Origin of the sequence: Citrobacter amalonaticus (assembly GCF_037053465.1) — a bacterium.
Classification (GTDB): Bacteria; Pseudomonadota; Gammaproteobacteria; order Enterobacterales; family Enterobacteriaceae; genus Citrobacter_A; species Citrobacter_A amalonaticus_H.
This window is the reverse complement of sequence record NZ_JBALIF010000004.1, coordinates 230687-288357: the sequence shown is the minus strand read 5'-3', so window position 1 is coordinate 288357 and position 57671 is coordinate 230687. Positions and strand designations below refer to the sequence as shown.

46 protein-coding genes, 3 tRNA genes and 2 pseudogenes are annotated in these 57671 nt (G+C 54.1%); 24 read left to right on the top strand and 27 right to left on the bottom strand.

Translation table 11 applies throughout. The annotated features are described in order from the left end of the window. Positions 1-551 precede the first annotated feature (551 nt). Positions 552-1097 carry a SecY-interacting protein gene (syd, locus tag WB371_RS09065; RefSeq protein WP_336219732.1) on the bottom strand — a complete coding sequence of 182 codons (546 nt, stop codon included), beginning with the start codon at positions 1095-1097 and terminating at the stop codon, positions 552-554. A gap of 68 nt (positions 1098-1165) precedes the next feature. Here syd and queF point away from each other — a divergent pair, with 68 nt between their 5' ends. From queF to xni, 5 genes are all read left to right on the top strand, one after another. Beyond that, positions 1166-2014 carry an NADPH-dependent 7-cyano-7-deazaguanine reductase QueF gene (gene queF / locus WB371_RS09060; RefSeq protein ID WP_336219731.1) on the top strand — a complete coding sequence of 283 codons (849 nt, stop codon included), beginning with the start codon at positions 1166-1168 and terminating at the stop codon, positions 2012-2014. Between the two features lie 112 nt (positions 2015-2126). Then, positions 2127-3491, top strand: coding sequence for a nucleotide 5'-monophosphate nucleosidase PpnN (ppnN, locus tag WB371_RS09055; protein WP_336219730.1), 1365 nt, complete (start codon positions 2127-2129; stop codon positions 3489-3491). 507 nt (positions 3492-3998) lie between these two features. Beyond that, positions 3999-5288 (top strand): HAAAP family serine/threonine permease SdaC, encoded by a 1290-nt coding sequence (sdaC, locus tag WB371_RS09050; protein ID WP_336219729.1) that lies wholly within the window; start codon positions 3999-4001, stop codon positions 5286-5288. A gap of 60 nt (positions 5289-5348) precedes the next feature. After that, entirely contained in the window at positions 5349-6716 is a 1368-nt protein-coding gene (locus WB371_RS09045) for an L-serine ammonia-lyase (RefSeq protein ID WP_336219728.1), read from the top strand. A 94-nt stretch (positions 6717-6810) separates the two neighbouring features. Next, a complete protein-coding gene (gene xni, locus WB371_RS09040) occupies positions 6811-7566 on the top strand; it encodes a flap endonuclease Xni (protein ID WP_336219727.1) in 756 nt (251 codons plus the stop codon). A gap of 34 nt (positions 7567-7600) precedes the next feature. Here xni and fucO read toward each other — a convergent pair whose 3' ends face one another. Then, positions 7601-8749 (bottom strand): lactaldehyde reductase, encoded by a 1149-nt coding sequence (fucO, locus tag WB371_RS09035; RefSeq protein ID WP_336219726.1) that lies wholly within the window; start codon positions 8747-8749, stop codon positions 7601-7603. A 26-nt stretch (positions 8750-8775) separates the two neighbouring features. Beyond that, positions 8776-9423 carry an L-fuculose-phosphate aldolase gene (gene fucA, locus WB371_RS09030; RefSeq protein ID WP_336219725.1) on the bottom strand — a complete coding sequence of 216 codons (648 nt, stop codon included), beginning with the start codon at positions 9421-9423 and terminating at the stop codon, positions 8776-8778. Positions 9424-9968: 545 nt separating this feature from the next. On the opposite strand from fucA, the gene fucP reads away from it, so the two are divergent. The 5 genes from fucP to fucR all read left to right on the top strand — a co-directional run bounded on the left by fucP (position 9969) and on the right by fucR (position 15795). Next, positions 9969-11279 carry an L-fucose:H+ symporter permease gene (fucP, locus tag WB371_RS09025; protein ID WP_336219724.1) on the top strand — a complete coding sequence of 437 codons (1311 nt, stop codon included), beginning with the start codon at positions 9969-9971 and terminating at the stop codon, positions 11277-11279. A 30-nt stretch (positions 11280-11309) separates the two neighbouring features. Beyond that, positions 11310-13085 carry an L-fucose isomerase gene (fucI, locus tag WB371_RS09020; RefSeq protein WP_336219723.1) on the top strand — a complete coding sequence of 592 codons (1776 nt, stop codon included), beginning with the start codon at positions 11310-11312 and terminating at the stop codon, positions 13083-13085. Between the two features lie 98 nt (positions 13086-13183). Then, entirely contained in the window at positions 13184-14602 is a 1419-nt protein-coding gene (gene fucK / locus WB371_RS09015; RefSeq protein WP_336219722.1) for an L-fuculokinase, read from the top strand. 1 nt (position 14603) lies between these two features. Then, positions 14604-15026 (top strand): L-fucose mutarotase, encoded by a 423-nt coding sequence (gene fucU, locus WB371_RS09010; RefSeq protein ID WP_336219721.1) that lies wholly within the window; start codon positions 14604-14606, stop codon positions 15024-15026. 58 nt (positions 15027-15084) lie between these two features. Beyond that, positions 15085-15795 carry an L-fucose operon activator gene (gene fucR / locus WB371_RS09005; protein ID WP_336219867.1) on the top strand — a complete coding sequence of 237 codons (711 nt, stop codon included), beginning with the start codon at positions 15085-15087 and terminating at the stop codon, positions 15793-15795. A gap of 62 nt (positions 15796-15857) precedes the next feature. On the opposite strand, the gene rlmM is transcribed toward fucR, so the two are convergent. The 4 genes from rlmM to WB371_RS08985 form a co-directional block, all read right to left on the bottom strand. After that, positions 15858-16958: a 23S rRNA (cytidine(2498)-2'-O)-methyltransferase RlmM gene (gene rlmM, locus WB371_RS09000; protein ID WP_336219720.1), complete on the bottom strand. Its 1101-nt coding sequence runs from the start codon at positions 16956-16958 to the stop codon at positions 15858-15860. Continuing rightward, complete coding sequence (locus WB371_RS08995) at positions 16951-17346, bottom strand: DUF423 domain-containing protein (RefSeq protein ID WP_336219719.1); 396 nt, start codon at positions 17344-17346, stop codon at positions 16951-16953. Before WB371_RS08995 ends, rlmM begins: the two co-directional genes overlap by 8 nt. Before the next feature lie 18 nt (positions 17347-17364). After that, the gene (gene gcvA, locus WB371_RS08990) at positions 17365-18282 is read right to left on the bottom strand and encodes a glycine cleavage system transcriptional regulator GcvA (protein WP_336219718.1); all 918 of its coding nucleotides are present in this window, start codon (positions 18280-18282) and stop codon (positions 17365-17367) included. 351 nt (positions 18283-18633) lie between these two features. After that, positions 18634-18861: a YgdI/YgdR family lipoprotein gene (locus WB371_RS08985; protein WP_336219717.1), complete on the bottom strand. Its 228-nt coding sequence runs from the start codon at positions 18859-18861 to the stop codon at positions 18634-18636. Positions 18862-19061: 200 nt separating this feature from the next. On the opposite strand from WB371_RS08985, the gene csdA reads away from it, so the two are divergent. Both csdA and csdE read left to right on the top strand, forming a co-directional pair. Then, positions 19062-20267, top strand: coding sequence for a cysteine desulfurase CsdA (csdA, locus tag WB371_RS08980; RefSeq protein WP_336219716.1), 1206 nt, complete (start codon positions 19062-19064; stop codon positions 20265-20267). Further along, a complete protein-coding gene (csdE, locus tag WB371_RS08975; protein WP_336219715.1) occupies positions 20267-20716 on the top strand; it encodes a cysteine desulfurase sulfur acceptor subunit CsdE in 450 nt (149 codons plus the stop codon). Before csdA ends, csdE begins: the two co-directional genes overlap by 1 nt. On the opposite strand, the gene tcdA is transcribed toward csdE, so the two are convergent. Further along, positions 20698-21513 carry a tRNA cyclic N6-threonylcarbamoyladenosine(37) synthase TcdA gene (gene tcdA / locus WB371_RS08970; protein WP_336219714.1) on the bottom strand — a complete coding sequence of 272 codons (816 nt, stop codon included), beginning with the start codon at positions 21511-21513 and terminating at the stop codon, positions 20698-20700. The two genes, csdE and tcdA, sit on opposite strands and share 19 nt — an antisense overlap. Before the next feature lie 82 nt (positions 21514-21595). On the opposite strand from tcdA, the pseudogene WB371_RS23785 reads away from it, so the two are divergent. Next, positions 21596-21784: pseudogene (locus WB371_RS23785) on the top strand (hypothetical protein); the annotation flags it as partial. Here WB371_RS23785 and mltA read toward each other — a convergent pair. After that, positions 21781-22878, bottom strand: a complete 1098-nt coding sequence (gene mltA / locus WB371_RS08965; RefSeq protein ID WP_336219713.1) for a murein transglycosylase A — start codon at positions 22876-22878, stop codon at positions 21781-21783. The pseudogene WB371_RS23785 and the gene mltA overlap by 4 nt on opposite strands. A 207-nt stretch (positions 22879-23085) precedes the next feature. Between mltA and WB371_RS08960 the strand changes: the two genes are divergently transcribed. The 3 genes from WB371_RS08960 to WB371_RS08950 all read left to right on the top strand — a co-directional run bounded on the left by WB371_RS08960 (position 23086) and on the right by WB371_RS08950 (position 23440). Then, a tRNA-Met gene (locus tag WB371_RS08960) sits at positions 23086-23162 on the top strand. Positions 23163-23224: 62 nt separating this feature from the next. Beyond that, positions 23225-23301: transfer RNA gene (locus WB371_RS08955), tRNA-Met, on the top strand. Between the two features lie 62 nt (positions 23302-23363). Further along, positions 23364-23440 (top strand) — tRNA-Met (locus WB371_RS08950). 72 nt (positions 23441-23512) lie between these two features. Here the strand turns inward: WB371_RS08950 and amiC are convergent. Continuing rightward, on the bottom strand, positions 23513-24766 hold the full coding sequence (amiC, locus tag WB371_RS08945; RefSeq protein ID WP_336219712.1) for an N-acetylmuramoyl-L-alanine amidase AmiC: 1254 nt from the start codon (positions 24764-24766) through the stop codon (positions 23513-23515). Positions 24767-25000: 234 nt separating this feature from the next. Between amiC and argA the strand changes: the two genes are divergently transcribed. After that, positions 25001-26332 (top strand): amino-acid N-acetyltransferase, encoded by a 1332-nt coding sequence (gene argA / locus WB371_RS08940; RefSeq protein WP_336219711.1) that lies wholly within the window; start codon positions 25001-25003, stop codon positions 26330-26332. A 97-nt stretch (positions 26333-26429) separates the two neighbouring features. On the opposite strand, the gene recD is transcribed toward argA, so the two are convergent. From recD to WB371_RS08875, 13 genes and pseudogenes are all read right to left on the bottom strand, one after another. Beyond that, the gene (gene recD, locus WB371_RS08935; RefSeq protein WP_336219710.1) at positions 26430-28247 is read right to left on the bottom strand and encodes an exodeoxyribonuclease V subunit alpha; all 1818 of its coding nucleotides are present in this window, start codon (positions 28245-28247) and stop codon (positions 26430-26432) included. Next, complete coding sequence (recB, locus tag WB371_RS08930; RefSeq protein WP_336219709.1) at positions 28244-31789, bottom strand: exodeoxyribonuclease V subunit beta; 3546 nt, start codon at positions 31787-31789, stop codon at positions 28244-28246. The genes recD and recB overlap by 4 nt, the downstream gene beginning before the upstream one ends. Further along, entirely contained in the window at positions 31782-34670 is a 2889-nt protein-coding gene (ptrA, locus tag WB371_RS08925) for a pitrilysin (protein ID WP_336219708.1), read from the bottom strand. The genes recB and ptrA overlap by 8 nt, the downstream gene beginning before the upstream one ends. A 120-nt stretch (positions 34671-34790) precedes the next feature. Continuing rightward, positions 34791-38159 (bottom strand): exodeoxyribonuclease V subunit gamma, encoded by a 3369-nt coding sequence (gene recC, locus WB371_RS08920; protein WP_336219707.1) that lies wholly within the window; start codon positions 38157-38159, stop codon positions 34791-34793. Positions 38160-38174: 15 nt separating this feature from the next. Beyond that, positions 38175-38495, bottom strand: a complete 321-nt coding sequence (locus WB371_RS08915; RefSeq protein WP_336219706.1) for a prepilin-type N-terminal cleavage/methylation domain-containing protein — start codon at positions 38493-38495, stop codon at positions 38175-38177. After that, positions 38480-38887: a DUF2509 family protein gene (locus WB371_RS08910; RefSeq protein WP_336219705.1), complete on the bottom strand. Its 408-nt coding sequence runs from the start codon at positions 38885-38887 to the stop codon at positions 38480-38482. Before WB371_RS08910 ends, WB371_RS08915 begins: the two co-directional genes overlap by 16 nt. After that, entirely contained in the window at positions 38884-39447 is a 564-nt protein-coding gene (locus tag WB371_RS08905) for a prepilin peptidase-dependent protein (protein ID WP_336219866.1), read from the bottom strand. Before WB371_RS08905 ends, WB371_RS08910 begins: the two co-directional genes overlap by 4 nt. Continuing rightward, positions 39438-39908 carry a prepilin peptidase-dependent protein gene (locus WB371_RS08900; RefSeq protein ID WP_336219704.1) on the bottom strand — a complete coding sequence of 157 codons (471 nt, stop codon included), beginning with the start codon at positions 39906-39908 and terminating at the stop codon, positions 39438-39440. Before WB371_RS08900 ends, WB371_RS08905 begins: the two co-directional genes overlap by 10 nt. A gap of 184 nt (positions 39909-40092) precedes the next feature. Beyond that, complete coding sequence (thyA, locus tag WB371_RS08895) at positions 40093-40887, bottom strand: thymidylate synthase (protein WP_336219703.1); 795 nt, start codon at positions 40885-40887, stop codon at positions 40093-40095. 6 nt (positions 40888-40893) lie between these two features. Then, entirely contained in the window at positions 40894-41769 is an 876-nt protein-coding gene (lgt, locus tag WB371_RS08890) for a prolipoprotein diacylglyceryl transferase (RefSeq protein WP_336219702.1), read from the bottom strand. A 147-nt stretch (positions 41770-41916) separates the two neighbouring features. Continuing rightward, complete coding sequence (ptsP, locus tag WB371_RS08885; RefSeq protein WP_336219701.1) at positions 41917-44163, bottom strand: phosphoenolpyruvate--protein phosphotransferase; 2247 nt, start codon at positions 44161-44163, stop codon at positions 41917-41919. 12 nt (positions 44164-44175) lie between these two features. After that, complete coding sequence (gene rppH, locus WB371_RS08880; RefSeq protein ID WP_042288915.1) at positions 44176-44706, bottom strand: RNA pyrophosphohydrolase; 531 nt, start codon at positions 44704-44706, stop codon at positions 44176-44178. 366 nt (positions 44707-45072) lie between these two features. Then, positions 45073-45204, bottom strand: a pseudogene (locus WB371_RS08875) (hypothetical protein); the annotation flags it as partial. Positions 45205-45390: 186 nt separating this feature from the next. Here WB371_RS08875 and mutH point away from each other — a divergent pair. From mutH to WB371_RS08855, 4 genes are all read left to right on the top strand, one after another. Then, on the top strand, positions 45391-46077 hold the full coding sequence (gene mutH / locus WB371_RS08870) for a DNA mismatch repair endonuclease MutH (protein ID WP_336219700.1): 687 nt from the start codon (positions 45391-45393) through the stop codon (positions 46075-46077). Positions 46078-46147: 70 nt separating this feature from the next. After that, complete coding sequence (locus tag WB371_RS08865) at positions 46148-46861, top strand: TerC family protein (RefSeq protein ID WP_336219699.1); 714 nt, start codon at positions 46148-46150, stop codon at positions 46859-46861. Between the two features lie 136 nt (positions 46862-46997). Then, positions 46998-47216, top strand: coding sequence for a lipoprotein YgdR (gene ygdR / locus WB371_RS08860; RefSeq protein ID WP_012134951.1), 219 nt, complete (start codon positions 46998-47000; stop codon positions 47214-47216). 108 nt (positions 47217-47324) lie between these two features. Further along, the gene (locus tag WB371_RS08855) at positions 47325-48365 is read left to right on the top strand and encodes an NADP(H)-dependent aldo-keto reductase (protein WP_336219698.1); all 1041 of its coding nucleotides are present in this window, start codon (positions 47325-47327) and stop codon (positions 48363-48365) included. A gap of 33 nt (positions 48366-48398) precedes the next feature. On the opposite strand, the gene lplT is transcribed toward WB371_RS08855, so the two are convergent. Both lplT and aas read right to left on the bottom strand, forming a co-directional pair. Further along, positions 48399-49595, bottom strand: coding sequence for a lysophospholipid transporter LplT (gene lplT / locus WB371_RS08850; RefSeq protein WP_336219697.1), 1197 nt, complete (start codon positions 49593-49595; stop codon positions 48399-48401). Beyond that, positions 49588-51747: a bifunctional acyl-ACP--phospholipid O-acyltransferase/long-chain-fatty-acid--ACP ligase gene (aas, locus tag WB371_RS08845; protein WP_336219696.1), complete on the bottom strand. Its 2160-nt coding sequence runs from the start codon at positions 51745-51747 to the stop codon at positions 49588-49590. The genes lplT and aas overlap by 8 nt, the downstream gene beginning before the upstream one ends. A 589-nt stretch (positions 51748-52336) precedes the next feature. Here aas and galR point away from each other — a divergent pair. Both galR and WB371_RS08835 read left to right on the top strand, forming a co-directional pair. Beyond that, complete coding sequence (galR, locus tag WB371_RS08840) at positions 52337-53365, top strand: HTH-type transcriptional regulator GalR (protein WP_336219695.1); 1029 nt, start codon at positions 52337-52339, stop codon at positions 53363-53365. Positions 53366-53378: 13 nt separating this feature from the next. Next, entirely contained in the window at positions 53379-54392 is a 1014-nt protein-coding gene (locus WB371_RS08835) for a LacI family DNA-binding transcriptional regulator (protein WP_336219694.1), read from the top strand. Between the two features lie 70 nt (positions 54393-54462). On the opposite strand, the gene lysA is transcribed toward WB371_RS08835, so the two are convergent. Beyond that, positions 54463-55725, bottom strand: coding sequence for a diaminopimelate decarboxylase (lysA, locus tag WB371_RS08830; RefSeq protein ID WP_336219693.1), 1263 nt, complete (start codon positions 55723-55725; stop codon positions 54463-54465). 118 nt (positions 55726-55843) lie between these two features. Here lysA and WB371_RS08825 point away from each other — a divergent pair, with 118 nt between their 5' ends. Continuing rightward, the gene (locus WB371_RS08825) at positions 55844-56779 is read left to right on the top strand and encodes a LysR family transcriptional regulator (RefSeq protein WP_336219865.1); all 936 of its coding nucleotides are present in this window, start codon (positions 55844-55846) and stop codon (positions 56777-56779) included. On the opposite strand, the gene WB371_RS08820 is transcribed toward WB371_RS08825, so the two are convergent. Next, positions 56766-57458 carry an aspartate/glutamate racemase gene (locus tag WB371_RS08820; RefSeq protein WP_336219692.1) on the bottom strand — a complete coding sequence of 231 codons (693 nt, stop codon included), beginning with the start codon at positions 57456-57458 and terminating at the stop codon, positions 56766-56768. The genes WB371_RS08825 and WB371_RS08820 overlap by 14 nt on opposite strands. Positions 57459-57671: the final 213 nt, after the last annotated feature.

Sequence of the window (57671 nt, the reverse complement as noted above, 5' to 3'; positions counted from 1 at the left end):
TGCTCCCGGTTCGTTTCGCAGCATTCCAGCTACTTAAAGTGCTCCCTGCTCATCCATGACAACTTTTCCAGCGGTCTTACGACCTGTTGTTCTTCCTGAACTTATGCATCCTGCTCACATCACCCCCGATGTGATTACTTCATCCTGAAGCGTCCTGGCCATCCTGACCCACCGAACATCCCGACCGGCTCTCGTTCTCCCTCCTGGAGGTGTCCTTTAACGCAATCCCGCGTTTTCCTTTTTACTCCATCCTGAAGCCTTTCCTTGCAACACCCTCCTGGTGTGTCCTGCGGAAGTGCCATCATCCTGATGTTCACTTCGTTGTACGACTCCTTGTCGACACGCATAGAATCGCCTTTTTCACGCCGTCTTACAAGGTGCGTACAGACAATACCTTAAGGAAAATTTCATATGAAAGTGATTAAGAAATCATTAACTCATTGATTTATTGGAATATTGATAATATTCGTCACTATAAGTCTTTACTTATCTCCTGGCGATCTCCTACACGGCTTGTAAGAGATCTCTCACAGGATTCAGGGATAAAGAGACTACAGAAGAGGCTTAAGTTGATTCAGGAAATCCGCAAGAGTGGGAGCCAGTACAGCTCGTTTACGGGTGCCCAGCGTTTCTTTGATCACTTCACCCGACAGATTACAGACTGAAATGACATCCAGTTCTGACTCCTGAGTGGCGATAAACAGTGTCGGAGACAGCTTCAAACGTTTTTGCGTGACCAGATGACCGATCAGGTTTTCCTGAACACGCCTGAAGTCATCGGCGCTCCAGGTTTGCAGTAACGTCAGCGTTTCATCCGCGTACTGTGCGGGCATATCCCCGGCAAACTGCGCGGTATAAAATGCATGCAACGCTGGTTGTATCACAATATCAAAGGCACGTTCAACCGCGCTGATATTCTGTTCACCTTCAAAGGGCTGCGGCTGCCAGTAAACGGCATCACTGGTGGTTGAAATAATGCAGGGAGAAGGCACGCCATACAGCTCTTCGCTCATTGGCCAACTATCGTGTTTTTCATGCCATGCGTCACAGTAACGCGTCGTAAAGGCCTTCAGGGCCAGAACTGTCTGTTCGTCCACCGGTTTCTCTCTTCATAAAAGCCAGGATACACTGGGCAGATAGTGTATCTGGTTTATGACGGTGAAACATGTCTTCTTATGAAAACCATCAGGCACTCGACGGCCTGACGCTCGGTAAATCAACGGATTACCGGGATAATTACGATCCCAGTTTGCTACAGGGCGTTCCCCGCAGTCTGAATCGTGACCCGCTGGGGTTAAAGGCAGACAATCTGCCGTTTCACGGTGCCGATATCTGGACGCTGTATGAACTGTCGTGGCTGAATGCCAAAGGGTTGCCTCAGGTGGCCGTCGGTCATGTGGAACTGGATTACACCAGCCTCAATCTCATTGAATCCAAAAGCTTTAAGCTGTATCTGAACAGCTTTAACCAGACGCGATTTGATTCCTGGGAAGCCGTACAAAAGACGCTGGAAAGCGATCTGCGCGCCTGCGCACAAGGTGAGGTTACCGTCGCATTGTACCGCCTCGACGAACTGGAAGGACAACCCATTGCCCATTTTCACGGCACCTGTATTGATGAGCAGCCGATAGAGATCGACAACTATCAGTTCACCACCGATTATCTGCAGCACGCCGCCAGTGGTGAAAAAGTGATAGAAGAAACGCTGGTGAGCCATCTGTTGAAATCAAACTGCCTGATCACCCATCAGCCAGACTGGGGCTCCATACAAATTCAGTATCGTGGGCGTAAAATCGATCGCGAAAAGCTGCTCCGTTATCTGGTCTCTTTCCGCCATCACAACGAGTTTCACGAGCAGTGCGTCGAACGCATCTTCAATGATCTGCTGCGCTTCTGCCAGCCGGAAAAACTGAGCGTTTATGCGCGCTACACGCGACGGGGTGGACTCGATATTAACCCGTGGCGTAGTAATACCGATTTTGTGCCGGCAACCGGCAGATTGGTTCGTCAGTAAATTATTTCACAATTTTGCGCGTCGGATTCCACGCGCAAGGTTGTGAAAGATCATAAGCCAGCGCTATTGTAATCAACAGGGAATGACCTTTTGCGTCCCGTAAGGAGTTTACTTGATTACACATATTAGCCCCCTGGGCTCAATGGACATGCTGTCGCAACTGGAAGTCGATATGCTTAAACGCACGGCCAGCAGCGACCTGTATCAACTGTTTCGTAACTGTTCGCTTGCCGTTTTAAACTCCGGCAGTCTGACCGACAACAGCAAAGAGTTGTTGTCCCGCTTTGAAAGTTTCGACATTAACGTGCTGCGCCGCGAACGTGGCGTGAAGCTGGAGCTTATCAACCCACCTGAAGACGCCTTTGTCGACGGTCGGATCATTCGTGCGCTCCAGGCCAACCTGTTCGCCGTGCTGCGCGACATCCTCTTTGTAAACGGTCAGATTCATAACGCGGGTCGTTTCCAGCATCTGAATCTTGAAAGCTCAGTGCATATCACCAACCTGGTGTTCTCCATTTTGCGTAACGCCAGAGCGCTACACGTTGGCGAAGCGCCGAACATGGTGGTCTGCTGGGGCGGTCACTCGATCAATGAAAATGAGTACCTGTACGCCCGGCGCGTCGGAACGCAGTTGGGTCTTCGCGAGCTGAATATCTGTACCGGCTGTGGACCAGGTGCTATGGAAGCGCCAATGAAAGGCGCCGCGGTAGGCCACGCCCAGCAGCGTTACAAAGACAGTCGTTTTATTGGGATGACGGAACCGTCAATCATCGCCGCTGAACCCCCTAACCCGCTGGTTAACGAACTGATCATCATGCCGGACATTGAAAAGCGTCTGGAAGCCTTCGTGCGTATCGCCCACGGTATCATCATTTTCCCGGGTGGCGTGGGAACGGCGGAAGAGCTGTTGTATTTGCTGGGGATCCTGATGAACCCGGCGAACAAAGATCAGGTTCTGCCGCTGATCCTGACCGGCCCGAAAGAGAGTGCAGATTATTTCCGCGTGCTGGATGAGTTCATCGTCCATACGCTGGGAGAAGCCGCACGCAAACACTATCGCATTATCATTGACGACGCCGCAGAAGTCGCGCGCCTGATGAAAAAAGCGATGCCGCTGGTGAAAGAGAACCGTCGTGATACCGGTGATGCCTACAGCTTTAACTGGTCGATTCGTATTGCGCCGGATCTCCAGATGCCGTTCGAACCTTCTCACGAAAACATGGCGAACCTGAAACTTTACCCGGACCAACCCGTTGAAGTGCTGGCGGCAGACCTGCGTCGTGCCTTCTCCGGCATTGTGGCGGGTAATGTGAAGGAAGTCGGTATCCGCGCCATTGAACAGTTCGGGCCATATAAGATCCACGGCGACAGCGAAATGATGCGGCGGATGGACGATCTCCTGCAGGGTTTTGTTGCGCAGCATCGTATGAAGCTCCCCGGCAGCGCCTACATTCCTTGCTACGAAATTTGCGCCTGACGCACAAAGCACATCGCACACCGGGAGCGGTTGATTACCCTCCCGGTTTTTTTATGGATTCCAATGAGATAGTTGAAGAGGATAATAAAGGCCACTAATACATCATACAAAAAGTGTGACCACGCAAACGATTACCTGCCTGGTACAACCGTGTTTTATGAGTCTAAATTTCTGTTAGTCGCCATAAACCACTAAAAAGAGCGCTTTTTATGGTTCAACCTCCGAAAGTTCCTGAGATTCCTTTCTGACCATATGTCGTTAATGTTAGCCTTCGCGCACGTAAATTCGCTTTGATGATTTTTTAACAGATTAATGATCCAGGATTATCCACATTAGAAGTGGATTATTGCATTTGAGATCCCGATCACTGATAGATTCATTAGTAAAATGTATCTTTCCGCCCGCAAAATATTACGGTTAAAAATTATATAAAAATCGTCATTGCAAGAATTTCGTTTTATGGTCAGGAACTTTTTCCTGATTTTTAGCTTCCTCCAGGAGAACCAGATGGAAACCACTCAAACCAGCACTATTGCTTCGGTTGATTCACGAAGCGCATGGCGCAAGACAGACACCATGTGGATGCTGGGCCTTTACGGCACGGCTATCGGTGCGGGCGTACTGTTCCTGCCAATCAACGCAGGCGTCGGCGGAATGATTCCGCTGATCATCATGGCCATTATCGCTTTCCCAATGACCTTCTTCGCACACCGCGGTCTGACCCGTTTTGTGCTGTCCGGTAAAAATCCGGGCGAAGACATCACTGAAGTGGTTGAAGAGCACTTTGGTATCGGCGCAGGTAAGTTGATTACTCTGCTCTACTTCTTCGCGATTTACCCGATTCTGTTGGTTTATAGCGTGGCAATCACCAACACGGTTGAAAGCTTCCTGACTCACCAGTTAGCCATCAATCCACCGCCGCGCGCGATTCTGTCCCTGATTCTGATCGTCGGTATGATGACCATCGTTCGCTTTGGCGAGCAGATGATCGTGAAGGCGATGAGTATTCTGGTTTTCCCGTTTGTTGCCGCGCTGATGCTGCTGGCGCTGTACCTGATCCCACAGTGGAGCGGTGCCGCGCTGGAAACCCTGTCCTTTGACTCTGCTGCCGCTACGGGTGACGGCCTGTGGATGACGCTGTGGCTGGCAATTCCGGTGATGGTATTCTCGTTCAACCACTCCCCGATCATCTCTTCCTTCGCCGTTGCGAAGCGTGAAGAGTACGGCGACGCCGCTGAGAAAAAATGCTCGAAGATTCTGGCATTCGCGCACATCATGATGGTATTGACCGTGATGTTCTTCGTCTTCAGTTGCGTACTGAGCCTGACGCCGGCGGATCTGGCGGCAGCTAAAGAACAGAACATCTCGATTCTGTCTTACCTGGCAAACCACTTTAACGCGCCGATCATCGCCTGGATGGCTCCGATCATCGCGATGATTGCCATCACCAAATCCTTCCTCGGCCACTATCTGGGCGCTCGCGAAGGCTTCAACGGGATGGTGATCAAGTCTCTGCGCGGCAAAGGCAAAAGCATCGAAATCAACAAGCTGAACCGCATCACGGCGCTGTTCATGCTGGTAACGACCTGGATTGTGGCAACCCTGAACCCAAGCATCCTCGGTATGATCGAAACCCTGGGTGGTCCAATCATCGCGATGATTCTGTTCCTGATGCCGATGTACGCTATCCACAAAGTACCGGCAATGCGTAAGTACAGCGGCCACATCAGCAACGTGTTCGTTGTTGTGATGGGTCTGATTGCTATCTCCGCAATTTTCTACTCTCTGTTCAGCTAAGTTTTATAGCGCCGCTTTCGGGCGGCGCTTCCTCCCTGATATAACCGCAATGGATGCCCTATGATTAGCGTATTCGATATTTTCAAAATCGGCATTGGCCCTTCCAGTTCACACACCGTTGGACCAATGAAAGCAGGCAAACAATTCACGGACGATCTGATTGCACGCACTATTCTGACCGATGTCACCCGTGTCGTGGTGGATGTGTATGGCTCCCTGTCGCTGACGGGTAAAGGCCACCACACCGATATCGCGATTATCATGGGCCTGGCAGGGAATCTGCCGGACACCGTCGACATCGATGCCATCCCGGGTTTCATCCAGGATGTGAACACCCACGGACGCCTGCTGCTGGCAAACGGTCAGCATGAGGTCGAGTTCCCGGTGGATAAATGCATGAATTTCCATGCAGATAACCTGTCTCTGCACGAGAACGGGATGCGCATTACCGCGCTGGCCGGCGATAACGTCCTCTACAGCCAGACTTACTACTCCATTGGCGGTGGTTTCATCGTTGATGAAGAACACTTCGGCTTACCGAACAGTGCGCCGGTAAACGTACCGTATCCGTACAAATCCGCCGCCGATCTGCAAAGACACTGCCAGGAAACCGGGCTTTCCCTCTCCGGCCTGATGATGCAAAACGAACTGGCGCTGCACAGCAAAGAAGAGCTGGAACAGCACTTTGCCAACGTCTGGGACGTGATGCGCAGCGGCATTGAGCGCGGTATCACCACCGAAGGCGTGCTGCCAGGTAAACTGCGCGTGCCCCGCCGTGCGGCAGCGCTGCGCCGTATGCTGGTCAGCAGCGATAAAACCACGACCGATCCGATGGCGGTGGTTGACTGGATCAACATGTTCGCACTGGCGGTGAACGAAGAGAACGCCGCGGGCGGCCGTGTGGTCACCGCTCCGACTAACGGCGCATGTGGTATCGTTCCGGCGGTGCTGGCTTACTACGACAAATTCATCCGCGAAGTGAACGCAAACTCACTGGCACGCTACATGCTGGTCGCCAGTGCGATTGGTTCTCTGTACAAAATGAACGCTTCGATTTCTGGTGCGGAAGTGGGCTGTCAGGGTGAAGTCGGCGTGGCCTGTTCCATGGCAGCGGCGGGTCTGGCGGAACTGCTGGGCGGCAGTCCGACACAGGTTTGTATTGCCGCGGAAATCGGCATGGAGCACAACCTGGGGCTCACCTGCGACCCGGTTGCAGGACAGGTTCAGGTGCCCTGCATCGAGCGTAACGCCATCGCTTCGGTAAAAGCGGTCAATGCCGCACGTATGGCGCTGCGTCGCACCAGCGAACCGCGAGTCTGCCTCGATAAAGTGATCGAAACCATGTACGAAACCGGTAAAGACATGAACGCCAAGTACCGCGAAACTTCTCGCGGCGGTCTGGCGATGAAGATTGTCACCTGCGATTAATCGAACTTATTGCCCGGTGGCGCTTCGCTTACCGGGCCTACCCTCCTGTCGCCATGAATGTTACCCTAGCCGCGGGTTTGTAAGGGAGAACTCCGTGGCTGTCCATCTGCTTATTGTCGACGCGCTCAATCTCATTCGCCGTATCCACGCCGTTCAGGGCTCTCCCTGCGTGGAGACCTGCCAGCACGCGCTTGATCAGCTCATCGTTCACAGCCAACCCACTCACGCCGTGGCGGTGTTTGACGACGAAGCGCGTAACAGTGGCTGGCGCCATCAGCGTCTTCCGGACTATAAAGCGGGGCGTCCCCCCATGCCTGACGAACTGCACACTGAAATGCCCGCTCTGCGCGCGGCCTTTGAGCAGCGCGGCGTCGCATGCTGGGTCTCCAGCGGAAATGAAGCTGACGATCTGGCAGCAACGCTTGCGGTGAAAGTCACACTGGCGGGCCATCAGGCCACGATTGTCTCCACCGACAAAGGCTATTGCCAGCTCCTTTCCCCCACCTTACGCATTCGCGATTACTTTCAGAAACGCTGGCTGGATGCGCCGTTCATTGAAAAAGAGTTTGGCGTACAGCCAGAGCAGTTACCAGACTACTGGGGACTGGCAGGGATCAGCAGTTCAAAAGTGCCCGGCGTCGCCGGTATTGGCCCAAAAAGCGCCACGCAACTGCTGTTACAGTTCCAGACGCTTGAAGGTATCTATGCCCATCTGGATGAGGTGCCGGAAAAGTGGCGTAAAAAACTGGAAACCCACAAAGAGATGGCATTCTTATGCCGTGATATTGCGCGTCTGCAAACAGATTTGCATATCGACGGCAACCTGCAGCAATTGCGGCTGACACGATAAAAATGGCGACCCGAAGCCGCCATTTTACGCATCATCACCAGGCGGTGTGATACAACTCGACGATCTCGGCGATACTGGCTTCACGCGGGTTGCCCCCGGTACAAACGTCGTCAAACGCCGCCTGCGCCAGTGCCGGAATATCCTCTTTACGTACACCGACATCACGCAGGTGTAGCGGAATACCCACATCACGGTTAAGCGCAAATACTGCCTCTACCGCGGCGTCACGCACTTGCGCCAGGCTTAGTGTTTCCACCTTCACGCCCATCGCCCGGGCAATGTCACGGAACTTCTCGCCCGTGTATTCGGCGTTATAGCGCATGATATGCGGCAACAGAATGGCGTTAGCCACACCGTGGGGAGTGTTGTAAAACGCCCCCAATGGGTGTGCCATACCATGAACCAGACCGAGTCCTACATTGGAGAAGCCCATTCCGGCAACATACTGTCCGAGCGCCATCGCTTCTCCAGCATCACGTTCACCAGCCACGGAACCGCGTAGTGCGCCGGCAATGATCTCGATCGCCTTGATATGCAATGCATCCGTCAGCGCCCATGCGCCACGGGTGATATAGCCTTCAATGGCGTGCGTCAGCGCATCCACGCCCGTCGCCGCTTTTAACGCAGGGGGCATGCCGTCCATCATATCCGCATCAATAAACGCCACCTGCGGAATGTCATGGGGATCGACACACACAAATTTGCGGCGTTTTTCCTCATCGGTAATCACATAGTTGATGGTTACTTCCGCCGCCGTTCCCGCCGTGGTTGGAATCGCCATCACCGGCACACTGGCTTTACGGGTAGGAGACAATCCTTCCAGGCTGCGCACATCCGCGAATTCGGGGTTGTTGCTGATAATGCCAATCGCTTTACAGGTATCCTGCGGAGAGCCTCCGCCAATCGCAATGAGGTAATCAGCACCGCTTTGCGCAAATACGCCCAGCCCCTCTTTCACCACAGCGATAGTAGGATTCGGGATCACCCCGTCGTAGATCTCCCAGGCCAGACCCGCCGCATCCATCTTATCCGTCACCTTCGCGACCACGCCGCATTCCAGCAGCGTTTTATCAGTCACAATCAGCGCCTTACGATACCCCCTGCGCTTAACCTCGTCAGTTAATGCCTCTACCGCTCCCCGGCCAAACCACGCCGTTTCGTTCAGAATCATTCTGTTCGCCATCGTCCATCTCCTTTTCGGTTGCGAAATTACTCTTCGATACGTAATCCGTAGGTCTTGAATTTTTCCAGTACGACTGCAATTTCATCATCATCCAGAATTGGCACCGGGTCGGTGATTGCCAGCGTGGTCAGGTACAGTTGCGCCAGCACTTCCACTTCATGCGCCAGCCACAGCGCTTTTTCTAAATTAGCTTCACACGCTATCAGCCCATGATGCTGAAGCAATGTTGCCTTGCGATTTTTGAGGGCTACGGCAACAAATTCTGACAATGCCTGCGTGCCAAACGTGGCATAAGGGGCGCAGGGAATCGAATTTCCCCCTGCGGCGGCAATCATATAATGGATGGCCGGGATAGGTCGGTTGAGGATCGAAACCGCCGTACAATGCACGGCATGATTATGGACGACGGCATGCGCATCCGGGCGCGTCTGGTATGCGGCCATATGAAAACGCCACTCGCTGGAGGGGAGTTTCCCCTGTTCATGTTTTCCATCGGCATCAATGTAAACAATGTGGGATTCAGTGAGTTTCTCGTAAGGAACCCCCGTCGGGGTGATTAACATCCCCCCTTCGAAACGCACGCTTACGTTGCCAGCCGTTCCCTGATTTAACCCCAGCCGGGTCATTTCCAGGCAGGTATCGATGATCTGCCGGGCCAGTGTGTTTCGTTCCATTACTTACCTCTCTCGATGATTCAAAAGCACCAACAGAACAATCCTTATCATTCTGTTGAATTAATCGCGTATTTGTTCACCATCATCATATCGATTACTAAATAAGGAATTTGAAACGTTATATTTTGTGACGCATCTCTATTAATTACGCAAAATCATTCTCTGTTTCGCTCTCTCTTCCCATAAAAAATGACCGCTCTTAATAAGTTTTTTTAAAACGGGCATTTTCCTTCAACGTTGTAACAAATGCCCGTTTTCGTGGTAATAAATTAATTCGGTCATTCAGGCTGTGGGTTTTAAACTTTATTTTCTCAAACGGGCATTGTTTTTTATAAATTAAAGTGACGATAATCACATAAAGTTCTTCTTCATCCCCTAAATGTGACCGCTATCATATTAAACGCCCCTTTTTATTTGAAAATGAATTCATGAGTTCCTTCCAGGTCGCCCCTGAATACGGGTTACAAACAAGAACTCTCCGGATTTTTACGGTCTGGCGGGAAAGACCAACCACACTCTGACGCTTCTGAACCGATGAGGATGCTATGGGAAATACAACAATACAAACGCAGAGCTTTCGTGCTGCGGCCAGCGGGCAAAGTCAGCGCTACATCATTCCGTTCGCCTTACTTTGTTCGCTATTTTTTCTTTGGGCTGTCGCGAATAACCTGAACGACATATTATTACCTCAGTTTCAACAAGCTTTTACGTTAACCAATTTCCAGGCTGGGCTGATTCAGTCAGCTTTTTATTTCGGTTATTTCGTTATTCCCATTCCTGCCGGGATATTAATGAAAAAACTGAGTTACAAAGCAGGGATTATTACCGGGCTATTCTTATATGCTTTTGGCGCGGCGTTATTCTGGCCCGCAGCCGAAATCATGAATTACACCTTATTTTTGATCGGCCTTTTTATTATCGCCGCAGGTTTAGGTTGCCTTGAAACAGCAGCAAACCCCTTCGTGACCGTATTAGGACCAGAGAGCGGCGGGCATTTCCGGCTGAATCTGGCGCAAACATTTAACTCTTTTGGCGCTATTATCGCCGTCGTCTTTGGGCAAAGCCTTATTTTGTCTAACGTGCCACATCAATCGCAGGATGTGCTCGATAAAATGTCGCCGGAACAACTCAGCGCCTATAAACACAGTCTGGTGTTATCGGTGCAAACGCCTTACATGATAATCGTGGCTATCGTGCTCGTTGTCGCCCTTCTTATCATGTTGACCCGATTCCCGGCCCTGCAGAGTGACGATCACAGTGACACTGAACAAAGTACCTTTTCCGCTTCACTGGCTCGCCTCGTACGCATCCGCCACTGGCGCTGGGCCGTACTGGCACAGTTCTGCTATGTTGGCGCGCAAACGGCCTGCTGGAGCTATCTGATTCGTTACGCAATCGAAGAGATCCCCGGCATGACGCCCGGTTTTGCGGCTAACTATCTGACCGGCACGATGGTGTGCTTCTTTATTGGTCGCTTCTCCGGCACCTGGCTTATCAGTCGCTTCGCACCGCATAAAGTGCTGGCAGCGTATGCCCTGCTCGCCATGCTTTTGTGTCTGATTTCAGCCTTTAGCGGTGGTCATATTGGTCTGCTGGCACTGACGCTGTGCAGCGCGTTTATGTCTATTCAGTATCCGACCATTTTCTCTCTGGGCATCAAAAATCTCGGCCAGGACACGAAGTACGGTTCGTCCTTCATCGTCATGACCATCATTGGCGGCGGCATCGTCACGCCGGTGATGGGTTTCGTCAGCGATGCGGCGGGTAACATCCCCACGGCGGAACTGGTCCCGGCGCTCTGCTTTGCCGTCATCTTTATTTTTGCTCGTTTCCGTTCTCAAACGGCAACAAACTGAACATTTTCCGAATAACGTGAGGAACCTGTAATGAAAAAAATCAGCTTACCGAAGATAGGTATCCGCCCGGTGATTGATGGGCGTCGTATGGGCGTACGCGAGTCGCTGGAAGAGCAGACCATGAATATGGCAAAAGCGACGGCGGCGCTTATCAGCGAGAAACTCCGCCACGCCTGCGGCGCGCAGGTTGAGTGTGTGATTGCCGATAGCTGCATCGCAGGAATGGCGGAATCTGCCGCCTGTGAAGAGAAATTCAGCAGCCAGAACGTGGGCGTGACGATAACGGTCACTCCGTGCTGGTGCTATGGCAGTGAAACCATCGATATGGATCCGATGCGTCCAAAAGCGATCTGGGGCTTCAACGGTACAGAGCGTCCTGGCGCGGTGTATCTGGCGGCGGCACTGGCTGCTCACAGTCAGAAAGGCATTCCGGCGTTCTCCATTTACGGTCATGACGTGCAGGATGCAGATGACACCTCCATTCCAGCCGATGTGGAAGAAAAACTGCTGCGCTTTGCGCGAGCTGGCCTCGCCGTTGCCACCCTGAAAGGTAAAAGCTATCTCTCCGTCGGTGGCGTATCAATGGGGATCGCCGGTTCCATCGTTGACCATAATTTCTTCGAATCCTGGCTGGGTATGAAAGTTCAGGCCGTGGATATGACGGAGCTGCGCCGTCGCATTGACCAGAAAATTTATGACGAAGCCGAGCTGGAAATGGCGCTGGCGTGGGCAGATAAAAACTTCCGTTATGGCGAAGATCAAAACGCCCAACAATATAAGCGCAATGAAGCGCAGAGCCGCGCGGTGCTGAAAGAGAGCCTGCTGATGGCAATGTGTATTCGCGACATGATGCAAGGTAACAAAAAGCTGGCGGAGAAAGGGCTGGTCGAAGAATCCCTCGGTTACAACGCGATTGCGGCAGGTTTCCAGGGTCAACGTCACTGGACCGATCAATACCCCAACGGCGATACCGCAGAAGCGCTACTGAACAGCTCTTTTGACTGGAACGGCGTCCGCGAACCGTTTGTGGTCGCCACCGAAAACGACAGCCTGAACGGTGTTGCGATGCTGATGGGCCATCAGTTAACCGGTACGGCCCAGATCTTCGCCGACGTGCGCACCTACTGGTCGCCACAAGCCGTAGAGCGCGTGACCGGTAAACCGCTTACCGGCCTGGCGGAGCATGGGATCATCCACTTGATCAACTCCGGTTCTGCGGCCCTCGACGGCTCCTGTAAGCAGCGAGACGACAACGGCAAGCCGACCATGAAACCGCACTGGGAAATAACTTCGCAGGAAGCGGATGCCTGTCTGGCGGCGACCGAATGGTGTCCGGCGATTCATGAATACTTTCGTGGGGGCGGTTTCTCTTCCCGCTTCCTGACCGAAGGCGGCGTGCCGTTTACCATGACTCGCGTGAATATCATTAAAGGCCTGGGTCCGGTTCTGCAAATCGCCGAAGGCTGGAGCGTCGAATTACCCAAAGAGATGCACGATCAGCTTGATGCCCGCACCAACTCGACCTGGCCGACAACCTGGTTCGCACCGCGTCTCACCGGCAAAGGCCCGTTCTCCGACGTCTATTCCGTTATGGCGAACTGGGGGGCGAACCACGGCGTACTGACCATCGGCCACGTTGGCGCTGACTTTATCACCCTGGCATCCATGCTGCGCATTCCCGTCTGTATGCATAACGTAGAAGAAGCGAAGATCTACCGCCCTTCCGCCTGGGCAGCACACGGTATGGATAGCGAAGGCCAGGATTATCGCGCGTGCCAGAACTACGGACCGCTGTACAAACGCTAAGGTTTTTTGCCCGGTAGCGCATGCTTACCGGGCTGACAAAATGCACCATTTCAGGCCGGAGAAGCGTCACGCCCTCCGGCTATGTTCAGGGAGTCATTATGAATCAAGACGTCATCCTGGTCCTTGACTGCGGCGCTACCAACGTCCGGGCGATTGCCGTTGATCGTCAGGGTAACATTGTCGCCCGCGCCGCAACGCCCAATGCCAGCGATATTGCCGTCGAAAATAGCGCCTGGCACCAGTGGTCGCTGGATGCCATTCTTCAACGTTTTGCCGACTGCTGCCAGAGAGTAGCGACGGCGTTATCCACCCGGCAGATCCGCGGTATTACGGTCACCACCTTCGGTGTTGACGGCGCGCTGGTCGATAAACAGGGCCAGTTGCTCTATCCGGTGATTAGCTGGAAATGCCCACGTACCGCAGCGGTCATGGAAAACATCAGCCGAATCATGCGCCCGCAGCAGCTCCAGGCGATTTCGGGCGTCGGCGCTTTCAGCTTCAATACACTGTATAAGCTGGTCTGGCTGAAAGAAAACCACCCACAGTTGCTGGAACAGGCTCACGCCTGGCTGTTCATCTCCTCATTGATCAACCACCGTTTAACCGGTGAATTCACCACCGACATCACGATGGCCGGAACCAGCCAGATGCTGGACATTGCCCAACGCGATTTCAGCGACGACATTTTGCAGGCTGCGGGTTTACCACGCCGTCTTTTTCCTCGTCTGGTCGAGGCCGGTGAGCAGGTTGGTACTCTGCAAGCCGATGCCGCCGCACTGCTGGGGCTTCCCGCCGGAATTCCGGTCATCTCGGCCGGACATGACACGCAGTTTGCTCTGTTTGGCGCAGGCGCCGCGCAGAACGAACCGGTGCTCTCTTCCGGCACGTGGGAGATTCTGATGGTACGCAGCGCTGAGGTGAATACCCCGCTGCTGAGCCACTATGCCGGATCGACCTGCGAACTGGACAGCCACGCCGGACTGTACAACCCCGGTATGCAGTGGCTCGCATCAGGCGTACTCGAATGGGTGCGCAAACTGTTCTGGACAGCAGATACCCCCTGGCAAACGCTGATTGAAGAAGCCCGGGCAATCCCCGCTGGCGCCCAGGGGGTGAAAATGCACTGCGATCTGCTTGCCTGCCAGAACGCGGGTTGGCAAGGCGTGACGCTCAATACCACCCGGGGCCATTTTTATCGCGCGGCCCTGGAAGGCCTGACAGAGCAACTTGCGCGAAATTTGCATACCCTGGAAAAAATCGCCCATTTCCAGGCAAGCGAACTGCTGCTGGTCGGTGGAGGAAGCCGGAATGCGCTCTGGAATCAAATTAAAGCCGATATGCTCGATCTTCCCATTAAGGTGCTGGATGACGCGGAAACCACGGTAGCTGGCGCGGCAATGTACGGCTGGTTTGGCGTGGGCGCGTTTACCACGCCGGAACAGGCCAGATCGCAAGTGAATTACCACTACCGCTATTTTTATCCACACACCGAACCCGAATTCATTGAGGGCGTTTAAAATGCTAAAAACAATTTCACCACTCATTTCCCCGGAACTGCTGAAGACCCTGGCGGAAATGGGGCACGGCGACGAGATCATCTTTTCTGATGCTCACTTCCCTGCGCACAGTCTGGGCCCCCAGGTTATACGCGCCGACGGTTTGTCGGTGAGCGATTTGCTGCGCGCCATCATTCCGCTGTTTGAACTCGACAGCTACGCCCCGCCGCTGGTCATGATGGCGGCGGTCGCTGGCGATTCTCTCGATCCAGGCGTTGAAACACGTTATCGCGAGGCGCTTTCGCAACAGCAACCGTGCCCGGAAATCACGCGCATCGACCGGTACGCGTTTTATGAATGTGCGCAAAAAGCCTTTGCGATCGTTATCACAGGTGAGCGCGCGAAGTACGGGAATATTCTTTTAAAAAAAGGGGTAACGCCGTAACCTCAAGCCGGTACGCCCGTCGGGTGCGGGCGTTTATCGAATGAAGGGACGGGAAAAGATGAAAGCGGCACGCCAGCAAGCGATAGTAGACCTGCTGATGAACCATAACAGCCTGACAACCGACGCGTTGTCCGTTGAGCTTAATGTCAGCAAAGAGACCATTCGCCGCGATCTCAGCGAACTGCAGGCGCAGGGTAAAATCCTGCGTAACCACGGTCGTGCTAAATATATCCATCGGGAAAACCAGGACAGCGGAGATCCCTTTCACATCCGGCTGAAGAGTCATTATGCGCATAAGGCAGATATTGCCCGGGAAGCATTAACCTGGATTGAAGAAGGCATGGTGATTGCGCTGGATGCCAGCTCCACCTGCTGGTATCTGGCGCGCCAACTGCCGGATATCAATATTCACGTTTTCACCAACAGCCATCCCATCTGCCAGGAGCTGGGCAAACGTGAGCAGATCCAGCTCATTAGCTCCGGCGGCCAACTGGAACGTAAATACGGGTGCTATGTTAATCCTTCCCTGATCTCACAGCTCAAATCGCTCGACATCGATCTGTTTATTTTTTCCTGCGAGGGAATCGACAGCAGCGGCGCGCTGTGGGACTCCAATGCCATCAACGCCGGCTTTAAATCTATTTTGCTAAAACGCGCGTCGCAATCGCTGTTACTGATCGACAAAAGCAAATTTAACCGCTCAGGGGAAGCCCGGCTCGGGCATCTGGATGATGTGACGCATATTATTTCAGATGCGTCACAACCGTAGTGGAAAGAGAAAACATGACTGGCCTGAAAACGTCCCCGCTTTCAGGCCAGGGAGAAGAGTGACTACCGCTCGTCGCGACGACCACCCACCGCCGCCCACAGGCGACGCACATGCACCGTCACCTCTTCACGATCGTGGTACAACTGACGCGCCTGAATCTGTGCATTCACACCGTGTTCATCAAGCTGCGCCTGAATATACGCCAGGTTCTGCGAGACCTCTTCATAGCGTTTTTTCATCGGTAATTTGAGGTTGAAAATAGTCTCCCGGCACCAGCCGTTAACCAGCCACTGCGCCATCAGCGCGGCGACCTTCGCCGGTTTCTCGACCATGTCACAAACCATCCACGAAATGTTGTTACGATTCGGGCGATACTTAAAGCCATCTTCACGCAGCCAGGTCACCTGTCCGGTATCCATCAGGCTTTGCGCCATCGGTCCGTTATCGACGGAATACACCCACATGTTGCGTTTGACCAGTTGATATGTCCAGCCGCCGGGACAGGCCCCCAAATCCACTGCGTACATACCGTTCGCCAGGCGTTCATCCCACTCATCTTCCGGAATAAACACGTGCAGGGCTTCTTCCAGTTTCAGCGTTGAACGGCTGGGCGCATCGGCCGGGAACTTCAGGCGCGGAATACCCATATAGTATGGCGAGTTGTTACTGGCGTAAGAGTAGCCGGTATAGCAGCAGCCTGGCGCAATAAAGAAGACATGGACAACCGGGCGCTTCGGCGTTTCATAGTTTGTCAGAATACCTGCATCACGCAGCGCGGCGCGCAGCGGTACGGTGAATTTGCGGCAGAACTTCATCAGCTCTTTGCTTTCGTTGGTATCTGCGACTTCCACGCGCAGATCGCCCCCCTTCTCCACCACGCCCTGCAACATGCCGACAATCGGCGTAATGCGGTCTTCCGGCGGTAAATGCTGGAGTAACTCGCCGACGACAAACCACTGACGGGCAAAAATCAGCGAACTGAAGGGCAGTTCGCTGATGATTTTTTCAGCATCGTCGGCCTGGTAGCATTCATAGATGACATAACCCGCGTTCTCTTTGACGCGCGCAAAACCAAACAGCTCCCGACGCCCTGCCTTATCGGTAATCTCTGCCGCACACTCTTTTTCAAAACCCGGGCGACACAACAACACAACCTTATTCATGAACTACGCTCTTACGCTTTAAACGAATGGCGCCAATTAACATCAGCACCCAACCCGCCAGGAAGCTGACGCCGCCGACAGGGGTAACAAACGCCCACAGGCGCAAATGAGAGAGTGCCAGGCAATACAGGCTGCCGCTAAACAGTACCGTGCCTAACGCCAGGAAGACGCTGCTCCAGTAAAACCAGATGCTGATGCGGCGCTGCATCGCAACCGCCAGCCCAAAAATAGCCAGCGTATGAAACGCCTGGTACTGCAGGCCGGTCTGGATCCAGCCCATTTCATCCACACCGAGGGTTTTGCTCAGGACGTGGGCGCCAAAAGCCCCCAGAGCGACATAGATAAAGCCACTGACAGCGGCAAAAATCAGCATAAATCGGCTGGTCATCGTAATACCCTAAGTAAGTTATTGTTCATAACGAAAGCGGAATTTTTCTTGCTCTGTCGCCGCTTTTGCCAGAATCCACTGACGGAAGGCAGCTATTTTACCCAGTTCTGCCTGACTGTCATGACAAACCAGATAAAAGGCGTTCTTACTGACTAACACATCATTAAACGGACAGACGAGTCGCCCCGCCTCGATTTCTGATTGCGCCATCACGTTGTTCGCCAGCGCAACGCCCTGTCCGTGGATAGCGGCCTGAAGCACCATCGCACTGTGGCTAAAGATAGGCCCCTGCTGCACATTGATGTGATTCAGACCCAGTTGGCGCGTGTAGGTTTGCCAGTCACGACGCGAGGCATCGTGAAGCAACGTATGTTTGGCTAAATCATCTGGTGACTTCAACGGCTTATCACCCGTCAACAGCAGCGGCGAGCACACCGGTAACAGATATTCGGCGTACAATTTTTCAACGCGCAGCCCCGGCCAGTTGCCACGGCCATAAAAAATCGCCACGTCAACATCGTCCGCCAGCTTGTCTTCCTGACGGTCGACAGCCTGGATCCGGACGTCAATTCCCGGATAAGCTGAATTAAAGCTTGAGAGCCTCGGCACTAACCATTGAATGGCAAAACTGGGCAATAAACTGACCGTCAGCGCCCCTTTCGCACTCCGCGCCTGAAGTTTACGCGTCGCATCGGTTAATTGCGAAAAAATCTCTTTGATGTCGAGAAAGTAGCTTTGGCCTTCTTCGGTAAGAAGAAGAGAACGGTTGCGTCGACGGAACAGTTTAAGCCCCAGAAAATCCTCAAGTGACTTGATTTGGTGACTTACTGCGGCCTGCGTCACAAAAAGCTCTTCTGCTGCGCGAGTGAAGCTTAAGTGCCGTGCGGCGGCATCAAAAACACGTAATGCGTTCAGGGGGGGAAGTCGTTTTGACATGGCTTTTAGACTTTGATGTTAAAAGAATTTAACAATTAAGCTACACTGTGTAACCTATTAGTTTTTTTAATCTGAGCCATTATAATTTGTCCATTGAGGAACTACCAGCAAATACCTATAGTGGCGGCACTTCCTGAGCCGGAACGAAAAGTTTTATCGGAATGCGTGTTCTGGTGAGCTTTTGGCTTACGGTTGTGATGTTGTGTTGTTGTGTTTGCAATTGGTCTGCGATTCAGACCACGGTAGCGAGGCTACCCTTTTTCACTTCCTGTACATTTACCCTGTCTGTCCATAGTGATTAATGTAGCACCGCCAACTTGCGGTGCTTTTTTTTTGCCCGACAGCGACCGGTTATTTTTCCAGTTCGACCATCTCTTTGACATCAGTACGGTTAATCTGCTGTTTGTTGCCGTTAGCGTCCTTGTACGAAATCATCCCGGTCTCATCATCAGTTTTCGGCTTCCCGTCAGAGACGATGCTCCGTCCATCATTGGTGTGCATCACATAGTTCGAACCGGAACAGGCGCTCAGGGCAAAAGTCAGCATACATGCAGAGATAATTGCGGCAGTCTTTTTCATCTTCTTCTCCTTAAAGCTGTTTATGCTATTAAAAACGGACTTCGTAACAGGCAGAAAGATTTGCCTAACATTATTCAGCATAAGACACTGGTCTGATTTCGCCAGAATATCGAGGATATCCAGAGGATTCCTGGCGTTAAGCAAACCTTGAATCAACGCCAGAATTGCGCCACGATCGGCTGACTGAAGTGAGGAAAATCATGAACGCTTTCAATCCCGCGCAGTTTCGCGCGCAATTTCCTGCATTAGCCGATGCGGGCGTCTATCTTGATAGCGCCGCGACGGCCCTCAAACCACAGGCCGTGATTGAGGCGACCCAACAGTACTATAGCCTGAGCGCCGGCAACGTTCACCGTAGCCAGTTCGCGCAAGCTCAGCGCCTGACGGCTCGTTATGAAGCCGCCAGGGAGAAAGTGGCCCGCCTGTTGAATACGCCAGACGACAAAACCATCGTCTGGACGCGTGGCACCACAGAGGCCATCAATATGGTGGCGCAAAGTTACGCCCGCCCTCGCCTGCAACCCGGTGATGAGATTATCGTCAGCGTCGCGGAACATCACGCCAACCTCGTGCCGTGGCTGATGGTCGCGGAGCAGACCGGCGCAAAAGTGGTCAAACTGCCGCTTAACGCCCAACATCTGCCGGATGTTGAACGCTTACCGGAATTCATCACTCCGCGCAGTAAAATCCTCGCCCTGGGACAAATGTCGAACGTTACTGGCGGCTGTCCGGACTTAGCCCGTGCCATAACGCTCGCCCATGCGGCAGATATGGTCGTGATGGTGGATGGCGCGCAGGGCGTGGTCCATTTCCCGGCAGACGTTCAGACACTCGACATCGATTTTTACGCCTTTTCCGGGCATAAACTGTACGGTCCTACGGGGATCGGCGTGCTGTATGGCAAGCCAGAATTACTGGAAGCCATGTCTCCCTGGCTTGGCGGCGGAAAGATGATCAACGAGGTCAGTTTCGCAGGGTTCACGACGCAGGCGGCACCGTGGAAACTGGAAGCCGGAACACCCAACGTCGCAGGTGTGATCGGCATGAGTACCGCGCTGGAGTGGCTGGCCGACGTAGATATCATCCAGGCAGAAAGCTGGAGTCGCGGTCTGGCAACGCTGGCGGAAGACGCGCTGGCGCAGCGACCGGGATTCCGTTCGTTTCGCTGTCAGGACGCCAGTCTGCTGGCCTTTGATTTTGCCGGAGTGCATCACAGCGATATGGTGACACTGCTTGCAGAGTATGGCATTGCGCTACGCGCCGGACAGCACTGCGCGCAGCCGCTGCTGGCGGAACTTGGCGTAGCGGGTACGCTACGCGCCTCATTTGCGCCCTATAATACCAAAGGCGATGTGGATGCGCTGGTCAACGCCGTTGATCGCGCGCTGGAAATACTGGTGGATTAATGACAAGTCCAATACCTGCCGGACACCCGTTCGGCACAACCATAACCGAAGAAACCTTACGCGATATGTTTCTCCCGCTGACCCAATGGGAAGATAAATATCGTCAACTGATCCTGCTCGGAAAACAACTGCCGGCACTGCCGGAAGCGTTTAAAGCGCAAGCCAGTGAGATTGCTGGCTGCGAAAACCGCGTCTGGCTGGGGTATACATTATCTGAAAAAGGCACGCTGCATTTTTTCGGTGACAGTGAGGGGCGCATCGTGCGTGGGCTACTGGCTGTACTGTTGACTGCCGTGGAAGGCAAAACGGCGGCGGAACTGCTGGCCCACTCGCCGTTGGCACTGTTCGATGAACTGGGGTTACGCACCCAGCTTAGTGCCTCGCGCAGCCAGGGGCTGACGGCGCTGAATGAGGCAATTATTAAGGCGGCTCATACCGCTGGCCCCTGACGTGCCGCTTTTGCCATCATCTTTTTCAACGCATGAGAGACCGCCACAAAACCGAACGTGGCGGTGACCATGGTTGCCGCGCCGAAACCCGACGCACAGTCCATCCGTTTAGGGCCTTCTGCCGTCGCTTTCATGGCGCACACGCTACCGTCAGACTGTGGGTAAACCAGCGCTTCCGTTGAGAACACACAGTCCACTCCCAGTTTTCCTTTGCTGTTTTTCACCACGCCAAAATCGCTTTTCAGCCGTTCGCGCAGTTTTGCCGCCAGCGGATCCTGAATGGTTTTGGCGAGATCGACGACCTGAATCTGGGTGGGGTCTACCTGTCCGCCAGCGCCGCCCGTGGTAACCAACGGGATCTTATTGCGGCGACAATACGCAATCAACGCCGCCTTTGGGCGCACGCTGTCAATTGCGTCAATGACGTAGCTAAAACCTGCGCTCATATACTCGGCAACGTTATCCGGCGTCACAAAGTCATCCACCACGGTCACCCGGCAGTCGGGGTTAATTTGGCGAATACGTTCGGCCATCACTTCCGCTTTCGCCAGACCGACATTGTCGCGCAGGGCATGAATCTGGCGGTTGGTGTTGGTCACGCAGACATCATCCATATCGATAAGCGTGATCGCGCCGATACCGGTTCGCGCCAGCGCTTCCGCAGCCCAGGAGCCGACGCCGCCGATGCCGACCACGCAGATATGCGCATTGGCAAACAATTGCAATGATTTCTCACCATACAGACGCGCGGTGCCGCCAAAACGCTGACGCCAGGCATCATTTATTACAACAGCCATACCACCTCAGAAATAAAAAGGGCAATTCGAACGCAGGTCGGATAAGGCGTTTACGCCGCCATCCGGCACGGGTATCAAGATGCTATTGCCTGATGGCGCTACGCTTATCAGGCCTACAACGCAATTCGAACGCAGGTCGGATAAGGCGTTTTCGCCGCCATCCGACACAGGTATCGCGATGCTATTGCCTGATGGCGCTACGCTTATCAGGCCTGCAACGCAATTCGAACACAGGTCGGATAAGGCGTTTTCGCCGCCATCCGACAACTAGCCGCTAAACACGTTACCCGCGCCTGGCGCACTCTTCAGGACCCATACGCGGCCATAGTGATTATACCAGCCCGCACGGTGCCCGGCATCCGGACCAATTCCCTGGTAAATATCAAAGTGCTGGCCTTTAATGGCCCCACCAACGTCCAGAGCCACCATCAGACGTAGCTCGTACTGGCCGTTAAACTTACCGTTGTTATCCAGTTGCGGTACTTCTGCGAGTAAGGTGGTGCCCGCCGGGATAATACTGCGATCGGATGCCACGGACGCGCGGCCAATCAATGGAACCGCGCTGGCGCCTTTAACCGGGGCAAAAGACTGCGGTTTAAAGAAGACAAAGGAGGGATTCTGTTCCAGCAGTTCACGCACTTCCGCTTCACTGTGCGTTTCACCCCAGTGGCGAATCGCCTGCATCGACATATCCTCTTTCTTCACTTCGCCACGATCGATAAGCACCTTGCCAATACTGCGATACGCGTGGCCGTTTTTTCCGCCATAGCTAAAGAAGTTCAACGGGGAGCCGTCGCCAAAGTCGATATAGCCACTGCCCTGCACATCCATAATGAAGTTATCCATCAGGGAGTTACTGTAAGCCAGAATATAGCTATCACTCAGTGCGCCGGAATAGATCTCCGCGCGAGACGGCAGCCGTCCCCGCTTTGGCGGCATGCGATAGATAGGATACTGAAACTCGCCCTGTCGGGTATGGCGCGCCTGAATCACCGGGGTGTAGTAACCGGTAAACTGCACGTTGCCGTAGTTATCCGCGCCTTCCATCTGCCAGGCATCAAGGCCGAACTGACGCATCGTGCGCGTGTCACCGCCAGAGCGCAGCCAATCCTGGACGGCGTTATAGACGCTACTCTGATTGCTATACAAACGTGGAGAAGCACTACGAATCTGATTAACCTGCTCGGCAAAATCGCCCGCGTTGATCGGTGCGCCAACGGCATCCGGCTGGTTCACCAGTGAGAAAGGCTGGGTAAACTTCCCGTCTTTATACTGCTGTCCGCGATCGGTAGGTTTGGAACTACAGGCTGCGAGCATTGCCGCCACCGCGCCCATGAGAAGGTAACTGACCCAACGTCCTTTCATTGTTCTCTTCTTTTAGCTGAAAATTATGCGCAATGAAGATAACAAACCCCGCCCCCTAATGAAACGAGCACAAATGCCCCTTCGCAAATTTTGCACAATAATTAAACTGAAATGCCTTGTTTTTGTTCATTTTCATGCCAAAACCGTGATCGAGGTGAAAAAAGGGTTGCATGAAAATGTTAGCAGAGTATAGTGCGCATCCACGGACGCGGGGTGGAGCAGCCTGGTAGCTCGTCGGGCTCATAACCCGAAGGTCGTCGGTTCAAATCCGGCCCCCGCAACCAATTAAAATTTGATGCAGTAAAGCTTCTGCACAGCAATCAGAAATGCGCAGCAGAATGGCGGACGCGGGGTGGAGCAGCCTGGTAGCTCGTCGGGCTCATAACCCGAAGGTCGTCGGTTCAAATCCGGCCCCCGCAACCAATCAAATTTTGATGCAATAACGCTTCTGCATAGCAGTTTGAAATGCGGAGCAGAAAGACGGACGCGGGGTGGAGCAGCCTGGTAGCTCGTCGGGCTCATAACCCGAAGGTCGTCGGTTCAAATCCGGCCCCCGCAACCACTATCAAACACCTTAACGGGTGTTTTTTCATATCTGCGGTCCGTAAAAAAAGCGCCTTTCAGCGCTTTTTTATTATCCTCTTCTCGCCAGCGTTGCTCCATCGGCGAAATACGCTTTAATTCCCGCCAGTATTGATTCTGCCACCTCCTGCTGGAAGGTTGCGGTTTTCAGCTTCCGTTCTTCTTCGATATTACTGATAAAAGCGGTTTCAACGAGAATCGACGGAATATCCGGCGCTTTCAGTACGGCAAACCCGGCCTGTTCAACCTGGTTTTTATGCAGATTGTTAATCTTACCCAGCTTGTTCAGTACCGCTTTCCCAAACTTCAAACTGTCGGCAATGGTCAGCGACTGCACCATATCGAACATCGTATGGTCGACATAGCGGTCGCCACTTTTGCTTACGCCACCAATCAAATCCGAGGCGTTCTGAGTCTGCGCCAGATATTTAGCCGCCGTACTGGTCGCCCCTTTGGTTGACAGAGCAAACACGGAAGAACCGCTGGGTTGCCGACTGGTGAAGGCGTCAGCGTGAATTGAAACGAACAGGTCGGCGCGCTGCTTTTGAGCCTTTGCCACACGCACCTTCAGCGGAATGAAGATATCTTCATTTCGCGTCATGTAGACCTTCATGTTACTTTCTTTCTCAATCAGCGCACGCAAACGGCGGGCAATCTGCAACACCACATCTTTCTCGCGCGTATTGTATTTCCCTACCGCGCCGGAGTCCTCACCGCCGTGCCCCGGATCAAGCATGATCACAATCGGGCGATCGCGTCCGGCTTTGCCCGGTTGCGGTCCACTTTGCGCGGGTGGAACCTGCTTATCGAGATCGCCTTTGTTGTAGTCTTCCAGCAGTGCCAGCAGCGGATCCTGCATATCCTGGGCATTGGCCGGATAAAGATCCATCACCAGGCGCTCTTTAAATCCTGCCACGGGCGCCAGCGCAAACAACTGCGGTTTCACGTTTTGTTTCAGTTCAAACACCATGCGCACAGTCTGCGGATCAAACTGTCCAACGCGTGCCGACTTGATGTAGGGATCGTCGGCGCGTATTTGCGCCGCCATGCCTTTCAGCACGGAATTCAGGTTCACACCTTCAATATCCACCACCACGCGTTCAGGATTGCTCAACGCAAATTGTTTGTATTTCAGCTCGTTATTCGATTCCACCGTAACACGAGTGTAACTTGATGCAGGCCAGACACGGACGGCAACGACCTGACTGGCGGCAGCCAGCCCGACCTGACTGACGCTCAATAGCCACATGGCGCCCGCCCCTTGCAATAAACGACGGCGGCTAATAGGTGGATTGGATCCCGACATGCTTCTCCCGAGCAAAATAAAACGTAACGGTGTTGAGATAGTAAACGACTAATTTGACCGGGAACTTTAGCGAATGACGCATAATCTGTCATCTATAAAAGGGTAAACATTCTTATTGCATTCACGGTATTACTGAGAAAAAACTTTGTCGGGGTCAAAATTTACACTTGCACGCGACGCGAAAACAGAATAAAAATACATTAATTACGAATAATCATGCAGCGAGGGTATGCCGTGGTGAAGGAACGTAGAACCGAACTGGTACAGGGATTCCGCCATTCAGTTCCCTATATCAATACCCATCGGGGAAAAACGTTTGTCATTATGCTCGGCGGTGAAGCCATTGAGCATGAAAACTTTTCCAGTATCGTCAACGACATTGGCCTGCTTCACAGCCTCGGTATCCGCCTGGTGGTGGTCTATGGCGCGCGTCCGCAAATTGATGCCAATCTTGCGATACATCACCATGAGCCGATGTATCACAAAAATACCCGCGTCACCGACGCCAAAACGCTGGAGCTGGTTAAACAGGCGGCGGGGACATTACAACTGGATATCACCGCACGATTGTCGATGAGCCTCAACAATACGCCATTGCAGGGCGCGCATATCAACGTGGTCAGCGGTAACTTTATCATCGCGCAACCGCTGGGCGTCGATGATGGCGTGGATTACTGCCACAGCGGGCGTATCCGTCGTATCGATGAAGAGGCGATCCATCGCCAACTCGATAGCGGCGCGATTGTGCTGATAGGGCCGGTCGCGGTGTCAGTCACCGGTGAAAGCTTTAATCTGACCTCGGAAGAGATCGCCACCCAGCTTGCTATCAAGCTGAAAGCCGAAAAAATGATCGGCTTTTGCTCCTCGCAAGGGGTGACTAACGATGAGGGAGATATCGTCTCTGAACTGTTCCCCAACGAAGCGCAGGCGCGCGTTGAGGCACAGGAAGAAAAAGGCGATTACAACTCGGGTACGGTGCGGTTTCTGCGGGGCGCGGTAAAAGCCTGTCGCAGCGGCGTGCGTCGCTGCCATCTGATCAGCTACCAGGAGGATGGCGCGCTGTTGCAGGAACTGTTCTCCCGTGACGGTATCGGGACACAAATCGTAATGGAGAGCGCCGAGCAAATTCGCCGCGCGACCATTAATGATATCGGTGGCATCCTGGAACTCATTCGCCCGCTGGAACAACAGGGCATTCTGGTGCGCCGTTCACGCGAACAACTGGAGATGGAGATCGACAAATTCACCATTATTCAGCGCGATAACATGACCATCGCCTGCGCAGCGCTGTATCCCTTCCCGGAAGAGAAGATCGGCGAGATGGCCTGCGTGGCGGTACATCCGGACTATCGCAGCTCATCGCGCGGTGAAGTGCTGCTGGAACGGATCGCCGCCCAGGCAAAACAGATTGGCCTGAGCAAGCTGTTCGTGCTGACGACCCGCAGTATTCACTGGTTTCAGGAGCGCGGCTTTACGCCAGTGGATATCGACCTGCTGCCGGAAAGCAAAAAAGAGATGTACAACTATCAGCGCAAATCGAAAGTGCTGATGGCGGATCTGGGTTAGCGGTTCTCGAATTGCCGGATGACGGCTAACGCCTTATCCGGCCTGCAATCACACACGCAACGTAGGCCTGATAAGCGTAGCGTCATCGGGCAACATCTCATTTAAACAATGTCGACAGCCCGCTGCGCCGCTCGGTTCGGGTCCCCACCGCACTGCTGAGAATGCGTTCATCGGCATACAACGACAGACGGCTTCGCGCGCGGGTTACCGCCGTATAGACCAGCTCTCTGGTGACAACCGGCGAGCGTTGGGTAGGTAAAACCAGCGCGGCATGATCGAACTCTGACCCCTGCGATTTGTGTACGGTCATCGCCCATGTCGTTTCATGCTCCGGCAGGCGGCTGGGCTGAACGGATTTAATACTGCCATCCGGCATCGCAAACCAGACCCTCAGCCCCTGTCCACGGTCGAGGGCAATCCCGATATCACCATTAAATAACCCCAGCGCACTGTCGTTACGGGCAATCATCACGGGTCGTCCTTCATACCAACGGGTGTGCGTCTGACGATGAATCTTCCGCTTTTGCTGCATAGCCAGTTCGATGCGTTCATTCAGTCCGGCGACCCCAAACGGCCCTTCACGCAGCGCGCACAGCAATTGAAACTCATTGAATGCCTGAATGATTAAAGCCGGCTCTGCGCGCGCGCCAAGTAGTTGTAAATAGTTTTCATAGCCTGTCAGCGTTTCATTAAGCATCGCGCTGTAATCGTCACTGGTCGCAAGCGTTCGCTTTTCAATATCGCGAAAGCCCTGCCGGAAGACACCAGCGATTGCCCCTTTATCACCACGGTTGATTGCCGCCGCCAGTTGTCCGATACCTGACTCACTGCCAAAGCGGTAGCTTTTTTGCAACAGACAAAGACTGTCTCTCAGCGCCGCAGCCTCATTACCCACACCTGCCGGTACGGGGGTTCCCGTCAGGCGGGTCAGTTGTTGGGCGCGCTCGGGCGTATAACCTGCATTGACCCAGGCACAGATATCGCCCAGTACAGCTCCCGCTTCAACGGAAGCAAGCTGATCGCGATCGCCGAGGAAAATCACCCGCCCCTGCGGGGGGAGCGCCTCGATTAAGCGAGCCATCATCGGCAGGTCAATCATCGACGCCTCATCCACCACCAGCACATCGAGATGCAGCGGATTGCCCGCATGGTGACGCAGGCGTTGACTGCCCGGTTGAGCGCCCAGCAGCCGGTGTAACGTACTGGCATCATCCGGAATACGTTTCTTTTGTTCATCCGTCAGTGGCAACTGGCGTAACGCCTTACCCAGTGACTCCGTCAGTCGCGCCGCGGCTTTACCCGTGGGTGCCGCCAGGCGAATACGGCAACGCTCGCCTTCTGCCATCTGAATCAACGCTGCCAGCAGTTTCGCTACTGTTGTGGTTTTCCCCGTCCCCGGCCCACCAGAAATCACCGAAATACGCCGTGTCAGCGCCACCGCCGCCGCGACTTTTTGCCAGTTGACGTCATTTGAAGACGGGAACAGTGCTTCCAGCGTATGGGTCAGTAAGGTTTCATCAACATCAACAGGCTGATTTACCTCACTAAAAAAACGGGCGACGGTACGTTCATTGCGCCACATGCGGTTCAGATACAGACGATCCTCATGGAGGATCATCGGCGATGGTCGCTCTCCGCCGCTCACCGCTTCTGAGGCGAGCAGACACTCAGTCCAACTGGCTGGCTCCCCCATTTCACTCAGGCTGGCGGCAAGCAGAGGAGGCCAGTCGGCCGCGAGTGCCAGGCGGGAGAGCGGTAAACAGACGTGCCCTTCCCCCGCATCCCGACTGAGTATCGCCGCCGCCAGGGTGACTGCGGGCTCATTTTCAGCGGTCACGGCGAGCGCAAACTGCGCATCCAGCGGACGCAGTTGCTTCTGCTCGACGGCTTCAAGCAATCGTTTCTGAAGCGTCATGATGCGTCCTCCAGTGCCACACCCGCAAACAGCTCATCCATTTGGGCAATCAACTCGCAGTCCGGGCGGGTGGTATAAATCCCTTGCTGCGGCTGTTCGCTGTCCACACCGCGCAAAAACAGATAAATCACGCCACCAAAATGGCGTTCATAGTCGTAATCGGCAATGCGATGACGCAGATAGCGATGCAGCGCCAGCGTATAGAGTTGGTACTGCAAATCGTAACGATGCGCCTGCATTGCCGCCGCCATCGCTTCCGGCGTGTAAGCGGTGCTGTTTTCACCCAGCCAGTTCGATTTGTAATCGAGCAGGTAGTAGCGACCATCATGACGAAACACCAGATCGATAAAGCCTTTTAACATGCCGCGAACCTGGGCAAATTCCAGCGGCGGACAACCTGCCGAGAGTGGATCAAACCGCCGGACCAGCGCATCCAGTTCCCCGGCGATAAGCGGCTGCGCAATCGGCAGATAAAACGCCATCTCAACCTGTTTTTCGCGCGCTGAAAGCTGGCTCAGACTGATGCCAGTCTCATTGAGCGGCGCGTGCAAAATGGCCGTCACCCAGGCAGTGATAACCGGTTCCCAGTGGGCGTCATAGCCACCAAGTGTGAGTTTTTCCTGCACCCATTCCGGCTTCACGGGTTGGGTAAAATCAAGATCTTCAAACAGGCTGTGCAGAAACGTTCCCGGTGATGCGCCGCGAGGAAACTGGTGCGGCGTCAATGCTGGTTCATCAGTCACCTCACCGACGCCTGTGGCATCAATGTCCAGCCGTGGCATGAGATCCTGAGCAATACTCTGTCCGCGCTGTTGCAACCCCGAATAACTGGTCACTCGCCAGGTGTCTCCCGGCAGACGTTTCACCTGCCGCGCACTCAACAACGCTTCGCTTTCGGCTGAGACCGACAGCGGTTCCATGTTGGCAACATCCGGAACACGACAGACGATGTTCTCGTCACAAATCGCGTCGATGGCCGCGCGGAGTCCGGCAGCATCCTGTGGCTCGCCCTTTTGCAGCAAACGTCCCAGCGCGCTTTGATGAACATCGGTGTCACCTTTTTTATCACCCCGGCGACGCACCAGCGGGGCCACGCCCAGACTGCAATGCCAGACTGAGCGGGTCAGCGCCACGTACAGTAAACGCAAGTCTTCCGCCAGACGCTCCGCTTCAGCAAGCGCCACGCTTTCGTCCGCCTCACTCAGATCCAGGACCGCCTCAAACGAACGGCGATCGTGATAAAACGCCTGATCCTGTACGCGGAAATTGGTAATAAACGGCAACCACACCAGCGGATATTCCAGCCCTTTCGACTTGTGGATGGTGACAATCTGTACAAGATGTTTGTCGCTTTCCAGACGCATTTGCTGGCTGGCGGCGTTACTGTCGGGTTCAAGAATATGCTGTGACAGCCAGCGAACCAGCGCGTGCTCGCTTTCCAGTTGAGAAGCCGCCCCCTGCAATAGCTCGCTGATGTGCAAAATATCGGTCAGGCGGCGTTCACCGCCTGCCGTGGCCAGCAGGTTCTCAGCAATATGACGCGACGACATTAACGCGCGAAGCATCGGCATCACGCCACGTTTTTGCCAGATCTGCCGGTAACCGACAAACTCTTCGACCACCCGATCCCAGGCAATTTCATTGTCGTTGAGCGTTTCAATGTCGCGCGCGTTCAGCCCCATCATGGAGGTTGCCAGCGCGCTGCGCAGGGTAGTCTCCTTCTCTGGCGTCATCACGGCCTGCAATACCCAAAGCATCTCCTGAGCTTCGAGGGTTTCAAACACGCTGTCGCGATTGGAAAGATAAACGGAGGGGATCGCTAATTGCGTCAGGGCATCGCGCACCAGCGTGGCTTCCTGGCGGCTTCGCACCAACACGCTGATGTCCGAGGCGCTCACAGGACGCGACTTGCCACCGCCAATGAGCGTCGCCTCGCCGTTTTGCCCTGCTTTCAACCAGTCGCGGATCTGCGCGGCACATACCTGCGCCATATAGCTTTGATAGTCCCCAACTCCGCAACTTTCCCCCTCCATCAGCCACAGCGTCATCGCGGGCTGGTTTTCCCCATGAAACGTAAAGCGCAGCGCCTGATTTTTATCGGCGTATTTCACTGGCTGGAACGGGATCTCGCGGAACATAAAAGCGTCGTCCATCTGGCTGAAAAGCCGATTGACGCTGTTCACCATGCCCGGCGCCGAGCGCCAGTTGGTGTCGAGGGTATAGTGAGCGCTAACCTCGCTTCGGGCTTTCATATAGGTAAAAATGTCTGCCCCGCGAAACGCGTAAATTGCCTGTTTCGGATCGCCTATCAACAACAGCGCGGTCTCTGGCTGATGTTGCCAGATACGCCGAAAAATACGGTACTGCTGAGGGTCGGTATCCTGGAATTCATCGATCATCGCCACCGGAAAACGAGCGCGAATCGCCGCAGCCAGCGCATCACCACTTTCACTGCGCAGTGCGCCATCGAGCCGACTGAGCATGTCGTCAAACCCGAGTTCCCCCCGGCGACGTTTTTCTCTGGCAACGGTCTCGCGTATCTCCACCAGCGCGCGAGTGATCACCAGATCTCTGATGGTCAGCGGTTGCGCCAGTAAGTCGTCAATAGCCACAAACAGCGGATGCTGTGGGACAGCGCCGCCTTCTTTAGTTCGATCCGCAAGAAAACGCTGAGAGAATTTCTCCAGCGCCTCAGGCAACTGGTAGCTTTGCGTCTCGGCCTGAGCCCAGGCGCTGATCTTTTCGATCCACTTGCCCTGGTTGCCTCGGTTAAATTTACGCCGATCAATCCCGGAAGCTTCCAACAGACTCTCAAGCTCACCGACCGATTCACACCACTGCTGTTTGAGCGTGTTGATCCGTTGAATAATACGTTCATGGCGAGAAGCCAGCGTTTCCTCTTCCGGCGGAGGAGCCTTGATGACCGGCGCTTCCCCTTGCAGGTAGCGGTTGATATCCGCGAGCAGCGCCTGCGGCCCCTTCCATGTATCAAACACCACCTGGGCGATTTCACGGGGCAAGGGATAACAGTGACGACGCCAGAAATCCGCACAGGCCTGAAAACGCAGCAGCGATTCATCTTCAATAAGCTGTTGTTCAAACAGCATGCCGGACTCGAAGGCATTCAGGCTCAGCATGCGCTGGCAAAAACCGTGGATGGTGAAGACCGCCGCTTCATCCATCTGCCGTTCGGCAAGCAGCAGCCATTGAGCCGCCTGTTTTTTATCGTCGATTTCATCCAGCAAACGGGCATAAAGGGGATTATCGGTCGATTCGCGCAGGCAGGCGATGCGTAGCTCATGAATATTGCTGCGGATACGACCGCGCAACTCTTCAGTGGCGGCCTCGGTAAAGGTCACCACCAGGAGCTCTTCAACGGTTAGAGGACGTGGAAAGGCGGCGGAACCGCCAAGTCCCAGCAGCAGACGCAGATAGAGCGCTGCGATAGTAAAGGTTTTGCCGGTGCCGGCGGAGGCTTCTATCAGGCGCTCACCCCTCAGGGGCAAGCGCAGGGGATCAAGAGGCTCAGCGACATCATTCATTCTTTTCATTCACCAGGGGCAAAGTTTGCTGCAACGCGCTGACGTTGTCCCACACTTTCCAGCCTTCAGGGTGCACATAGTGTGCTTTCCCTTTTTGACCGCCGGAAATCTGCGACAGTATCGCCATGCCTTGCGGCTCAACCACCGCCTGATGGAAGAAATCAGCAAGTTTTTGCGGCGTCAGCAGTTTTATCTGTGCCACGATTTTATCACGTGAATCAAAACGCATATTACCGCGATCGAAATCTTTGCTTAATTTAGAGGCCTCTTCCCCCAGCGTCTGCGGCGCCTGCAACATCTGGGTAATAACGGCCTGTTGAATCTGGCCGAACTCTTCCGGTTTCATCGCCCGCAATTTTGCCTCCGCCGTTGGGAAAAATGCCTGATAGCGATCCCAGAGATAAGACGGTTGTTTATCGCTACTCTGCAACAGGAAACCCATCCCCCACTGGCGTCCAACGCTTATCGGGAAGGCGAAAACCGCATAACCTAACTGCTCTTCCGTTCGCAGTTGATTGTAGAACCACGGCTGCACAATCTGGCCCAGCATGGCGCTGTAGGCTGAACTGGCGTATTCATCATAGCCAGTGGGAACAAAGACCGCCGCCAGTGCGGAGTCGGTGCTACTCCCCGCTTTTTCAAAAATAACCGACTGCTTTTTGTCCACCAATACATCTTTGTTTCGGCACCATTCGGAACCGTTCGCCGCCAGTTGTTTCTGGATATCACGCGCCATGGTGGTAACCTGCGCTTCGCTCATGTTGCCAACAGCAAGGAATTCCAGACGCGCCCCCATTTTTAAGGCTTCCCGGTATGCCATCACCTCTTTCAGAGTAATGGACGGCAGCAAGGCACGGCGCTCGTCGCGAGAAAAATAAGGCACCTGAGAAATCATCTGCACCGGCATAATGGCCTGTTCGTAGGCTTTCCCTTTCTCGGCAGAGTCCATCATCTGGCTATACCAGGATTTGGCTTGCTCAAGCTGTTCTTCCGTTGCGGTATAGCTAAAATATCCCTCAAGCAGCGCCTGGAAAAGTTGAGGCAAACGCTGAGTATAACCATCAGCATTCAGCATTAACCCATTGTTGGCATTGGTAGAAAAACTGATGCCGCCTACCGCCGCCTGATTACTTAACTGGTCGAGCGCAATGCCCGCCAGATAGTCGTTCAGTGCAAATATCACCTGGTTTTTAGCACTGTCCATCGCCCGTGGATTACGTAGAATGACGCTCACGTCCGCCTTTGGTTCGCTGGCAAAATACTGGCTCGGCGCGTAAACCACGCGCAGATTAGGCTCATCCACAATCAACGCCGGACGGTCATATTTTTTCTCTGGTTTAATCAGCGTGAAATCGTCAGGAATATACGGGTTCAGCTCTGGCAGCGACAGCGCGATACCCTGCGCTTTTTTCTGCCATTCGGCAAACGTCTGCTCACTGATTTTATTTACCTGATAAGGCGCATCAACAAAGTAAGCCGTTTTGTTGTGCGGCTCTTTCGGGCTGATGTACCAGATACGGGCGTTTTGCGGCGTCATCATATCCAGACGCGCCTTAATCGCTTTCGCATCATATTGATCGGCAATGTTGACGGCATCCAGCGTATGCGCCACCGGTACACGAATCATGGTATCTGCCAGCCACTCGACATAGTCCATATCACGGGTAATCGACGGATAACGGAAATCGAGGTCCAGCACATGAGACAGTTCGTCGAAATAACGTTTATCAACGCCCTTTTCACGTAACAGATTGAGATAGCTGAAAATCGCAGCGACTACTTCTTCGCGGTTAGCCAGTCCCTTATCCGTCAGCGTGGCAGAGATCGCTAACACACCGCTGTTGCCGTTAACCACCGGATCGGAGTCCGCGCGAATACCTTCCACCAGTCCTTGTTTTTGCAGCCAGTCGGACAGCGTTCCTGGGCTGCGGTTACCCATCAGATAGGTGATAAGCTCATCGGTTTTACTGCGAAACTGCGCGCTGTTGTTGTCGATTCGAAACTCCACGCGCAGCACTTTGCGCGGCAGCGCCGGAACATAATGGATGATGATTCCCTTTTGCACATCGGTGACAACCGGTACGGTAATTTCTGGTTTTTCGATATTTTTATTTGGCACCCGACCAAAGGTTTCTGCCGCAATTTTTGCCAGTTCAGGCAACGGTTTATTGCTGTAGATAACCGCTTTCATCAGGTTAGCGGAGTAATACTGGCTGTGAAAATCGCGTAATGCCTGCTGCACCGGATTACCCGGTTTGTCGCTTAAGGTTTCCAGGTTGCCGCCGGAAAAGCGTGATCCCGGGTGCGCCGGGTTGATGGTTTCGGCACTCACCTGCGCCATGCGCATCCCATCCCGGGTACGCGCCATCGTCAATTCCGCGTTTACGGCATTGCGCTCACGCTCGGCATATTTTTTATCCAGCAGCGGCTCAGCAATGGCATCAGCCAGCCGGTCAACAGCGCCGGTTAGCGCGTTGTTTTCCACTTCCAGATAGAAAGCCGTACGGTAGGGAGCCGTACTGGCGTTGTGGCTGCCGCCATGCAGTTTAAGGTATTCAGCAAGACTGTCAGCCTGCGGGTACTTTTTAGAGCCCATCAGACACATGTGTTCAAGATAGTGCGCCAGCCCCTGATGGGCATCCGGATCTTCCAGGGAGCCGACCGGAACCACCAACGCAGACAGGGATTTCACCGCCTGCGGGTCGGAAACCAGCAATACCACCATGCCATTATCCAGACGAACGGCCTGATACTGGCGGATATCTTTGTCGCTTTTACGGATGGTTTCCGCAATGGGTTGCCAACCGGTGTCTGCCTGACTTAAGGGTGCCCAAAAGGCGATCAACAACAGTAACGCTTTGAACCAGGTGCTGCGGGGCATTCAAGAACCTCATCATTAACTTTCTTTCTGCGCAAAGAGACGTTGGATGCTTCTCTGAGCAGGGCAACGCATCATAAAGGAAGCGTCAAAATTGCGCAATTTTTATACAATCCATAATTGTCACGACTGATTAAATCTGAAAAGCGGAAGCAGATAACGTTGAGACTGCAATACAATGGTCTCCAGGGTCGCTGAATCCAGTTGCCGCCACAGGCGTTGATACCAGATATCGTCGCCCTCGCCGCGCATTACCATGTTGCCTTCATAGGCCTGTAAAAACTTCATGCGGGCTTTTTGTCGTGTGTCATCGTCATCTAACATGGCATCATTTACCGCGTCATAACAGGTTTTTATCCATGCGCCACCACTTTCCGGTAAGACCAGAAGCGGTGCTGACATCCCTTCACGATATCCGTCAATCAGTTGCGCCAGATAACCCAATGCCTGGTCTTTTTCTAAGGGAGGGAAGCGCCACTCGCCGTCTTTTCGCAGAAACAATCGGCTTTCACCCTTTCCCCCACTGGCACAATAGACAAGATGTTCCAGCCAAAGTTGCACGCCCTGAGAAATGCTGATGAGTGAAGGCCGCCAGCGCAGTAAACCGTCGTCCTGAACTTGTGGCAACCAGCCCGTTAACTGCACACCGTTACAGTGAAGATCGACTTCCAGGCTCTGGCTTGACTGCCGACAGGCGACGATTTTATCCGCCAGCGCCTGCATTTCCTGATGCTGCGCTTCCCAGAGGATTTCGCCATAAGCGCCGTAGGGCAGATCGCCCGCCGCCCGGAAACGGCGGAACAGACGCTCGTCATCCTCCTGCTCAACCAGCGCATTGAGTAACTGCTGGTTAATCTGATAACGGGTTAACCCTTCCAGCGTAAAAGGTTCTGTGTCAGGGATATCGCTCTCTTCAGAGCGGAAACTCACCTGTAGCCGCATCTGGAAAAACGCCCTCACCGGATGGGCCCAGAAGCGTTGCAGCGTTTCCAGACTCAGGGTTTCCGGCATATCGAAAGTCAACGACTGAACAAAATCGGTATGCGCCTCGCCACTTCGGGCCGCCGCCGGTAGCCACTCGCGGGCATAGCTCTGCTGCTCGCCTGGCCGGAAATTTTGCGCATCGAAAGGCATACGGGTATGCAGCCTGGCAACATGCGCTTTGACCCGCTTTTCGCTCTCGTCGCAGGTTAACGCTTCATCTCCGGGCAGATAATGGCTTTGTCCGATGTAATCCAGCAATTCCTGAACCAGCACTGAAGGGAAGCGTTCGCTGTTATCCTGAATCGAGCGTCCGATATAGCTGATATAAAGCGATTGCTGCGCAGAAATCAGGGCTTCAAGGAAAAGATAACGGTCATCATCGCGACGACTGCGATCCCCGCGCATCGCTTTCTGGCTCATAAGATCAAAGCCTAGCGGGGAAAGCTGACGCGGGTAAACCCCGTCGTTCATGCCCAACAGACAGACCACTTTGAAAGGAATTGAGCGCATTGGCATCAGGGTACAGATATTCACCGGCCCCGCTAAGAAGCGCTGGCTTATCCGCTCCTGATCCAGTCTCTGCGCCAGTTCGTCACGCAGCAGCGACAACGGCACGGCGTCGCTATACTCAGCGTCCAGCCCTTCCGCAATCATCTTCTGCCACTGCTGTTCAATTAACGTCATTGCGGCTTCGGTTTCAGTATCCGGCAGGAAGAAATCGTTAAGCATGTCACGGCAGACAGGGAACCACTCTTCCAGCGGACGCTCCTGCGCCAGGCCGCGACGCCAGAGATTAAGTTGCATCAGGAGCGACGCCAGATGGCCGACCAGCTCGGCAATTAATCCACTGGATTCATCGTAAGGCAGTACGGACTGCCACTCGCCCTGTGCGCTTTCCATGGCATACCCCAGCAGCATACGCGTCAGGCCAAATTGCCATGTGTGTTGACCTGTAGCCGGAAGCGCCAGCTCCCGCACATTGTCATCATCAATGCCCCAGCGAATACCCGATTCATTGACCCACAACCGCAGATAGCGCAACCCTTCTTCACTGATATTGAAACGCGCCGCCAGCACAGGTACATCCAGCAATGCGAGTACATCTTCAGAGACAAATCGGCTATCAGGCAAAGACAGCAGGCTAATAAACGCCTGTAGCACAGGATGCGACTGACGCGCCCGGCGATCGGAGATGGCATATGGCAGATAGCGTTCCGCAGGGGCGCTACCAAATACGGCCTGAATAAAGGGGCTGTAGCTGTCGATATCCGCGACCATCACGATGATGTCCCGCGCCGTGAGTGTCGGATCCGCCTCCAGCATGGCTAGCAGCCTGTCGTGCAGAACCTCCACCTCTCGCTGAGGGCTATGACAGATGTGGAAAGTCACACTGGTATCATTCGGATCGAGGCGTCGCTTATTGTCGCTGCGTGAATACTCTTCCAGATTGACGCCCGCGACGGCGCGGTTTTCCAGTTCCAGAATATCGGCCTGAATGTTATGCAACAGGTTATCCGGCGTAACATCGACAAACGCATCCAGCTCCTGGCTGTTTTCCAGTTCAGAGAGCAGATAAATATAATCGCGCCCCAGTTTCCCCCACGACGCCAGCATTGGGTTGCCGACATCCTGTTCGCCATCGCTGTTAAATAAACTTTCCGCATTCGACATATCACGGAACAGCGGTAAATGGCGCTCTTCAAAGCTATGCCGCCGCTGACGCGCCAGCAGCTTTGCCAGATAGGCAGGGTCTTTAATATCGCCCCAGTAGTAACGGCAGGGATTGGTGAAAAGCAGATGTATATCAATATGTTTTCCCAGCGCCTGTAGTGCCTGTAAATACACCGGCGGAAGCGCGGAAATACCGCAGATAAACACGCGGGAGGGCAGACCGGGCGGGCACGCGCTGGCATTTTCCAGAGTCTGAATAAACCGTTGATAGAGGTTGGCACGATGCCAGCGTGGTTGTCCCAGCGCGTCAGTATACTCCACCAACGCTTTCCAAAGCGGTGCCTGCCAGATTTGCGCCTCTCCCAGCCCTTCTACCGTTCGCCCAGCCTCCCACTGCGTCAGCCATTCTGGTCGATAAACCAGATACTGGTCGAAAAGGTCTGCCGCGCGCGACGAAAGCTGAAACAGCTTGCGCTTGTCGGTGTCATCCGTCAGATAGTGGCGTAATAACGCGAAGTCGTCGTTTTCCAGCAGTTGCGGTAACAGCGTCATCAGCTTCCAGCTCATGCTCTGTTTGTTAAAAGCGCTCTCTTTTGGGATCTCTGGCAGCACGCGTACAAACATGTCCCAGATAAAGCTCGCCGGGAGCGGGAATTCTATGTTGGCGGCAATACCAAACTTCTGCGAAAGGGTCATCTGTAGCCACTGCGCCATACCGGTGCTCTGCACCAGAATCATCTCCGGCTCAAAGGGATCGTCCAGTCGATCGCGCTCAACGATAAATTCCATCAACGCTTCCAGCACGTCCAGACGGTTTGAGTGGTAGACCCTTAGCATAGAGACTCCTGACAACTAACGGTTCGGACAGTGCAGTTGCATCATTTGGCCCTGCCTGCCCTGTGGTGAAGAGAGTTTAACGCTGATGCTGACACATCCTGCTTGTGTTGTCTGCATTCGGTTAACCTGCCAGTTAACAGGCGGCGAAAAGGGACGCAGTTGCGTCTGCTGCCAGGCCTGTCGCCATAACTGAAGATACTGGCTTTGGGTAACATAACGACTCATCAGCGCACGTTGATATCCGGAAAGCGCCAACACGATCATCATCATCAGAACCATAGCCAGCACCACCTCCGGCAAACTAAACCCGCGCTGTTGATTCAGGGGATCTGGCATAATGCCACCTCCCGTAGCGGGCAGTAATCGCTCCAGCCATGGGGAGAAAAGACTATTGCCTCCCCTTGTTGCTCGCCCTGCCGCCATACGGATGTCCCCTGATAATTTGCGATAAGCAGAATTCGATTGTCGCCGAGAACCCGCAGGCAAACAGGAACATTTTCTGCGCCATAGTACTGGCACTGTTTTTCATAACGCACCTGCCACCGCTGCTTTCTGCCCCATTCCATTGCCGAAAGGGTGATAACCTGCCGCTGCAACGCCTGGCTTTCTATCGCTACGCGGGTGGCAAAACTCTCCAGTTGTTGATCTGCTCCTTGCAGCAGGAGCCCCCCGAAGACCAACAGCATCAACACCAGCGCCAGAGAAGAAGCTCCCCGCTCCCGGTTCATAAATTAAATCCAGTGACGCTGTAAAGCGCCTCAGCCATCATCTGAGGATCCACTTTACTGACACCGCGCAGATGCACTTTCAGTTCAGGCGCAAACCCAATAATTTCCTGACGCTCGACCTCAAATGCCATGATTTTTACCACGTCAGAATCCGTCATTTTATCCCATCCTTTTCCTGAGCAGTTTTTTGCGCCGCGCAGCGTCTCCAGTACGTTATTATTCAGGCGAAACCCGGTTTGTTCAGCGTCCTTTGTTGGCTCATTGTCCCAGACACCGTTATTGTTAGCATCCCACTGGACGATGACGCATTTTCCCGAATCGGTAATGCTAAGCCCTTCGCCGGAACAACTGCCGCGACAGTACCCTGCACGCTGAAGGTGCTTTGCGACGGCGTAGATTCGCTGCCACACCTCGGCTTCCAGTGCCAGTTTGCGCGTTTGCTGCAAAATATCGCGCTGTAACGCCGGCATAAACCGGGCGGCCCCCAGTAACAGTACGCTGCTGATAGCCATCGCAATCAGGACTTCAGGCAAAGAGAACCCTCTCTCCCTTATCGGCACCCCTGAATATCGTCGCTCTCGCACAGGCGGATTCTCCCCCACGGGGAAATCACCACCCGCCACTCGCCTGTCGCGTTTTTTAGACGGATATGTCCCGGCCATGCCGTGTTGCGCAGCCCATAGAACGCCAGCGACGGGGTAACTTCTGCCAGGTCGACATCGCCCCAACGTGGCGAAAAGACCTGCCCGGAACGCGACGTACAGGTCTTTTGGGAGTTGAATGAACTGACGAGACACCATGACGCGTCCTCCCTGATAGCGGTGATAATGTGGTCGCGATTATGCCAGTTAGCGTCTTCCCGAAGCTGCAGCATGTAATCACGCACCTGGCTGGCGGTCTGCCACAGATGCTGTTGTTGCAGCCATTGCTGCCAGCCGTAAAGTCCTGTTGCGCTCAGGCTGATAATCATAAGCATGGCGACCAGCGTTTCGATGAGCGTATAGCCCTGCTGTGTTTTCATAACGGCAGTATGTCGAACGGGGAGGTAAAAACGAGGCCAGCTTTTCGTTTTTTCGGCGGGGTACGAGAACAATCTAGCGGGTTGCAGAGGGTTGCACTATTTCAGGAACCCACGCCGAAAAACCGGCATCAGCGTAAAAAAAACCGACGCACCAGGGCGTCGGCTGTGACAGGATAGCGTCAGTTCAGATAGCCACTGGCGCTTTAATTCCTGGATGGGGATCGTAGCCTTCGATTTCAAAATCTTCGAAGCGGTAGTCGAAGAGAGAATCCGGTTTACGCTTGATAACCAGTTTCGGCAGCGCGCGCGGCTCGCGGGTTAACTGGAGGTGCGTCTGTTCCATGTGGTTACTGTACAGATGCGTGTCACCACCGGTCCAGACGAAATCCCCCACGTCCAGATCGCACTGCTGCGCCATCATATGCACCAGCAGGGCGTAACTGGCGATGTTAAACGGCAGGCCGAGGAACACATCACAGGAACGCTGATAGAGCTGGCAGGAGAGCTTGCCGTCCGCGACATAGAACTGGAAGAAGGCATGGCAGGGTGCCAGCGCCATTTTATCCAGCTCACCGACGTTCCACGCTGACACGATGATACGGCGTGAATCCGGATCGTTTTTCAGTTGGTTCAGGACGGTTGTAATCTGATCAATATGACGACCATCTGGCGTCGGCCAGGCGCGCCACTGTTTGCCATACACCGGGCCCAGGTTGCCATTTTCATCCGCCCATTCGTCCCAGATGGTGACGTTGTTTTCGTGCAGATAGGCCACGTTGGTGTCACCTTGCAGGAACCACAGCAGCTCATGGATAATCGAGCGCAGATGGCAGCGTTTCGTTGTCATCAGCGGGAATCCTTCCTGCAGGTTAAAACGCATCTGATGACCAAAAATGGAAAGCGTTCCGGTTCCGGTACGGTCGTTTTTCTGTGTGCCTTCATCCAGCACTTTTTGCATCAGTTCTAAATACTGTTTCATGGTTCCTCAGGAAACGTGTTGCTGTGGGCGACGGCGATAGGCCCAGACCATCATGATTACACCAGCGACAATCATCGGAATTGAGAGGATCTGTCCCATGCTGATGTACTGTACCCATTCACCGGTGAACTGCTGATCCGGCTGACGGAAGAATTCAACGATGATACGAAACGCGCCATAGCCAATTAAAAACAGCCCCGAAACGGACCCCATTGGCCGCGGTTTACGAATAAACAGATTAAGAATGATAAACAGCACAACCCCTTCCAGCGCCATCTCGTAGAGTTGAGACGCATGACGCGGCAGCGAGCCGTAGGTATCGAAGAGGGATTGCCATTGCGGGTTCGTTTGCAGCAGTAAAATATCTTCAGTGCGCGAGCCGGGGAACAGCATGGCATACGAGAAATTCGGGTCGACACGTCCCCACAGTTCACCGTTGATAAAGTTACCCAGACGCCCGGCTCCGAGACCAAAGGGGATCAATGGGGCAATAAAATCAGAAACCTGGAAGAAGCTGCGCTTCGTGCGTCTGGCGAAGATAATCATCACCAAAATCACACCAATCAGGCCACCGTGGAAGGACATCCCCCCGTCCCAGACGCGGAACAGGTACAGCGGATTATCCAGAAACAGCGGGAAGTTGTAGAACAGTACGTAGCCAATACGACCGCCGAGGAATACGCCAAGGAAACCGGCATAGAGTAAGTTTTCGACTTCATTTTTGGTCCAGCCACTGCCCGGACGATTGGCCCGGCGCGTTGCCAGCCACATCGCAAAAATAAAGCCCACCAGATACATTAAGCCGTACCAGTGAAGTGCGACGGGTCCAATTGAAAAAATGACCGGATCAAACTCCGGAAAATGCAGATAGCTACTGGTCATCTGTCACCACAATTTCTTGTTATTTAGCTGAAAAGGCTCAGCGAGCGATATGCGCACCCACTGCTTACAGGCGCTCCAAAGGAGCGAATAATAGCATACGAGGTTCTGTGAGGCTGTCGGAAGATGTAAAAGATCTGTATAGCGCTTTTACAACCCCCCGCGAATCAGGCCTCCCATGCCACGGCGCTCCATAAATGCCGCCACCTGATGACGTACCTCCGTCGCCAGTTGAGCCTCAAGGCTGCGCTGGGCCAGCGTTTTTGCCTCTTCATAATCAACATGGCGCAACAGATATTTTACGCGCGCCACGGAGCGTCCATTCATGGAAAGATGGCGGAAACCCAGGCCAATCAGAATGGTCACACACATCGGATCGCCGGCCATTTCACCACAAAGGCGCAGATCAATACCGCTGCGTTCCGCTTCTTGCGCAATCATCGACAGCGCACGAAGCATGCCCGGGTGCAGACTGTCATAGATGCTGGCAACACGCGTGTTGTTGCGATCCACCGCCAGAATGTACTGCGTTAAATCGTTAGTGCCGACGGAGACAAAATCGATCCGGTTCGCCAGATGCGGCAGCATAAAGACCATCGACGGGACTTCGAGCATGATGCCAATGCGCGGTTTCGGGATGGCGTAACCGATCATCTCTTCCACTTCGCGCCCGGCACGTTCAATCAGGCGACGCGCTTCATCCACCTCATCAATACTGGTCACCATCGGCAGTAAAATACTCAGGTTGCCCGTCGCCGCATTGGCGCGCAGCATGGCGCGCACCTGGATCAGGAAGATCTCAGGCTGATCGAGCGTAATGCGGATCCCCCGCCAGCCAAGACAGGGATTCTCTTCGCTGATCGGCATGTACGGCAACTGTTTGTCCGCGCCGACATCCAGCGTTCGCAGCGTCACTGGTTTGTCATTGAACATCTGTAACATGCCCTGATACTGCGCCACCTGCTCCTCTTCAGAGGGGAAACCGCTTTGCAGCATAAAGGGAATTTCGGTGCGGTAGAGACCGATGCCATCGATGCGACTACCCAGCTTTTCTTCGTGTTCCGGGCTGAGACCAGCATTGAGCATGACTTTTACCCGTTCACCACTTTTTAGCTGTGCGGGCAAATTGACATCATCTTCCGCCAGGCGGCTCAGTTCGTTCTCTTCGCTGATAAGCCGTTGGTATTCCTGAATCAACACCGGTTCGGGATCGACTAACACTTCGCCGCGATAACCATCCACCACCAGCGTACGCCGATGCAATACCGACGGCTGGATATCAGCGCCCATTACCGTGGGAATACCCATTGCACGAACCATGATCGCGGCATGCGAGTTGGCGGCACCGTCGCGCACGACAACGCCTGCCAGCCGGTCCTGCGGCAGCTCCGCCAGGGTGGTGGCGGAAAGTTCGTCAGCTACCAGCACGAATCGTTCCGGCCAGGCGTTCGGCCCCTGAACCGAATCATCAAGATGGAACAACAGACGCTGCCCGAGCGCGCGCAAATCGCCCGCCCGTTCTTTGAGATAGTTGTCACTCAGTGCAGCAAACTGTTCAGCAAACTTTTCGATGACCGTTTTGACTGCCCACTCCGCCACGGAGCCATTATCCACTTCGGTAAACAGTTCGCGTCGCAAGCGGGCATCGGAGAGCAGGTGCGAATAGAGATCGAAGATCGCGGCCGTCTCTTTCTGCGCGCCAGCGGCAAAGCGCTTACTGTAACGACGAAACTCGTTTGCCGCTTCTTCCAGCGCACCGGTCAGGCGCTCGCGCTCCAGAGCGGGATCCAGCGTTGAAGCCTGGTACACCTGCTCCATCAGCGGCAGCGTCGCATCCTGCCAGCCTTCCGCTATCGCCACGCCTGGTGCTGCAGGCAGCGCACGAATTCGCGTCTGGCGATATTGTCCAAACAGCGCGGTAAGTTGGGACTGAGAAAGAATTGCCGCCATCTGCGTGGCGAGCGTCACCAGGAAAGATTCTTCGCTCTCGTCGTACTGACGCAACTCACGTTGTTGAACAACCAGAACGCCCAGCAATTGACGACGCTGAATGATGGGCACGCCAAGAAAGGCGCGGAAGCGCTCTTCTTTGACTGAGGGGATGTACTTAAAGCTGGGATGTTTCTGCGCATCAGCGAGGTTGATCGGTTCCGCCAGCCTGCCAACCAGGCCGACGATCCCTTCATCAAATGCGAGTGCGACGGTGCGACCGCGCGGTTTTTTAAGCCCCCGCGTCGCCATCAGGTAATAACAACGCCGGTCATGGTCGGCCAGGTAAACCGAACAGACCTCCGTATCCATCGCAAGACAGATGTCAGTGACCAGGATATTCAGCGCTTCATTAAGACGCGGAGCACTGGCCACCTTTTCGACTATTTCGCGCAGGCGGGTGAGCATAATTTGCGTGGCTTAACCTCTTTTACGTCGATAAGCAGGTGCGCTTTGCGGCTTCGGCGTCGCTTCCTGAAGCGCCATCACAACACTTGCGAACTCTTTCATCACCCTGCGGTAGACATCGCGTTTAAATGAAACCACTTGCCGAACCGGGTACCAGTAACTGACCCAGCGCCACCCATCAAACTCAGGCGTGCTGCTGGTTTGCATGTTGATTTCCGCGTCTGCGCTCATCAACTGCAAGAGAAACCACTTTTGTTTCTGGCCGATACATACCGGCTTTGTGTCCCAACGCACCAAACGTTTCGGTAACTTGTAACGCAACCAGTTGCGAGTCGAGGCAAGGATCCGCACATCTTTACGGCTTAACCCTACTTCTTCAAACAGTTCCCGGTACATCGCCTGTTCTGCTGATTCTCCTGGATTTATCCCACCCTGTGGGAATTGCCAGGAGTGCTGACCAAACCGCCGGGCCCACATGACCTGGCCCTGACGATTACAAATTACGATACCTACATTTGGGCGGTAGCCATCGTCATCAATCACCGGACTACCTCAACATAAACCTTATATATGAATGATTGTTTCACACTCCTGACAGGCGGTAAACCACTGAGTTAGCGCTGTGCGAATCTAATAACAATTGAATAACTCACAGTTAAAAGCAAAGTTATATACAGAAGCTCACCCATATGGGCGATTTTATTCACCTTTTCTGTGGATAGAGTTGTGAAGAAGTACGGAATTACCACGGGAAAACCCGGAACAGTCTTAATTTAGGCCATTTCCCCCTGGAAAAATAATTTCTTTTATTCATGCAGTTACTACGCTATTCAACAAGATTGCACGTCATAAAGTGATGATCATCACATTGAGGATCATCAGGCTGACGAAAGATCGAACAGCGTTGGTTTTATCCACAGATTGTGCCAATAAGTTAGGCACAAATTGTGCGAAAATTCGATTTTCGTCGCACGTCAAGGCTGTAAATGGAAACAGTAGTCAGGGTTTTTCACAGTTATCCCATCTTTCTGTGGATAACATGGTGTAAGATCCTGTTTATTGTCAGTGACCAGAATTGGAAAACCCGTTTTGACGTTGCGCTGGTTCGAAATCTGCAAACTAAAAAGCAATATAAATCATGAGATTGAATATGACCTGTGGAAAACGATAAACTTCTTGCCTGGGGTATAAAATCATTGTTCATTTTTTCATCTAAAGCGAGACGTCATGCCAGGACTGCAACCTTTACGCTTTCCGCCTGAATCAGAAGACCTTTTGCTCCGCCAGGCGCAGCAGCTTTCAGGTTATTCACTGGGTGAGCTGGCGGCGCTGGCAGGCATTGTTGCGCCAAAGGATCTCAAGCGGGATAAAGGCTGGATCGGGGTTTTGCTTGAACTTTGGCTGGGAGCCAGCGCAGGCAGTAAGCCCGAGCAGGATTTCGCGACCTTAGGCGTCGAGTTGAAAACCATTCCTGTAGACAGCCTGGGCCGACCGCTTGAAACGACCTTTGTCTGCGTCGCGCCACTGACGGGCAACAGCGGCGTAACCTGGGAAACCAGCCATGTGCGACATAAACTGAAGCGAGTACTGTGGATCCCGGTGGAAGGTGAACGCGCCATTCCGCTGTCACAGCGTCGTGTCGGTTCACCCGTGCTGTGGAGTCCCAGCGCGGAGGAAGACCGTCAGTTGCGTCTGGACTGGGAAGAGTTGATGGATTTGATTGTCCTCGGCCAGGTTGAGCGGATCACCGCCCGCCATGGCGAATTTTTACAACTGCGCCCGAAGGCCGCAAACGCCAAAGCGCTCACCGAGGCGATCGGCGCCCAGGGCCAGCCAATACTGACGTTACCGCGCGGTTTTTATCTGAAGAAGAACTTCACCCGGGCGCTGCTGGAACGCCATTTTTTGTTATAGCCGCAACAGACTTTCACCTGCCGCGTGGGAAGCATATAATTACCGTTTCTATATTTGGCAGGACTTTTCAATGTTATTTGCATGGATAACCGATCCTAATGCCTGGCTTGCGCTCGGTACGCTGACGCTGCTGGAGATCGTACTTGGGATCGATAATATTATTTTCCTCTCTCTTGTAGTCGCAAAACTCCCAACAGCACAACGCGCTCACGCCAGACGTCTGGGACTGGCAGCGGCAATGGTTATGCGACTCGCACTGCTGGCGTCTATCGCCTGGGTGACCCGTCTGACCAATCCGCTGTTTGAGGTGTTTGGCGAGGCCATCTCCGCTCGCGATCTGATCCTCTTGCTCGGTGGCTTGTTCCTGATCTGGAAGGCGAGTAAAGAGATCCACGAATCCATTGAAGGGGATGAAGAAGGGATGAACATGCGCGTCACCTCCTTTCTGGGGGCCATCGTGCAGATCATGCTGCTCGACATCATCTTTAGTCTGGATTCGGTTATAACGGCGGTCGGGCTGTCCGATCACTTGTTCATTATGATGGCGGCGGTCGTGATTGCCGTGGGTGTGATGATGTTTGCGGCACGCCCAATTGGTGAGTTTGTCGACCGACACCCGTCTGTGAAAATGCTGGCGCTGTCATTTTTGATTCTGGTGGGCTTCACCCTGATTCTGGAAAGTTTCGACGTTCACGTGCCGAAAGGTTACATCTACTTCGCCATGTTCTTCTCAATTGCCGTTGAGAGTCTGAATCTGTTGCGGAACAAAAAGAACCCGCTCTAATCACCTTTTCGCTCCCTACCGGGAGCGAATTGCTCGCCTTTTCTCTGCACAGATTAAGATTTTCCTGCTTTCCCCGCGCATAACTTCGCGTTATTACTAGACTATTATCAGACGCAGGCCACGTGAGGATAAATGGATGAAAAAATGGGCAGTTGTAATTTCCGCAGTCGGACTGGCTTTTGCGGTTTCCGGTTGCAGCAGTGATTATGTCATGGCGACGAAAGATGGACGTATGATCCTGACCGACGGAAAACCCGAGATTGACGATGACACCGGTCTGGTGAGCTACCACGACCAGCAGGGTAACGCCATGCAAATTAATCGCGACGAGGTTTCTCAAATCATTGAGCGTTGATGCCTGAGGTCAGCAACGCTGCTGGCCTTAACAATTTTTTCTTCCCTTTTTCCCTTCCCTCAGCCATTTTTATAATCCTTATGTCGTGATTATAAAAAGGAAACGGCTATGCAATATCACCGTATACCCCACAGCTCGCTTGAAGTTAGTACGCTGGGGCTGGGCACTATGACGTTTGGTGAACAAAATAGCGAAGCCGACGCCCATGCACAGCTCGACTATGCCGTCGCAAACGGCATTAATCTGATCGATGTGGCCGAGATGTACCCGGTCCCCCCGCGCCCGGAAACACAAGGACTCACTGAGACTTACGTTGGAAACTGGTTGGCTAAATACGGCAACCGTGAAAAGCTGATCATTGCCTCAAAAGTGAGCGGCCCGACGCGCAACAACGACAGCGGCATTCGCCCAAATCAGGCTCTGGATCGCAAAAACATCCGCGAAGCGCTGCACGACAGCCTTAAGCGCTTGCAGACCGACTATCTGGACCTCTATCAGGTTCACTGGCCACAACGCCCGACAAATTGCTTTGGCAAACTCGGATACACCTGGACCGACTCCGCACCGGTAGTCTCGCTTTTGGATACGCTGGATGCACTGGCAGAGTTCCAGCGCGCGGGCAAAATTCGCTATATCGGCGTGTCGAATGAAACGGCGTTTGGCGTGATGCGTTACCTGCACCTGGCGGATAAACATGACCTGCCGCGCATTGTCACCATTCAGAACCCGTACAGCCTGGTTAACCGTAGTTTTGAAGTGGGACTGGCAGAAGTGAGCCAGTATGAAGGGGTCGAGTTACTGGCCTATTCCTGCCTGGCCTTTGGCACCTTAACCGGTAAATACCTGAACGGCGCGAAACCTGCCGGGGCGCGCAATACGTTATTCAGCCGTTTTACCCGTTACAGCGGCGAGCAAACGCAAAAAGCCGTGGCAGCATATGTGGATATCGCCAGGCGCCACAACCTTGATCCGGCGCAGATGGCGCTGGCCTTCGTTCGTCGTCAGCCGTTTGTCGCCAGCACTCTGCTCGGCGCAACCACGATGGAACAGCTAAAAACTAACGTCGAAAGCCTGCATCTGGAATTAAGTGAAGAGGTGCTGGCCGAAATTGACGCGGTGCATCAGGTTTATACTTATCCTGCACCGTGATGAACGTGCGCCGGAGGGGATCCGGCGCATTGATTATGCCTGGCGGCGCTGCCAGACCCACAGCGCAGCAATCGCCAGCGCAAACAGCCCACCGAAACCGATCCCCACCGCAACGACCGGGATCCCTACCCATACCGCCAGCGAGTAAAGCCCCAGCATCAATAGCATCGCGCTGTTTTCACCGAGATTTTGTACCGCAATCGCATTACCGGCACCGACGCTCTTCTTACCGCGCTCCTGCAATAGCGCGTTCAGCGGGACGACAAAAAACCCGCCCAGCACACCAATCAGCATCAGCAATGCATAAGCCGGCAGCAGCGCATGTTGCAGTGAGAAAATCAGCACGACGACGCCGATCAGGATCCCCGCCGGCATACAGCGTGCGACAGTTTCCAGCGTCACCAGTCTGGCTGCGGCTCCGGCACCAGCGACAATACCGATAGCAACCATCGCGTTGAGATACGTGGGGGTGGCGTTATCGGTAATGCCTAACGCTACCGGCACCCACAGCACCAATAAAAAACGCAGCGTCACACCAGCGCCCCAGAACAGGCTGGTGCCAACCAGTGAAAAACGCGTTTCGCCGTTGCGCCAGAGGGAGACACACGCGCAGAAGAAGCTGCGGGTCATCTTCGCCAGATGCCACGACTGGCCCGGACGCGCGGCGGCCAGTTTAGGAATGAACAGGTTCGCCACCACTGCCCCGGCGTAGGCCAGCGCACAGGCGACCAGCGCGACAATGACATGCCAGTCAGCCAGTACGCCTCCGGCGACCGATCCAAGCAGGATAGCCGCGATAGTCGATGCTTCCATCAGGCCATTGGCTTTCACCAGCTTATCGCCGGTGGTTAGCTCTCCCAGAATGCCATACTTAGCCGGTGAGTACGCCGCAGCGCCAATGCCCACCAGCGTGTAACCGACAAACGGATTGAAGCCAAAGCAGATGCTCGCCGCGCCTAACAGCTTCAGACCGTTGGCGAACATCATCACACGGCCTTTTGCAAAGCTGTCCGCAACCTGTCCAACAAACGGTGCAAACAGGATGTAAGCGCCCACAAATACCATTTGCAAAATCGGCTGGCTCCAGTCCGGATAGAACTGTGCTTTCAGCAGCGCCAGCGTGGCGAACAGTAGGGCGTTATCGCCAAACGCAGAGAGAAACTGCGCGGCGATAACCGACATCATTCCTTTCGACCAGATTGAGGTGTTAGCAGATATTGACTCAGGCATGGTGTTTTTCCGGTTCATCGACCCAGCTTTTCAGCGTGACAAAATCCGGCTTACCGCTGCCAAGCAACGGAAGCTGCTTCAGATAGCGGATATCACGCGGCACCGCCAGTTCCGGTACCCCGTGCGCACGGGCATATTGCAACAAGGTATCACGCGTCAGTTCACTATCGGTGGTGAAGAGCACCAGCGCCTCACCTTTACTGGCATCACTTTTGATCGCCGTCGCGTGCATTTTGTCTGGCGATGCGCCAAGCGCCAGTTGCTCCACCATCTCCAGCGAAACCATTTCACCGGCGATTTTGGCAAAGCGTTTGGCACGTCCCTGAATCTGGACAAATCCCTGTTCATCAAAACGAACGATATCGCCGGTATCATACCAGCCACGCTCCAGCTCACCGCTGGCGTTCTCAGCCGCAGGAACTTCCAGTACCCCCGGCTTTTCAACGCGCAGATAGCCGTTCATGATGTTTGGCCCTTTCAGTTGCAGGCGTCCGCCCTCTTCAATGCCGGGAATGGCCAGAAGACGGGCATCCATGCCGGGCAAAATCCGTCCAACCGTGCCCGGTTTTGCAGCCATCGGAACATTGATCGACACCACGGGCGCACATTCCGTCACGCCGTAGCCTTCCAGAATGCGCAGACCAAACTTGTCCTGCCAGAGTTGTTTTGTGCTCTCCTGTAATTTCTCTGCACCGGCGACGACATAGCGCAGACGATAGAAATCATACGGATTGGCGAAGCGCGCGTAATTTCCGAGGAACGTCGAGGTGCCAAACAGCACGGTGCAATTTCGGTCATAAACCAGTTCCGGCACAATACGATAATGCAATGGGCTGGGGTAAAGAAACACGTCTGCGCCCGTCAGTAACGGCGTGAACAGTCCCACCGTTAAACCGAAGGAGTGAAACAGCGGTAACGCCGACATAAAGCGATCGTTGGCGGTGAAATCAGCAATGGTTTTTATCTGCTCGACGTTGGCCAACAGACTTTTGTGGCTATGTACCACCCCCTTTGGGTGGCCTTCAGAGCCGGAAGTAAAGAGAATAAGCGCGGCCTCTTCTGGCTGCTGTTTGACTTGCGCCAGGTGCGGCATCAGCAGGTGGGCAAAGATCCACAACTTGTCGGCGGTGGTCACATCGGCTTTGAGATCTTCCAGATAAACCCAGCGAACCTGCGTCAGTTGTTCCGGCAGATGCCAGAGTTTGCCTTTATCCAGAAACTGGCGGGAGGTAAAAATGGTTTTGATTTCCGCCGCAGTGATGGCGCTGGTTAGCCCTTTGACGCCGGCGGTGTAGTTCATCATTGCCGGGATACGACGCCGGGAAACCGCGCCGAAAATCACCGCCGCGCTGATGGCGGCATTCGGCAACATCAGACCGATTTTCTCACCTTCTGCGCTGTACTTTTCCAGAATACGGCCAACAAACAGCGTTTTGGTGAGCAGTTGTCGATAGCTGTCCGGCTTGAAGTTAATGTCTTCAATGCAGTGTTTACCTGCGCCAAAGCGATATTTCGCCGCCAGCAGCGATTCATACAATGTTTCGCGAGGGCGCACGGCCATCCGCGCTTCCATCATTTTCTGATGCAGCATCTCGCCAGCGATTTTACGGCGGTCACGCGCGCGTGGCGCATCCGGCATAGGCAAAGACGTCGGTGGCAGAATGTGCAGATGGATGCGCGGGAAAAAGCGGCGCTTCACCAGCCCCTTCAGGCGGCTGAAATGGGTCAGTTCCGCGCCCTCAATACGGACTGGCACCACTGTCGCCCCGGACTTTGCCGCGACAAACCCAGCGCCATCGTAGATTTTCATCAACGAGCCGCTTACCGAAATACGTCCTTCAGGGAAAATGACGACAGGACGTCCCTGTTCGATTAGCCGCACCAGATGTTTGATCGCCATCGGTTTCGTCGGGTCGAGCGGCACAAAATCAATCAGCACGGTTAACCAACGCATATACCACTGCTGGCTTATTGATGTGTACACCGCAAATACCGGGCGAACCGGCAGAAACAGCGCCAGCAGGATGCCGTCAATAAACGAGACATGGTTGGGGGTGATTAAGACGCGCTCTCCCTGCAACGCCTTCATATCACCCGTCACGCGTACCCGATAGAGCACACGGCACAGGTTACGGAAAAAGCCAAATAACATTTCAACTCCCTTTGCGCACGATTCGGTAAAATAATGGTGGCAGATTACACGATTCAGACAACAGGAGCGACAGCAAAGTCGGGGCGAAAAAAAACCTGCGCATCCGCGCAGGTTGGTGCAAGAGACAGAGTACGAAGAGCGTACCGAATAATCTCACCAATCAATACCTCTGGGATCTTGATTGTGGTCGGTACGAGGCCGCTGCGCCAGCGAGAAAACGCAAAGGAATGAAGGGAAATGCAACGAGGTGTGTAAATTATCGTGTACTGTTACAGATTGATGTAACAGCAAAAAAAAACCTGCGCATCTGCGCAGGCTGGTGCAATTCAAGTGTTCAACCCGAAAGTTGACTTCACCTATCAATACCTCTGGGACCACAACTTTAGCAAGCCACTAACAAGGGTCGCCAGCGAACAAACGCAACAGCCTTGCGTAAAATGTAACGAAAGGTTTGCTTACTTCACTTTTCGTCTTCATTCGCAGGGGGTTGCTCACATTTGCCGTGTCGTAAAAGGCAATCTGCTTGAACCGCCAGGCGTTTTCCGTAACACTGACAGAATGTAAGCGTTTACCCACAATAGGTACTGTCATGGCGACCATAAAGGATGTAGCCCGACTGGCTGGTGTTTCAGTCGCCACCGTTTCTCGTGTTATCAATGAATCTCCCAAAGCCAGCGAAGCTTCGCGCCTCGCGGTGACCAGCGCAATGGAATCTCTCAGTTATCACCCCAATGCGAATGCACGCGCGCTGGCGCAACAGTCCACAGAGACTGTAGGACTGGTGGTGGGAGATGTTTCCGATCCCTTCTTCGGCGCTATGGTGAAAGCCGTTGAACAGGTGGCCTATAACACCGGCAATTTTTTGCTGATCGGCAACGGCTACCATAATGAACAAAAAGAGCGTCAGGCGATCGAACAGCTCATTCGCCACCGCTGCGCGGCGCTAGTGGTTCACGCTAAGATGATCCCGGATGACGAGCTGGCATCTTTAATGAAGCAAATTCCGGGCATGGTGCTTATCAACCGGATCCTGCCAGGTTTTGAGCAGCGCTGCGTGGCGCTGGACGATCGCTATGGTGCCTGGTTAGCCACTCGCCATTTGATCCAGCAGGGGCATACCCGCATTGGGTATCTGTGTTCGAATCACACCATCTCGGACGCGGAAGATCGGCTCAAAGGGTATTACGATGCGCTTGAAGAGAGCCATATTCCAGTTAACGATCGGCTTGTTACGTTTGGCGAACCCGATGAAAGCGGCGGTGAACAGGCAATGACCGAGCTGTTGGGCCGCGGCAGAAACTTCACTGCCGTAGCCTGTTACAACGACTCAATGGCCGCCGGTGCGATGGGCGTTCTGAATGATAACGGCGTGGATGTGCCAGCGGAAATCTCGCTGATCGGGTTTGATGATGTGCTGGTTTCTCGCTACGTTCGCCCACGCCTGACTACCGTGCGTTATCCCATTGTGACTATGGCCACTCAGGCGGCTGAGCTGGCGCTCGCACTGGCGGAAAAGCAGCCCGTACCCGATATTACCCATGTTTTCAGCCCAACGCTGGTACGCCGCCATTCCGTAACGACGCCCGCGGAGTCGGGTATGGCATCATCAAACGAGTAACCAGGATAGCGTCATGATAACAATGCTGGATGTTTCCCGTCGTGCAGGCGTCTCAAAAGCCACCGTTTCTCGCGTGCTGAACGGCACGGGCCAGGTCAAAGAGAGCACCCGCCAGAAAGTATTTAAGGCGATGCAGGCGCTGGACTATCGCCCGAATTTTCTGGCCCGGTCGCTGGCGAATCGCACCAGCAATAGCATTGGTCTGGTGGTGTCTACGTTTGATGGGTTCTACTTTGGCCGTCTGTTACAACAGGCCTCGCGGCAGACGGAATCCCACGGTAAACAGTTGATTGTCACCGATGGGCACGATACGCCAGAGCGCGAACAAGAAGCCGTACAGATGCTGGCAGACAGACAGTGCGACGCCATCATCCTCTACACCCGTTACATGAGTGAAAAAGCGATCCTGGCGCTGGCGGATTCGATTACGATGCCGCTTGTCATTATTAACCGCGATGTGACCCTTGCCCGTGAGCGCGCCATTTTCTTCGAGCAGGAAGATGCCGCGTTTCAGGCGGTGGATTACCTGATCTCGCAGGGACACCGCGAGATTGCCTGTATTACGGTTCCCGGACACACGCCAACCGGGAAATCGCGTCTGATGGGCTACCGGAAAGCGCTGGAGAAAAACGGTATCGCCTGGGATCCGGCGAAGGTGAAGGACGGCGATTCCAGCATGACGCGCGGCTATGACGCCTGTAATGAGCTGTTGCAGGAAGGCGTGACGTTCAGCGCCCTGTTCGCCTGTAACGATGATATGGCGCTGGGCGCGTCAAAAGCGCTGCATCAGGCGGGGCTGCGGATCCCACAGGATGTGTCGCTGTTCGGGTTTGACGATGCGCCAAGCGCGAAATGGCTGGAACCGGCTTTGTCGACAGTTTATCTGCCCATCGACACCATGATCACGACGGCCATCGACCAGGCTATCCGTATGGTCAACGGCGAGGAGATCGAACCGATCCCCCCCTTTACCGGCACGCTGGTCTTGCGGGAGTCGGTGACCACTGGACCGTACTTTAACGCATAAATCGTAATGCTATCTGCGCGACACAATGCCTGATGGCGCTTCGCTTATCAGGCCTACAAACTGCTGCGGCTCAAAGTAATTCCAGCGCCAACAGCTCTTCAATGGTCTGGCGACGGCGAATTAGCCGCGCCTGACCGTTATCGAATAACACTTCCGGTAGCAACGGGCGGCTATTGTAGTTGGATGACATTGATGCGCCATAAGCACCGGTATCATGCAACACCAGATAATCCCCCGGCGCAACGACAGGCAGCGATCGGGTTTCAACCTTCCCCCCTTCCTGCTGGGTGAAGACATCGCCGGATTCGCACAGCGGCCCGGCAACAACCGTATCAACCCGTGGCGCATTTTCAAGAGAGCGTCCGTCCGCCGCCAGCGCGGTGATGTGGTGATAACTGCCGTACATCGCCGGGCGCATCAGATCGTTAAAACCGGCATCCACCAGCACAAAATGGCGGCTGCCCATTTGCTTCACGCTGCGTACCTGCGTCACCAGCACGCCAGACTGGGCGACGAGAAAACGTCCTGGCTCAATCTCCAGTTTCACGTGATGCCCCAGATGACGGGCGATCTGCTCACGCGCGGTATTCCACAGGCCAAAATAGTGCTGTGTGTCGACCGCCTCTTCATCATCATGATATGGAATAGAGAGTCCGCCGCCGGCGGAGATCGCCTCCAGATCCTGGCCAAAATCAACCACCTGCCGTACCATCGCACCGCACACCTGTTCCAGATGACCATAGTCAACGCCTGAACCAATGTGCATGTGAATACCCACCAACTTCAGGTGATGCCGCTGCATCACCGCCAGCGCCAGCGGCAGATCGGAATGCCAGATCCCGTGTTTGCTGTTTTCACCACCGGTATTGGTTTTTTGGCTGTGTCCGTGACCGAATCCTGGGTTCACACGCAGCCAGACGCGATGGCCAGGCGATACCCGACCAAGCTGGTCCAGCATATCCATGGAACCCGCATTCACCGGGATACGCAGTTCGCTGACGCGCGCCAGCGTCGCGTTATCAATCACATCGGCGGTAAAAACGATGTCATCCGGATGCGTTTGCGGATCGTAACCGGCAGCCAGTGCGCGCTCGATCTCCCCCAACGACACAGAATCAACTTTAACGCCCTGCTCACGCATCAGGCGCAGAATGTGAATGTTGGAGCAGGCCTTCTGCGCGAAACGCACCACATCAAACTGTTGCAGCGCCGCAATCTGCCGACGAACGACTTGCGCGTCATAAACCCATACCGGGCAGCCAAACTCGGCTGGCTGCCGGAGCAGGTTCTCAGCGGTAAGATCGGTATCGGTGCAATACAGTGAATGTGGCATAACGGACTCCGGACATGACGATTTTTGATGATTACGCCACATCACGAAGAGAATAAAAAATATCGTTTTATGCCGACTCTATGCAAAAATGATATGGATTTTATCCAGCGAGGTGATGATGGCTACCGTTAACTTACGTCACATTGAGATCTTCCATGCGGTGATGACCGCCGGAAACCTGACTGAAGCCGCACGGTTGCTGCATACTTCGCAGCCGACCGTCAGCCGGGAACTGGCACGTTTTGAAAAAGTGCTGGGACTGAAACTGTTCGAACGTACGCGTGGCCGCCTGCATCCGACAGTTCAGGGGTTACGTTTGTTTGAAGAGGTCCAGCGTTCCTGGTACGGGCTGGATCGCATTGTCAGCGCGGCGGAAAGCCTGCGGGAATTTCGCCAGGGGGAGTTGTCCATCGTCTGTCTGCCGGTCTTTTCCCAGTCGCTGCTGCCCGCGCTGATTCAGCCTTTTCTCGCTCGTTATCCGGACGTTAGCCTGAATATTGTGCCGCAGGAATCACCGCTGCTCGAAGAGTGGCTCTCGGCCCAGCGTCACGATCTGGGATTAACGGAAACACTGCATACCCCGGCAGGAACCGAGCGTACAGAGCTATTCTCACTTGATGAAGTCTGCGTGCTGCCACCGGGACATCCGTTGGCTGAAAAGCAGGTATTAACGCCTCAGGATTTTCACGGGGAGAATTACATCAGTCTGTCACGCACAGACAGCTACCGGCAGTTACTCGACGCCCTGTTTACTGAGCACGACGTTAAACGCCGCATGGTGGTGGAAACGCACAGCGCGGCGTCCGTATGCGCGATGGTGCGCGCCGGTGCGGGCCTGTCAGTTGTTAACCCGCTGACCGCGCTGGATTACGCTGAACGCGGCGTGATGGTACGCCGTTTCAGCATTGCGGTTCCGTTCACCGTCAGCCTGATTCGGCCCATCCACCGCCCTTCTTCCGCGCTGGTTGAGGCTTTCAGTACTCATCTGCGAAGCTGCCGTCAGGTGCTGGAGAGCGCACTGGAGCAGAGCCTGGGGCCGGTTACGACAGCATAAACGCCACCGCGTCCGCGGCATGGATAGCTGTGGTATCGAACACCGGAATCGGGCTTCTCTCCACCGGCACCAGCAGGCCAATTTCCGTGCAGCCAAAAATAACGCCTTCCGCGCCCTGGGCTGCCAGATGGTCGATCACCTGCACATAGTACTGGCGCGACGCTTCGCTAAATTGCCCCAGGCAAAGCTCATCAAAGATTATTTGATTGATCTTCGCCCGCTCGTTCGCGTCTGGCACCAGACATTCAATGGAAAACTGCTGCGCCAGGCGACCACGATAGAAATCCTGCTCCATAGTGTAACGCGTGCCGAGCAGCGCGACTTTACGCATGCCCTGCGCGGTAATGACGCGCCCTGTCGCATCGGCGATATGCAAAAATGGCAGTGAGCAGCGCGATTCAATCGCATCCGCCACTTTATGCATGGTATTGGTGCATAAGACGATCCCTTCAGCGCCAGCCTGTTGCAGGCCAATCGCCGCCTCAGCAAGAATATCGCCCGCTTTATCCCATTCCCCCCGGCTCTGACAGGCTTCGATCTCCTGAAAATCGACGCTGTGCAACAACAGACGGGCTGAATGAAGACCGCCCAGACGCTGCTTAATCCCTTCGTTGATTAACCGATAGTATGGAATCGTCGATTCCCAGCTCATGCCGCCTAACAATCCAATCGTCTTCATGACCTTTTCCTTCGTAAGTGATTTACCGCAGTGAAGCAAACTTGTGATCAAGTTTCCAGTGCAATCGGTCCGGCTTCTTCGTTGCCTGAATGGGCCACGGAGATTGATAAGGGGGTCGTGGTGGCCCCCTTATCCCGTTCACAGGATGTGAAGTGACAGAAACAACAGGTCATAAGGTTGAATGGAACAACCTGCAGAGCTTAACAAACTGGC

Coding starts and splice junctions, on each gene's coding strand:
- WB371_RS08995 (WP_336219719.1), bottom strand. CDS start 17,346: ATGACCAGCCGATTTATGCTGATTTTTGCCGCTGTCAGTGGCTTTATC.
- mutH (WP_336219700.1), top strand. CDS start 45,391: ATGCCAGGACTGCAACCTTTACGCTTTCCGCCTGAATCAGAAGACCTT.
- galR (WP_336219695.1), top strand. CDS start 52,337: ATGGCGACCATAAAGGATGTAGCCCGACTGGCTGGTGTTTCAGTCGCC.
- fucK (WP_336219722.1), top strand. CDS start 13,184: ATGAATCAAGACGTCATCCTGGTCCTTGACTGCGGCGCTACCAACGTC.
- ptsP (WP_336219701.1), bottom strand. CDS start 44,163: ATGCTCACCCGCCTGCGCGAAATAGTCGAAAAGGTGGCCAGTGCTCCG.
- mltA (WP_336219713.1), bottom strand. CDS start 22,878: ATGAAAGGACGTTGGGTCAGTTACCTTCTCATGGGCGCGGTGGCGGCA.
- amiC (WP_336219712.1), bottom strand. CDS start 24,766: ATGTCGGGATCCAATCCACCTATTAGCCGCCGTCGTTTATTGCAAGGG.
- lplT (WP_336219697.1), bottom strand. CDS start 49,595: ATGCCTGAGTCAATATCTGCTAACACCTCAATCTGGTCGAAAGGAATG.
- WB371_RS08910 (WP_336219705.1), bottom strand. CDS start 38,887: ATGAACCGGGAGCGGGGAGCTTCTTCTCTGGCGCTGGTGTTGATGCTG.
- fucU (WP_336219721.1), top strand. CDS start 14,604: ATGCTAAAAACAATTTCACCACTCATTTCCCCGGAACTGCTGAAGACC.
- csdA (WP_336219716.1), top strand. CDS start 19,062: ATGAACGCTTTCAATCCCGCGCAGTTTCGCGCGCAATTTCCTGCATTA.
- sdaC (WP_336219729.1), top strand. CDS start 3,999: ATGGAAACCACTCAAACCAGCACTATTGCTTCGGTTGATTCACGAAGC.
- recB (WP_336219709.1), bottom strand. CDS start 31,789: ATGAATGATGTCGCTGAGCCTCTTGATCCCCTGCGCTTGCCCCTGAGG.
- thyA (WP_336219703.1), bottom strand. CDS start 40,887: ATGAAACAGTATTTAGAACTGATGCAAAAAGTGCTGGATGAAGGCACA.
- ygdR (WP_012134951.1), top strand. CDS start 46,998: ATGAAAAAATGGGCAGTTGTAATTTCCGCAGTCGGACTGGCTTTTGCG.
- rlmM (WP_336219720.1), bottom strand. CDS start 16,958: ATGAATAAGGTTGTGTTGTTGTGTCGCCCGGGTTTTGAAAAAGAGTGT.
- WB371_RS08820 (WP_336219692.1), bottom strand. CDS start 57,458: ATGAAGACGATTGGATTGTTAGGCGGCATGAGCTGGGAATCGACGATT.
- WB371_RS08865 (WP_336219699.1), top strand. CDS start 46,148: ATGTTATTTGCATGGATAACCGATCCTAATGCCTGGCTTGCGCTCGGT.
- csdE (WP_336219715.1), top strand. CDS start 20,267: ATGACAAGTCCAATACCTGCCGGACACCCGTTCGGCACAACCATAACC.
- recC (WP_336219707.1), bottom strand. CDS start 38,159: ATGCTAAGGGTCTACCACTCAAACCGTCTGGACGTGCTGGAAGCGTTG.
- gcvA (WP_336219718.1), bottom strand. CDS start 18,282: ATGTCAAAACGACTTCCCCCCCTGAACGCATTACGTGTTTTTGATGCC.
- fucP (WP_336219724.1), top strand. CDS start 9,969: ATGGGAAATACAACAATACAAACGCAGAGCTTTCGTGCTGCGGCCAGC.
- queF (WP_336219731.1), top strand. CDS start 1,166: ATGTCTTCTTATGAAAACCATCAGGCACTCGACGGCCTGACGCTCGGT.
- WB371_RS08985 (WP_336219717.1), bottom strand. CDS start 18,861: ATGAAAAAGACTGCCGCAATTATCTCTGCATGTATGCTGACTTTTGCC.
- WB371_RS08825 (WP_336219865.1), top strand. CDS start 55,844: ATGGCTACCGTTAACTTACGTCACATTGAGATCTTCCATGCGGTGATG.
- recD (WP_336219710.1), bottom strand. CDS start 28,247: ATGACGCTTCAGAAACGATTGCTTGAAGCCGTCGAGCAGAAGCAACTG.
- fucI (WP_336219723.1), top strand. CDS start 11,310: ATGAAAAAAATCAGCTTACCGAAGATAGGTATCCGCCCGGTGATTGAT.
- fucO (WP_336219726.1), bottom strand. CDS start 8,749: ATGGCGAACAGAATGATTCTGAACGAAACGGCGTGGTTTGGCCGGGGA.
- fucA (WP_336219725.1), bottom strand. CDS start 9,423: ATGGAACGAAACACACTGGCCCGGCAGATCATCGATACCTGCCTGGAA.
- tcdA (WP_336219714.1), bottom strand. CDS start 21,513: ATGGCTGTTGTAATAAATGATGCCTGGCGTCAGCGTTTTGGCGGCACC.
- ptrA (WP_336219708.1), bottom strand. CDS start 34,670: ATGCCCCGCAGCACCTGGTTCAAAGCGTTACTGTTGTTGATCGCCTTT.
- lgt (WP_336219702.1), bottom strand. CDS start 41,769: ATGACCAGTAGCTATCTGCATTTTCCGGAGTTTGATCCGGTCATTTTT.
- WB371_RS09045 (WP_336219728.1), top strand. CDS start 5,349: ATGATTAGCGTATTCGATATTTTCAAAATCGGCATTGGCCCTTCCAGT.
- aas (WP_336219696.1), bottom strand. CDS start 51,747: ATGTTATTTGGCTTTTTCCGTAACCTGTGCCGTGTGCTCTATCGGGTA.
- WB371_RS08855 (WP_336219698.1), top strand. CDS start 47,325: ATGCAATATCACCGTATACCCCACAGCTCGCTTGAAGTTAGTACGCTG.
- WB371_RS08915 (WP_336219706.1), bottom strand. CDS start 38,495: ATGCCAGATCCCCTGAATCAACAGCGCGGGTTTAGTTTGCCGGAGGTG.
- WB371_RS08835 (WP_336219694.1), top strand. CDS start 53,379: ATGATAACAATGCTGGATGTTTCCCGTCGTGCAGGCGTCTCAAAAGCC.
- fucR (WP_336219867.1), top strand. CDS start 15,085: ATGAAAGCGGCACGCCAGCAAGCGATAGTAGACCTGCTGATGAACCAT.
- lysA (WP_336219693.1), bottom strand. CDS start 55,725: ATGCCACATTCACTGTATTGCACCGATACCGATCTTACCGCTGAGAAC.
- WB371_RS08900 (WP_336219704.1), bottom strand. CDS start 39,908: ATGAAAACACAGCAGGGCTATACGCTCATCGAAACGCTGGTCGCCATG.